Raw genomic sequence first — 57,671 nt, 5'->3', positions numbered from 1 at the left:
CTTTATAAAAAAGAAAAAAATTATCAAAAAGCAATTGAAATTTTTGAAAAAGCAATAATCAATTCAGATATTGAAGCAAAATATAATCTTGCAACCACTCTAATTGAAATTAATGATAACACAAGGGCTAAAGACCTTCTAAGAGAATATACAAAATTAAAACCAAACAATCCAGAGGCCTTACATGCACTAGGAATATTAGAATATAATGAGAATAACAATGATCAAACATTAAGAGAACTTATAAAAAAATTTCCAAATTACAAAAAAATTGAAAATATTAAAAAAATAATAGGAATATAAATTTCAATGAACAAAATAAGATTCTTAGATAAATACTTGGTTCAAAAAATAGCTGCAGGAGAATCAATAGACAGACCTTGTTCAATATTAAGGGAATTGCTAGACAATTCAATAGATTCTGGTGCTACTAAAATTGAAGTTTTTCTTGAAGAAGGGGGAATTCACAAAATCTTAATAATAGATAATGGAAGCGGAATAAGCAAAGAAGATTTAAAAATCTGCTATCTACCACACACTACTTCAAAAATATCATCAGAAGAGGATTTAAGAAAAATAGAAACTCTAGGATTTAGAGGAGAGGCTCTCTCTAGTATTGCAATTTGCTCCAACATTTCAATAACAAGCTCAACAGCTAGTAATGAAAGCTATCAAATAGAAGTAGAAAATGGAATTGAAAAATGCTTTAAAAAACAGCCTGCCATAAACGGAACAATAGTAGATGTCACAAAAATATTTCACAACTTCCCCGCAAGGAAAAGATTCTTAAAGCAAGAACCCATTGAAACAAAAATGTGTCTAAAAGTTTTAGAAGAAAAAATAATAACCCACCCCGAAATCAATTTCGAAATTAATTTAAATCAAAAGCTAAGAAAAATTTATTTTAAAGAATCGTTATTTGACAGGGTTCAAAATGTATATGGAAGTGTAATAGAAAATAATAAATTTAGGGTCTTAAAAAAAGAACATGACAATATAAAAATAGAAATATTTTTAGCACCAGATAACTTTTCCAAAAAAAGCAAAAGACATATTAAAACATTTGTCAACAGAAGACCTATAGATCAAAAAGATCTCTTAGAGGCAATAACTAATGGACACAGCAGAATACTTTCTCCTGGCAACTTCCCAATATGTTATTTATTTTTAGAAATAAACCCTGAACATATTGACTTTAATGTCCACCCTCAAAAAAAAGAAGTAAGATTTTACAATCTTCCATTTTTATTTAAACTAATATCTGACAATATTAATAATTTTTTTGATAAAAACATAAATAACTACCAAGACATAATAATAAAAAGACAATTAACAGAAGATAATCATTTAATAGAAATGATAAACCAACCAGAAAGCTTAAATAAACTCAACACATATGATATACCACAAAACAACAATATAGAAACAAAAGATACTGAAAACGAGCCAAACAAAAACATAACACAAGGCAATATTGACCTTAGAAAGTACAATTCAATTATACAAAATAGGCCAACACTTAAGGAAAACATTGAAAACATTTTCTCTGACAACTTTTTAGAATTTGAAGAACTGCCAAACAAAAACGAAAAAGAAGAAATAAAATTTAACTATATTGGACAAATATTCTCTGAATTTTTAATCATTGAAAAAGTAAATGAAATTTACTTCATAGACCAACACGCAGTTCACGAAAAAATAATATATGAAAAACTTAGAAATTCAAAAAAAACTATTCAAAAGCTTCTAATACCAATTGAATTCACAGTAGTTGATAAAAACATAGAAGAAATTATAGATAGTGAAATAGAAGAATACAAAAAATTGGACATTATAATCTCTAAAATAGGCTCTAAAAAATATCAACTTGAATCTATTCCTAATATTTGCAATCAATATGAAAATACTCTTATTAACTTTTTTCAATCAAGAAGAAGCAGAACAATAAATTCTCTTGAATCTGACTTATATGCAACTATTGCCTGTAGAAAGGCCGTTAAAACAAATGACATATTAAGCACTGAATTTAGCAAATTTTTAATAAATGAATTTTTTAAACTAGAAATCAAACATTGTCCTCATGGACGAAAAATTTATTACAAAATATCTAAATTTGAGCTTGAAAAAAAAGTTGACAGAGCATAAAATAAAACCAGAGTTCCCATGATAAAAAAAATCAAATCAGAAATCACCTTGTTAAAGATAGAAAAAGAAAAAAATTTAATTGAGCTTGGAAGAATATTGAAAAATAATAATATAGTAGAATTAAAAAATTTAAACCACTATCCCAATTTAAAATTAGTAGAAAAAGAATTGTGCCAAATGAAAAGCAATTTAAGCAAATCAGAAGAAAATGAAAACATATTAAAAAATTTAAACAAAAAAATTCATATTCTTAAAAAAGAATATAAATCTACTTGTAAATCATATAAAAAAAACCTTAAAGAAATTGCCAAAACAATAATCGAAATTTATCCTCAAAATTTAGAGTTAATATCAAAATATAATATGAATTTTTCTAAATTGAAACTTGAAAAACACAAAAAAATAGAATTAGCAAGTGATCATAATACAAAAAATTATTTAAAAATGATGCTACTTAAAGTCAACTCAGCAATAAACAATATCATCAATATAGTAAATGTATATAAAATATCAAAAGAATTTGAAAAACGGGTATTCACAAAATATTATACTTCTGAAAACTTTGAAAGCATACTAAATGAATTTTCATTAAATAAAAAATTAAACAATGTAATTGTTAAAGAATTTAAAATAATAAATGAAATCAAAGCAAATATAAAAAACATAAAAGAAGAAGTAAAAGAAATAATATCTACAAGTAAAAAAGAAAAAATATACAAAAAGAATAAAATAAAAACCGAAATCAATGTTATTACAAAAAATAAAGAAAATATTTTAAAAAAAATTGCTGAAGAATTTATTGAAACCACAAAAAAAGATAAAATTGCGGCTAAAAATAATGCCATTAGCTCAATAATCCAAAAAATAGAAAAAACAACCCAGAAAATATTAAGCTTAAATAATGATTTAATAAAAATAACAAAACAGGAAGAAATAAAAAACATTCAACAAAAAATGCAAATCCTAACAAAAGAAAAAGATAAAATTAATAACAAATTAGATGCATTAACTTCTAAAATAGAAGCTATTCAAAATGAACTTGACAATGAATAAAAAATAAATATAATAAATTAAAGCTAAGGGCCTATAGCTCAGTTGGTTAGAGCACCCGACTCATAATCGGTAGGTCCCAGGTTCAAGTCCTGGTGGGCCCAATTTAACCTTTTCAATTAACCTTAAAAAAAAGATTTGAATTTTTTTCTACATAATAAAAGCTTATATAATTATCAAATGTTTTATCAATCTCTAGGGTAGTATCATCTATTGAATCAATTCTAACAACTGAAGAGACGGGGTGTAGTTTGTCTTTATAAGTTTTAACAAAAAATACTTTGGAATTGCTTAACTTGTTTAACATTGTCATATCTTTAGACTTATATACATAATTATGAACATCATCTAAATCATACTTTGACATTCCTAAAGAAATAACAAGCTCTCTATTATATACCCTCATACCCTTATCAAAAAGACGAACACATGAAGTAAAACCTTCAAAAGTTTTATCAAAAAAATCAAACTTCAAATCTCTACAATATAGAATATCCTTGCCAAGGCTAGAATCAATAAAAAAAGAGCTATAATTATTATTAATCACTTGAATAAACTCATTAGCGTTCTTATTCTCTATTGACAATTTAAAAACATCTTTTGAATTTAAAACTTTAATTGCAAAATCAAAACTCATAGAGTAATCTAAACGATTCTCAGTAAAATAATAATTTATCTTATAATCAAGCTCTTTTATTTCCGGATAATTTATTTCACAAGAACAAACAAAACAACAAAAAAACAATACTAATTTAACTTTTAATCCGCTCTGCATACTCTTTAGTTTCAGAATTAACTAAAACCCTATCTCCAACGTTAATAAAAAGTGGAGCTTTTACTACAAGTCCTGTATTAAGAGTAATATTTTTCATTGCATTTGTTACAGTGTCGCCTTTAACAGCTGCCTCAACCTCTACAACTTCAAAAGCAATCTTTGGAGCCAGCTTAATATCAATAACCACATTGTCAAACGTTACAAGAGAATAAATTTCCGACTCCTGCAAAAAAAGCACCTTATCTTGGAAATTAGCACTTTCTTTTAAGTCCAAACTAACTTGATCATAAGTTTCTAAATCCATAAAAACCAAAACGTCTTTATCTTTGTATAAATACTGGGCACTAACTTCATAAATTTCAATAGCTTCTGCGGTATCTGCTCCTTTTAAAGTTTCTCTAATGACAAATTTATTTTTTAAGTTCTTAAGCTTTAACCTTACTATTGCCCCTCCCCTACCTGTTTTTGAAAATTCTCTCTCAAGAACAATATGAGGAACCCCCTTGATAAGTAAAAAAGAACCTTTTTCAATCTCACTAGATTTCACTACTGCCATTTAAATACCTCACAAAACTTAACATACAAATCTAGTAGTAATTTATACCAAAAAATCAAAATATTTGCTATTATGCCTCAATTATAACTTAATCAATAAAGCTAATTTACAATTGACTTATTTTAAATTAATGCTATTATATACTTAAACAAAGGAGTTTACTTGATGAAAAAATTTATTATCTTAATTTTTATGCTATCAACAAGTTTATTATACAACTGTAAAAATCAAGACAATGAAAAAATTGTATCAATTGGGGGATCTACAACTGTAAGCCCAATACTAGACGAAATGATTTTAAGATATAATAAAATAAACAATAATGCTAAAGTAACATACGATGCACAAGGAAGTAGTGTTGGCATAAACGGACTATTTAACAAAATATACAAAATAGCAATATCATCAAGAGATTTAACAAAAGAGGAAATTGAACAAGGAGCAAAAGAAACTGTATTCGCTTATGATGCTTTAATTTTCATTACAAGCCCTGAAATAAAAATTACAAATATTACAGAAGAAAATCTAGCTAAAATACTAAATGGAGAAATTCAAAATTGGAAACAAGTAGGAGGCCCTGATGCTAAAATCAACTTTATTAATCGAGACTCTTCTTCTGGTTCTTATTCGTCTATAAAAGATCTACTTCTTAATAAAATATTTAAAACTCACGAAGAAGCTCAATTTAGACAAGACGGAATAGTAGTAAAATCTAATGGAGAGGTAATTGAAAAAACAAGCCTTACTCCACACTCAATAGGATATATAGGTCTTGGATACGCAAAAAATTCAATAGAAAAGGGTTTAAATATTCTTTCTGTCAACAGCACATATCCTACAAAAGAAACAATAAATAGCAATAAGTATACCATTAAAAGAAATTTAATAATAGTTACAAATAACAAATATGAAGATAAAAGCGTAACTCAATTTATTGATTTCATGACAAGCCCAACCGGACAAGATATTGTTGAAGAACAAGGTTTTTTAGGGATAAAAGCATAATTAAATTAAAGAAAAAAACACTTGACTTAATATTAAGTCAAGTAATACAATTTAACACTGACATGAGCTTTAAGGGATTCTTTTAAAAAATGCATCTAAGCTTAAAGACAAAAAGAAAAATAATTGAAATTATTTTTAAATCTTTTATTTTTATATCTGCAGTAATAAGCTCCTTATCAATATTGTTTTTAGGTTTATTTATATTAAAAACTGGAATAACACCATTTATTAATAACAAAATTAAAATTTTAAACTTTTTATTTAGCACAAATTGGGATCCTACTAGCAATCTACAAAAATCTTATGGTATCTTAGCATTCATTATTAATTCCTTTTTAACTACACTTTTTTCTATTTTAATTGCTTTACCAATTGGATTGGGATTTGCAATATATTTGCTTGAAAAAGCAAAAGGATTTTATAGACAATTTTTACAAACAGTAATAGAGCTTTTGGCAGGAATCCCTAGTGTGGTTTACGGATTTTTTGGAAGCACATTTATTGCAGCTTTAGTAAAAAACATTTTTCAAAGAGAAGACAACTTGGGATACAATTTAATAAGCTCATCACTAATATTAAGCATAATGATAGTTCCCACAATAATTAGCGTTTGTTATTCATCACTTAAAGCCGTTCCCAAATCATATAAATTTGCATCTCTTGCATTAGCAGCAACAGACTGGCAAACAATATATAAGATAATAATACCGTCGGCTAGCCGAGGTATTTTAGCAGGAACAATATTGGCAATAGGCAGAGCTATTGGAGAAACCGTGGCAGTATTAATGGTAGGAGGGGGCTCTCCTCTTTTTATAAAAAACGTATTTTCTCCCATTAGAACGCTAACCGTAAATATTGCTATGGACATGGGATATGCCTCAGGTGTTCACAGAGAAGCTCTCTTCTCTACAGCTCTAGTATTATTGCTATTTTCAATAATTACAAATTTACTCAAAAATTTTATACTATCTTCAAATAAAGGGTTAAAGAAAAAGTGACCAAAACTCAAATGAATAAATTGATTAATAAGTTCTATTTCTTCATAATTAATTTTATTGCATATTTTTTAACAGTGGTATTAATTTTTCTAATAGCATATGTATTGTACAACTCTTTATTTTATTTCAAAAAAAAACAAACTTTATTTTTAAACAAAACTCAAAATTTTGTGCCATTTAAAACAGAAGACAACAAAGAAATACAAATTGCTTTTATTGTTAACAAAAATATCAATACAGAAAAAATTTCTATAGAAGACATTTACAATATATATAATAATAAAATTTCACACTGGGGAAGCATTTCAGATCAAGGAATCGACATTATGCCTATTGCCAGTTCGATTGACAGCATATCTAACAAAGCTATTCTAAAAACACTAATCAAAAACAATGTATTTAATAAAAGATACATAAAAATTGTACCATCTACAAAAAAAATACTTCAAACCATAAACAACACAACAGGCTCTATAAGCTATTTAACAAAAGAAGAATTCGAATCCCTAGACTTTAAATTATATCCCAATATTAAAGCTTTAAAAATAAAAACTATGTCTGTCCTAATAAGTAAAAAAACTTTAACAAAAAATGAAAATGAAATAATCAATACATTAGGCGTTGAGGAAGTTGAAAAACTTATTAAAGGCAAAGAAAAATGGGCCAATTTAATATCAAAGGATATTAAATTAAAAATAATAAAATATCTTGATCAAGAAGAAAATATAATACAAACTATAGAAAAAACAGAAGGCACACTAGCAATTGTGCCTTGGCATTATTTTCAAAATCTTAAAGCGCCCTTTATTAAAATGCATTATTTTGATAAAAGCAGTCCCTTGAATTTAAATTTCATATTATCTATTCCAAGAGATTCTGGTGCATATGGTGGAATTTCTTATTTAATCTTAAATACTTTTTATGTAATACTACTTACAACCGCTATTTCAATATGCATTGGAATAGGAACTGGCATAATGCTTGCCGAATACACTTCTAGTAAAATATTTTACAAAATACTATCTATGAGTGTTGACATCCTTTCCTCAATTCCTGCAATAATTTTTGGACTTTTTGGACTAATTTTTTTTGTGCCAATTTTTGGAATAGGAATACTTTCAGGAGCAATAACAAGCTCCCTAATGATATTACCAATGATTGTTAAAACAACCGAAGAAGCATTTAAAATAATCCCAAAATCATACAAATATGCTTCATTCGCCTTAGGAGCAAATAAAACAGAGACTATAATTAAAGTTATGGTTCCAGCAGCTATTCCTGGAATACTAACAGGAATAGTTCTTGCAATAGGAAGAGCTTTGGGAGAAACAGCCGTATTGCTTTTTACAATGGGAACAAACCTAGGGCTTGCAACAAATTTAAATGAACCATCAAGAACATTAACCGTACACTTACTGATGTTATTTCAAGAAGGACACCTGGATAAAGGATTTGGAACAGCCTCAATACTTGTAATAATGGTGCTCATAATAAATTTAACATCAAAATTTTTAATAAACAAATTATATAGGATTAAATAAGTGATAAAAGAAAAAGATACACCAAAAAATGAAGTTATAATAGAAACGGAAAATCTAAATCTATTTTATACAGATTTTAAGGCTTTAAACAAAATAAATATTAAAATACTAACAAATAGCATTACCGCTTTAATAGGCCCATCTGGCTGTGGCAAATCAACATTCTTAAGAACTCTCAACAGAATGAATGACCTTGTTGAAGGCATTAAAATAGAAGGAAATGTAATATATGAAGGGAAAAATATTTATTCAAATAATTTCGATATCTTGGAGCTTAGAAGAAAAATAGGAATGGTATTCCAAACCCCTAACCCATTTTTAATGTCTATCTATGACAATATAAGCTATGGCCCAAAAATTCATGGAACAAAAGATAAAAAAAAACTAGACGAAATAGTAGAACAATCACTAATAAAATCTGCTCTCTGGAACGAGGTCAAAGATAAACTTAATACAAATGCATTAAGTCTCTCAGGGGGTCAACAACAAAGACTCTGTATTGCAAGAACTCTTGCAATAGAACCAAATGTAATACTAATGGACGAACCTACCTCTGCTCTAGATCCAATATCAACAGGCAAAATTGAAGAGCTAATAATAAACTTAAAAGAAAGTTACACAATAATCATTGTAACTCACAATATGCAACAAGCCGGAAGAATATCTGACAGAACCGCATTTTTCCTTAATGGATGCATTGAAGAAGAAAGTTCAACTGACGAACTATTCTTCAATCCTAAAAATACTAAAACTGAAGAATATATCAGCGGAAAATTTGGATAATTTTAACCCAATGAAACATCAAGAAACATCATCAATGTAAAACCAATAACACCAAATATACTTGGAACTTTATTGTCAATGTCTTTTCTCTTAGCTTCAGGTATTAGTTGTTCAATTGACACATAAATCATAGCTCCTGCAGAAAAAGCCAAGGCAAAAGGTAAAATTCGGGTAAAAGAATAAACCGCATAAGCACCCATAAGCCCTCCCACAATTTCTACCAATCCTGACATTTGGCCATAGTTAAAGCATTTTGCTAAAGCAACATTACCCCTTCTTAAAGGCAGAGAAATGGCCGCTCCTTCGGGAATATTTTGAATACCAATACCAAGCGTAAGAAGCATAGCTCCAACTAAAGTTTGAATATCTGGATTAGACGCCAAGGCTCCAAAAGCAACTCCAACTGCTAATCCTTCTGGAAAATTATGTAAAGTAACAGCAGTAAAGAGTAAAAAATCTTTTTTACCGTGCTTGGTTAAGTCTTCATCAATAAAAGTAAGTTTATCAAGATCTGGAACAAATACATCTACAATGTATATAAAAAATGCCCCAACAAGAAATCCAAAAACAGCCGGTACCCAAGTAATGTATCCAAGCTCCTCAGCTCTCTCGATAGCAGGCTGAATAAGCGAAAAAAAACTAGCCGCTATCATAATACCTGCTGAAAAACCAAGCATAGCGTCCATTATTTTATTATCTACCTTTCTAAAGAAAAAAACTGCTGCTGCTCCAAAAGCTGTAGTAAACCAAGTAAAAGTAGAGCCTAAAATTCCTAATAATATAGGATGCAAAGTCAATAAATAATCTAAAATTGATTTTATCATAAAGTCTCCTATTAAAATAAATCAACAAATAATAAGCAATTTACTCATCAATCAAAATAGCTTTTATTCTTCTTATACCTGAAGATGAGGATTGTTCTTTCTGTATTTTAAAAGTACCAAGTTCATTAGTATTCTCTACATGAGGACCTCCACAAACTTCAAGTGAAAATCCATCTATCTCATAAACGCTCACCAAATTGTCATATTTTTCTCCAAAAAGTGCCATAGCACCTTTTTCTCGAGCTTCACTTAATTCCATTATAATTTTTTTTACAGACAAAGAATTCTTTATCTGTAAATTAACAATCTCTTCAACTTTTTTTATCTCGTCATCAGTCATCTTTTCAGAATGAACAAAATCAAACCTTAATCGCTCAGCAGTAATATTGCTTCCTTTTTGTCTAACATGATCACCTAGTACTAATTGAAGTGCCTTATGTAGCAAATGAGTAGCTGTATGTAGCTTAGTGGTCTCATAAGTATAATCGGCAAGCCCTCCTTTAAAGACTTTGTCACCCCCTTTCTTTGAAGTCTTTTGATGCTTTTTAAAATGTTCATTAAAGCCTAACTTATCAATGTTAAAGCCATATTCAAGAGCAAGCTCTTCTGTTACTTCGTATGGAAAACCATAAGTATCATATAGTTTAAAAGCAATATCGCCAGGAATAGTCTTGGAAGGTAAATTTCTTGTTATTTTGATAAATTCTTGCTCTCCTTGAGATAAAGTTTTAAAAAACTTTTCTTCTTCTATGCTTAATTCCTTTTTAATAAAATCTTTTTTTTCTGTTAGCTCATTATAAAAAGATTTATAAATAGCTTCTACAGAATCAACAAGATCAGCTAAAAAATGGGATTTTATTCCAAGCTTCTTTGCATATCTTATAGATCGCCTTATTAGTCTTCTCAAAACATATCCTTGGCCCAAATTGGAGGGAAAAACAACAGAACTATCAGCAAGAATAAAGCAAGCTGCTTTAATATGATCAGAAATTATTCTAATACATCTATCATCATCTTCTTTTTGTCCATAAATTTTACCAGAAATATATTCTATTCTCTTTATTATGGGCATAAATGCATCTGTATCATAAACTGAAGATTTGCCCTGCAAGAAAGCAATTGTTCTTTCAAGACCCATTCCTGTATCTACACATTTTCGATCCAATTCTATGTAATTACCATTTTCGTCTTTATTGTATTGCATAAAAACATTATTCCAAATTTCAAAATACTTGCCGCAAGAACATGTAATATTACATTCAAAAGAACACTTAGGCTTTCCAGTATCCACATATATTTCAGTATCTGGGCCACAAGGCCCTTTAAATCCAACAGGACCCCAAAAATTATGATCCTTAGAAAGATAATATATTCTATCTTTGGGGATACCCAAGCTTTCCCAAACGTTAGCAGTCTCTGTATCACGCGAAATCTCTTGATCACCTTCAAATACACTCACATAAAGACTGTCTTTTGGAATATTTAAATAATCAGAAGACGTCAAAAATTCAAAACTACACTTTACAGAATACTCTTTAAAATAAGCCCCAAGAGACCAATTTCCAAGCATTTCAAAAAAAGTTAAATGACTTAAATCTCCAACTTCATCAATATCGCCTGTTCTTAGGCATTTTTGAACATTAACAAGCATATCTCCTGATGGATGCACTTCTCCAAGAAGATACGGAATAAGGGGTTGCATGCCGGCTGTATTAAAAAGAACTGTAGGGTCATTTTCAGGAACTAATGATTTACCCATTATTTCAAAATGTTTTTTTGATTTAAAAAAATCAATATATTTTCTACGCAACTCGTCAAGTGTCATTAAATAAATTCCTCATTTTTTCTATATATTATTAAATCACCTTTTAAAGTTAAATTTTTAATATAATTAACAAAAGCTGTTGTCATAGTTTTTAAATCTTTTTTACTTATTTTTCCCAAAAAAGCTTCTTCATCTAAAATAATTTCTTTACGCCTTTTTGAAACATTTGAAAGTATTTTATCTCTAACCTCATCAGCTTTATCTTTAATAATAATTGCAATCTCTTTATCTGTAAACTCTCTTAAAATATTATGAAGATCATTATCCATAATTCTCAATACTACATTAATATCAAATATTTTTTCTCGAATTTCACTGTCCACAACAGGATTTAAATCCCTCATATTAATATTATTAAGCAGATTTTTCTCTTCATTAGAATCCATATAGCTTAAAATATCAACAAGTATCTTAGATCCATCAAGTTTATCTGTCTTAAGATTCCCTTGCATCTTAAATCTATCCTTAAGCTTATTTGAAATTGCCTCTATTGTATCCATACTCAATTGCCTTGGTTTGACAAGATCTTTTACAAATTCTCTTCTATCTTCTTCTCCTAACATTGAAAAAACATACTTTTTTTGATCTTTATTTAAATAATTATATAATATAACAAGCGTTTTAATATTCTCATCCTTAATTAATGCCCAAAGTTGTTCATGCTCAATTTGAGATAAATAATCAAAAGGAATAAAAATATCATTGCCAGTAACTTTTTTATAAATTGATTTTGCCTTAGATTTTCCCAACGTTTTATTTAATAATTCGTAAGCAAAGTTATCATCCACATTAACATACCTTTTTTGATTTCTTAGTAAATCTTCAAATTCCTTAATAATATGCTCTTTTTCTTCTGGATCAATATAACTAATCTTTGAAATTTCCCTGGTAATCAAAATTATATCTGAATCATCAAGCTCAGACATAATCTTTGCAGATTTTTCAAGTCCAATAGCCAAAAAATATTTTGCAACCTTTCTAACCTTGCTTTCTTTGCGAATAAACCCTGGATTTGAATCATTAATCTTGTTGGATTTAGGCTCAATAGAAGCTTTATTTTTATTGCCCTTAATAAGACTTATCCAAGATCTAAGCATAGAGCCTTGAATCTCTGAATCGGAAAAATTTTTATTTAAACTCAAAGTATCAATTTCTTCAACAGTTTTTTTGCTTAAATTTTTAGCATTTTTATACTTGGAAAGCCTAGGATCCTGCATAACTTTCATCTCTTTTAATGTTTGTAAGAACTAGTAAATTAGGATGATCTTTTAAAAGTCTGGCTGGACATTCGCTAATAGAACTATTAGAACTTAAAAAATTTTCTAAAGCACGCTTTTTATCAACACCCATGAATAACAAAACAACAGCTTTTGAACTAAACAAAGATTTAGGCGTTAAGCTTATTCTTTTGCTAGGAAATTTGGGAGAATTGTATTCATACTGATAACCTTCTACATCTGAGAACAACAATTTCCTAGAAGGAAAAAGCGATGCTATGTGGCCATCCTCGCCAACTGAAACTAAAATAAAATCAAAAATATTAAACCTAGAATTAAATTCAATATTATAGTTATGAATAGCTGTGGCTTCGTCTATTTCGCTATAAACAAAAGCATGAAATTTGGAAATGCTTATCAAATTTTTATCAGCCATTTTGGAAAAAAATTTTTTATTTAAAAGATTATAATTACTATTCTCATCATTTAATGGAACACACCGCTCATCAACTAAAAAAAAATGTGCTTTTCTAAAAGAAAAATTTTGTTTAAGAAAAACACTTAAAAAATTAACTATACTTCGACCACCACAAATTCCAATACCTGTATATTTATCTTTATCTACATTCATATTAAAAAAATCAAAAAATCTATCTTTTAAATAATTCTCTTCATCAGAATATAAAAACTCCATTTAATTTCCCTTAATACATATAATATAAATAATAATAAATAGTTGAAACAATCCTTGCATATACAATAAAATTTTTAATTGAAACTACTGGCATTTTAGACTTTATATCATTAATTTTATTAAAATAATATCTTAAACCCACATTACTGCTAATTAGCAAACCTTGATTATAAAACTCAATAATATTTTTTTCTACTGTTTTCATTTTTTCAACATCAATTGTATTAATAATCAAAGAAATATACATATATATTTAATAAAAAAGTTTTAATCTTAGATAAACTTAAATTATTTGCTTTAATACGACCCATAAACCAAATCACCATTGAAATAATACTCTAAATTCCAACCCGAAGAGCTAAGAGGATTTCTTTTTCGCCTACGCCCCCCTAACCGCAATATAATTACTATTTTTAATGATAACTTTTTTTACTTTGTAAGAAATTATAATTGACAATGATAGGAAAAGTATTAAAAAAAATAAATCTTTTCTTCCATGCATATAACAATTCCTCCTAAAAAAGAACAAATAATTGTTAAATTAGCTCGTTTATTCTAACATATTATGTAATGTTAATGAATCGAAAAATATCAATAGCCCCAATGGTAAACATCACAGATGAGCATTTCAGATATTTAATAAGACTTTTATCAAAAAAAGTTACATTGTACACCCCAATGATTTCTGCAAAATCAATAATTATGGGTGATGTAAAAAAAATTGTAAAGCAAAACCCCTTGGAATCTCCAATTGCAATTCAAATAGCAACAAACTCCAAAAATGATGCCCTTAAAGCTATTCAAATTATTGAAAAACACTTTAATTTTGACGAATACAATCTTAATGTTGGATGCCCATCTATAAAAATCCAAAATGCAAATTGTGGAGCTTGCCTAATGAGCAATGCCAATCAAGTAGGTGAAATTTTAAAAACGATGAAAGAAAATACAAATAAACCCATTTCAATTAAACATAGATTAGGTATAAGACCTTTACCTAGTGATTACAAAAATGAAAGTTATTCTGAGGTAAAAAGCTTTGTCAAAATAATCTCAGATTTTGGTATCAAAAATTTTATTGTACATGCAAGGGTTGCAATATTAAAAGGATTTTCTCCTAAAAATAATAGAAATATTCCAAAATTAAGACATGAATTTGTATATAATCTGAAAAAAGATAATAAAAATTTGTTTATTGAAATAAATGGAGGAATCAACAACTCGGAGCAAATTAAAAAACACCTATCTTTTGTTGATTCTGTCATGATTGGGAGAAGTGCGTTTGAAAATCCATACTTTATTGCAAACGCCTCAAGAGAATTTTTAAACGAAGCTGATGAAATTCTCATAAGAAAAGACTTATTGATGAAAATGGTAGAATACATTAAAGAATATGAAAATTATTTGTCGATAAATATATTATTCAAGCATCTTATGGGAATAGTATTTTCCAAAGAAGGAGCAAAAAAATTTAGACAAAATTTAACAGCACCATTTCCAAAAAACTTAAAAAAACACGAAATATTGCTAAAAGCTATAGAAACATTGCCAGAAGAAATACTAAATTCTAATTCTTAAAAGGAATATAATCAAAGCCTGTATACTTAACCAAGCTTTTAGGGATTCTAACTCCTCCCTTTTGATCCTGAAAGTTTTCAAGTATGGAAATAATAACCCTTGTTGTAGCTATTGCTGTTCCATTTACCATATGTGCAAATTTATTTTGTCCATCTTGATCTTTATATCTAATCTTAAGCCTTCTTGACTGATAATCTGTACAATTTGAAGTTGAGGTAACCTCTCCATAACTACCTTTCCTATCTCTTCCAGGCATCCAAGCTTCAATATCATATTTTTTATAAGCTGGAGAACCAAGATCAAAAGAACAAATATTTAAAACCCTATAAGGAATTTCAAGCTCAGTAAAAATTTGCTCTTGAATACTCAAAAATTCATCATGAATAACTTCAGATTCTTCTGCCTTGCAAAAACAAAACATTTCCACCTTGCTAAACTGATGAACTCTATAAAGACCTTTTGAGAGCTGACCATATGCTCCAGCTTCTTTTCGGAAACAATGTGAAAACCCTGCCATTCTTATTGGCAAAGTGAGATCTATTATTTTATTATAATAGTAACCACCAAGCGTAATTTCAGAAGTGCCTACAAGATATTTATCTGTATCTTCAATCTTATAAATATTGCTTTCGTTGCCACGAGGATTAAAACCAATTCCGTCAACTATAAACTCTCTTGCAACATCAGGAGTAATAAAAACATCAAAACCTTTTTCTCTTAATTTATTTAAAGAGAAATTAATAAGAGCAATTTCTAAAAAAACTGCTTCATTTTTAAGATAATAAAATTTACTCCCACTAATCTCGCGTGCTCTGTCAAAATCCAGAAGGTCTAAATCTCTACCAAGCTCTAAATGATCTTTTGGCTTAAAATCAAAATTTGGAACAACTCCAACTTTTTTTATTTCAAAATTATCTTCTTCGCTACTACCAATAGGCACATCATGTGACAAAATATTGGGTACCCGCTTATTTTCAAAGTCAAAATCAACAGACACTCTTTCAAGCTCTTCTTCTAGATCAATAAGCTGTTTTTTTAAAATCTTTCCGGTTTCTATTAAAGAGATTTTTAAAACCTTATCAATATTTTCTCGCATTTTAGAAGAATTTTCATTTCTTTTTGCATTAAGCTCACTAATTTTGGTAATTATTTTTTTTCTCTTATTATCAAGATAAATCAACTTATCAATATCTACAACAAGGCCTCTTGCTTTAATACTTCTCTTAACAAGATCAGGGTTATCTCTAATAAATTTCAAATCAAGCATTCTATCTCCTAAGATATGTCTTAAGTAAAATTTTTAAACAAAATTATAAATAATATAAATTCATATCAAGGTTATTATATAATATCTTATAACAGGATTAGAATAAATATTGTAGGGAGAAATCATAACATGCTAAGTCTAAGAACAATAAAAACAACTTTTATGTTAATATCTACATTAATAATTTTTAACGGATGTACAAAAAAATTAACCAAAATCAATTTTAAAGATATTGGCTTAAATAGCAACAAAATGAATTCTTTAATAATAACTTCAATGAGCTCAAAAGAAGATTCACAATTTTATGAATACAATATTAGAATACCTAAATTAATAATTGAGGAAAAAGAAAAAGGAAATCTTGAAGAATTAAATACCGAGCTTAATGAATATGTGAGCCAAATTGTAACAAGACTTGAAATTGTTAGTAAAGAGCTTAAACCTAAGAATAAAAAATTCAACTTAAAAATAGACTATGAAATTTACCATGGATACAATATTTATACAATAATACTTATTGCAACTCAAGAAATCAATGATAGCCCTATTACAAATTACAGAAACTATTACATTCAAGATAAAGGAAATTATATTTATAACATTGACAACATAATTAAAACAGATGAAGCATTCCCATTTTTTATAAAAAAAATTAAAGAAAAAATTTTACCTAACGAATTATTATTTGATTTACAACAAGCAGTAATTTACTTTGAAAACAAAAAAATTATTATTAAATTCCCTGAATACACATTTAAACTAGACGACACAGAAGAACTGCCAAACACATTTGAATTTAATGAGAGTGAAATAGCACAATTTGTAAAATAAGGATTAAAGACATAAATGAAAAAGAAAAAAATTTTCAAACTAATTTCGAAAACTTATTTAGAAGAATATGATGCAGAAGGGTTGTATTTTAAACACGACAGCGGTCTTGAAGTATTTCACTTAAAAAGTGATTCTTTTAAAGAAAATGCATTTTGCATAGCTTTCAAGACAATACCTTCAAACAATACTGGAGTTGCACATGTTTTAGAACACACAATTTTTTGCGGCTCTAACAAATATAAAATAAAAGACCCATTTCTTTACCTATTAAAGGGAAGCCTAAACACATTTTTAAATGCAATGACATTCCCAGACAAAACCATCTACCTGGCAGCATCTACAATTGAAAAAGACTACTTTAATTTATTTAATATCTATGCCGATTCTATATTTAACCCATTGCTTAAAAAAGAATCATTTATGCAAGAAGGATACAACATAAATCCAAAAGATTTTAAAGTATCTGGGATTGTCTTTAATGAAATGAAGGGTAGCTATTCAAATAAAAATTCTCTAATAAACGAAATAGCAAGTAGCTCTCTTTTTGAAGAGGGAGCATATAAATACGATTCAGGCGGAATCCCAACAAATATTATTGATCTCACTTATGAAAATTTTTTAGATTTTTATAAAAAATATTATACACTTGAAAACTGCAAAATATTTTTATGCGGAAACACTCAAACTGAAAAAAATCTAAATTTCATTGAAAAATACATAATAAGGCCTTATAAAAAAGAAAAAAGTAATGTCAATATTGACATAGAAAACGTTAAAAGATGGGAAAAGGGGAAAAAATTAACATACAAAATTCCTAAAGAAAACGACAATTCTCTTGGAGTATACACAATAAATTGGCTTTGCACAGAAATTAACAATATTGAAGACAGCATTGGTCTTGAAATTCTCTCAGAAATACTCTTAGACGATTCTTGTTCATTCACAATCAATATCTTAAAAAGCGGGATAGGTGAAGACATAGCCCATATTAGCGGAATCAATACGGATTTAAAAGAATCTGTTTTTTCATTTGGACTCCAAAATGTTGTTGAAAACAAAGAAAAAGAATTTAAAAATTTAGTTTTCAGTGAACTTAAAAATTTAGTAAAAAATAAAATCCCAAAAGAATTAATAAAAGGAATTCTTTTTGGCTACGAATTTGCTTTAAAAGAAGAAAAGGGACAAAATTTCCCTATTGCTTTAATGATAAAAAGCCTCAAAGGTTGGCTAAATGGCCTGCATCCAATAAAAACATTACAAACAAGCTACTATATAAATGAAATTACAAATAAATTGGAAAAAGGAATTTATTACTTCGAAAATTTAATTGAAAAATATCTAATACTTAATAAGCATTATACATTAATAAGCTTTATTCCATCACACGATACAGAAAAAGAAATGGAAGAAGAAATTGAAAATAAATTAATGGCAAAAGAAATTGAAATCAAACAAAATCCAGAAAAATTTTTGCAATTTAAAAAAGACTATAATCAGTTTAAAAAATACCAAAATAAAAAAGACTCTAAAGCAGATATAGCAAAACTTCCCTTACTAAAAATAGAAGATTTGCCAAAAGAAATAGAAAAAAGTTTGAATCTTACTGAAATAAAAGAGCTAAATTTACATTCTTTCAAATTTAAGAATAACAATATCTTTAATGTAAATTTATTTTTTAAACTAAATTTTTTAGAAAAAGAAGATTATATATACCTATCTTTATTCAAAAGAGCTCTCCAAGATTTATCTACAAAAAATTATTCTTACATAGACATTAACAATAAAATCCAAAATACTTTGGGACAAATAAATATATCTGAGAGTTACGACGAGGATATTGATGAAAATATTTCAAATTCATTTAATATTAGCTTTAAATCTTTTAACCATAAGATTAAAGAATCATTTGAACTGATAAAAGAAATTTTAATGAATATTAACTTTCATGATTATGAGAGATTAAAAGAAATAGTACTAAGTTTAAAAAATGATTTTAAATCCTTATTAATCCCCAAAGGACATCTTTTGGCAATGTTAAGGTCCAAATCAAAACTAAAATTAAATGAACATTTAAAAGAATTGCAAAACGGAATAACAGGCAGAGAATTTTGGCAAAAAGCAAAAACCGATACAGAATCTTTAAAAGAAATTGCAATTAAATTAGACAATTTAAAAAATAAAATAATTTTAAAAAATAATCTATCTGCATTAATAATGGGGAATACTGATGATATTCTTAAAAACTTAGAAAATGAATTTTTTAATCTAAAAGAAAGCCTAAAAGAGAGCAATTATTACGATAGGTTGCTTAATCTTGATACAAACAACAAAACATTAAGAGAAATAATAATTATCCAATCAAAAGTAGCTTTTAATGCTATATGTTTCCCCAGTTACAAAATCAACGATGAAAATTATCCAAAAGCAAACTTTCTAGAGCATATCTTAAGAAGTGGAATTTTTTGGGAAAAAATAAGGGTAATGGGGGGTGCATACGGAGCAAGCGCATCAATCGCTAATGGAATCTTCTCTTTTGCGTCCTATAGAGATCCCAATTTCACCAAAACGTACCAAGCTTTCGAAAACTCTTTAGAAGAATTAGCTAATAATAAAATGACAAATGAAGAGATTTATACCTATTTAGTAGGTTTAATAGGAACTAATATCTATGTAAAAACTAAAGCTACAGAAGCTTTACAAAGTTATAAAAGAAAAATGCTAAATATTACCGACAGCTTAAGACAAGATATTCGAAATGCCTACTTTACAATTACACCACAAGATATTAAAGAAATATCTGCAAAGATTCTAACACAAATAAGACAACACAACAGCATTGCATCTTTAGTAAATAACCAAACATACGAAGAAGACAAAAACAACCTAGAAAAATTAATAGGAAAAGAATATAGTGTAAAAAAAATTTATTAAAATTTTATCAAAATTTCATACAAAAAAGCAAATTTTTAGGACTTTTTATACCTTTTATTAAATTTATCAATTCTTCCTGCTGCATCAACAAACTTTTGTTGGCCAGTATAAAAAGGATGGGATTTGCTTGTAATCTCCACAGTAATCAATGGATATTCCTTTCCATCAATATATTTAATAGTTTCCTTTGAGTTTAAAGTAGACCTAGTTAAAAACATTGCTCCATTTGATCCGTCTTTAAATACCACTAAATTATTTTTAGGATGTATATCTTTTCTCATAAAACCTTCCTCTTAATCTCAATAAAGTTTAATTGACATTAGAAATAATGTCAATTTATTTAATTACCATTGCTCATTGTCTTTAAAAAGATCTCATTGTTTTTACTTTTTTTCATCTTTTCTATCAGAACTTCAACTCCCTCATAATCATCAACACCTCCGAGTATTCTTCTAATAAGCAAAATCTTAGAACGTTCCTCTTCACTAAGAAGCAATTCTTCTTTTCTGGTGCCTGACTTTTTAATATTAATAGCAGGGAAAAGTCTTCTGTCTGCCAAACTTCTATCAAGAATTAATTCCATATTGCCGGTACTTTTAAATTCTTCAAAAATAACTTCATCCATTTTACTACCAGTATCAACCAAAGCAGTAGCTATAATAGTCAAACTTCCCCCTTCCTCTATATTTCTAGCAGATCCAAAAAACCTCTTTGGCTTATGAAGAGCATTAGAATCTACCCCACCCGATAAAATTTTACCAGAAGTTGGCATAGTTTGATTATATGCCCTTGCAAGCCTTGTAATAGAATCAAGCAAAATAACAACATCTTTTTTGTTTTCAACAAGCCTTTTTGCCTTTTCAATAACCATCTCTGCTACTTGAACATGCCTACTAGCCTGTTCATCAAAATTAGATGCAATTACTTCGCCTTTAACACTACGAATCATATCTGTAACTTCTTCTGGTCTCTCATCAATAAGCAATATCATTAAAATAACATCTGAATAATTCGTAGTTATTGCATTAGCTATTTTTTGAAGCAAGGTAGTCTTTCCCGCTTTTGGAGGAGAAACTATTAAAGCCCTTTGCCCCTTACCTATAGGTGAAAAAAGATTAATAAGCCTTGTAGAAATGTTACAATTTTCATATTCAAGATTCAATTTCATATTGGGATAAAGAGGGGTTAAATTATCAAAAGGTATTCTATTTTGAGCAAACGTAGGATCTTGATCATTAATAGATTTAATTTTAACCATTGCAAAAAATCTCTCACCATCTCTAGGCGATCTAATTTGGCCATATAAAATATCACCAGTCCTTAAATTAAAAAGTCTAATCTGAGAAGGAGAAACGTAAACATCATTGCCTCCTGAAAGATAAGAATTTGATGCAGTTCTCAAAAACCCATAACCATCACTAAGCACATCAAGCACACCTGTAAATAAAACATTAATATCATTCTCACTTAATATTTTTACTAATAAAAAGATTAATTCTGTTTTTTTCATTGTTACAGCAATAGTATGATTAGTCCCAAGGCCTTCAACAATTTTTCTAACCTCTGTAATTGGCTTATCATAAAGTTTTTCAATCTCTACATAATCTTTACCATTAAAAAACTTGATGATATTACTTTGCTCTAAAGTTTTAATATTATTTTCTAAACCTGAAGAAGGAATATCATAATCAAATTCAGGAAATACTACACTGTTTGAATCCTTTGCGCTACTTAAATCTGCAGATTTTGCCAAATTAGATGCAGAATCCTTTTTAGCAACAACTTTAACCACTTTTTTTTTCAAATTATCTTCAATCTTAAACTCTTTAGAAACATCCAACCGCCTTATTTCACTTTCTAAATCAAATCCACCATTTTTTTTATCCATATTTTCCTCTACGAATTAAATTTTTTAAGAAAGGATTTTATAAAAATCTACTTATTATTAATTAATAAAAAACATTGATCCTATTGCAAAGTATCTTTTATTTGTGAAACGGTGAAAGAAAATAAATCTACAATTTCATTAGACTTTATCATTTCACACTTACCATCAAAAATTATATTATCATTAATAAATATTTTTTTTGTTTTTACATCCCCATATATTTTACAACCGCTGTTTAAATAAACTTTACTAGCAGCATTAACATTGCCTTTCAAAATTCCTTCCACTATTAATGTATCACAAATTACCACATTGGTAATAACCTTACTGTTCTTGCCAATAAAAAGCACCCCCCCTTTCGAAGATATTTCACCTTCAAAAGAAGAATCAAGATACAAAGTTCCTTCAAATTTTAATTTTCCCCTAAAAGTTAAACTAGAATCCAGCTTACAATCCCATTTATAAGAATCTACAATATTAACCGGCATTTAACCTTTAATACCCCACACTCTCTCTTTCAAATCTTTGCCTGGACGAAAATAAGCAACATGATGATCTAAAACCCTAACATATTCCCCTGTTTGAGGATTGCGAGCATTTAAACGTCCCTTTCTTTTTCTAACTTCAAACGTACCAAAAGATCTAAACTCAACAACATTATTCGAACAAAGATTACTTTTAAGCTCTTCAAAAAAAGCATCTATTACAAGCCTTATGTATTTTTTTTCTAATTTTAGATTACTATTTCTAATATTTAAAGATATTTGATCAACAATATCTGACTTAGTAACCTTTGGTCTTCTTGAAAAAGACATAAACTAATTTCCTTACTTTAACAGCAAAACATTTAAACGAGATTTTTTTCTAGCAGCCTTATTTTTATGAATTATTCGCTTTCTAGCAGCAGTATCTAGTTTTTTTGCAACAAACTTAAAAAATTCAATAGCTTCGTCTTTTTTGCCCGCTTTTATCATATTGATACAGCGTTTTTCTATTGTTTTTAATTCACTTTTTACACTTACATTTCTAATCTTTCTTTTTAAATTTTGACGAGAGCGCTTCAATGCAGATGCATTTTTTCTCAAGTTATACTCCTTAATAATATTATTAAACAACAGTTTTAATATATCAACTAATTTAAATATAGTCAATCAAAGCTTAAGTTAATTTGGTACAATAGTTTTGATCAATATATTCAAAAGCCTTTTGCATGGAATAAGAAATTTTTTTATTCAAAATATATACTTTTTTTGTCTGATGATTTCCTTTATATAAAAAGCATAAATAATTTTTATTATTAAATTCAAATTCTCTAGCAATAAAAATTTTTTCAAAAAATTCATAAAAATAAATTTCACTCTTAAAAATTTTCCTTTCACAAATTGAATCTTTCCTAAACTCGTAAAACAACACTATATTGCTAATAACTGAAAAATCCCCTAACAAAACTCTAATATCAATAAAACAAATAAAGGCAAAAATAAATATATTGCTTAATGAAATATAATAAACAAATAAACCAATTATAATACGAGCTAAAAACATAAAAAGATAAGTATAAGACAAATAATATCTTATTGGAAAATTTTCCAATTTTGGAACAAACAAATCTTTTCTTTTAATTTTAAGCTCTTTGAATAATTCACTTGAACCATTGACTATCCAAAAACAAACCTTAATTTTTTTTTTATTTTTTAATTTTAAAATTAAAACATTGTCTGATAATCTTTTTTCAAACAAAATAATATCATCAAAATCAAAATTATAACTGAAAAATATACCCTTATAATAAATTTCAGATCCCTTAAATGAAATAGAACAAAAATATCTTAAATGAAAAAAAATTGTTAAAAAATTTACTAAAAGAAGCCCCATAACAAAATAAAAAAACCTTGTATCATAGAAAAACAAATAAAATAAACAAATCACACTATTAAAAACAAACAGACTAATTAATCTTACATTATTGGAAAATAAATTGTGCATAATATAAAAATAAATCTATACATTAAATTTAAAAAAGATTATATCTCCATCTCTTACAATATATTCTTTGCCTTCAATTCTAATAAGTCCCTTCTCTTTTAGTTTTTGAACACTTTGAAGTTTAAATAAATCCTCACAAGAATAAACTTCTGCTTTAATAAAACCCCTCTCAAAATCACTATGAATTATTCCAGCAGCTTTAGGTGCTCTCATACCCTGCTTGAATGTCCAAGCTCTAACTTCTTGCAAACCTGCTGTAAAGTAGGTTCTAAGCCCCAAAGTATAATAAGCTTTTTTAATCAAATTACCAAGACCGCTACCATTTATGCCAAACAATTCTAACATTTCATTTTTGTAAGGTATATCCTTTATTTGGGCAAGCTCAGCTTCAATTTTGGCACATAAGATTAAAAAATCATTTCCTTCTTTTAAGGCAATATTTTTTACAATATCTGTATATTTATTGCCGCTAAGTGAATTTTCATCAACATTACAAACATACAAAACTTTTTTAAAAGTCAAAAGATTTAATGATCTAATAAAGTCGTATTCGAAATCATCAAATTTAAACTCAACAGCAGGATTCATATTGCTTAAATGGTTTTCAAGTCTTTTTAACATTAAAACAATTGCCTTAGAAGATTCACTAATTTTTTTATCGGTGCTTTTAGCATTTTTTTCTTGTTTTTGAAGACTTTTTTGAACAGTTTCAAGATCCGATAAACAAAGCTCAACATTAATTGTAGTTATATCTCTCTCAGGATTAATATCATCATTAATATGAATAACCTCTTTTTCTTCAAAGCATCTTACAACATGAACGATAAGAGAAACTTCGCGAATATTGGCCAAAAATTTATTGCCAAGCCCTTCGCCTGTTGACGCTCCCTTGACAAGACCTGCAATATCCACAAATTCCATAACAGCAGGAATAATTTTGCGTGGAACAATGCACTCTGCAATTTTTAAAAGCCTTTCATCAGGAATCTCTACTATTCCTATATTTGGCTCAATGGTACAAAAAGGATAATTTGCTATCTCAACATTAGATGATGTCAAAGATGAAAATAAAGTAGATTTACCCACATTGGGAAGTCCCACAATCCCCGCATTAAGTCTCATAACCTAAACCTCTAATAAAATCAAAAAGCAATCTAATTAATAAAATATGCAAACTCTCCTCTTCCTGTCTGTTGATTTATATTTGCCTCAACAGATAAATTAAAATATTTATTAGGCTCTTGAGGGCCTGGATAATAATATTCCAGCAAATAAGTACCTGTTTTTTGTTCTAAAATTAAATCATAAACTTTAGATACTCCTTCATAAGATGAAAAAGGAATTATAGCGCCGCCTGTTTCATTAACCAAATACTCAAGCTTACTATTAACAGGATCATTGCCAAATAGTATTAAGTAAAACCTTATATCATTATTTTTATAATAGCTTACTATTGTATCTAAAGAGTACTTTTCAAAAGCTTTACGATTTAAAATACCACCACTAAAATAAACTACTGCTCTTCTTGAGCTTTTTGACATAAGCCCAGAACCTGCCAACTTCAAACTAACGTCTGTTTTTACAGAATCTGTACTATAAGGACCAAGAGAACTTGTGTTTCTAATACTATTTGTCAAGCTTTCAATATTATCTATAATAGGCACACTTGTTGCATTTATAAAACTAAAGTTTTTATTTTTTGACAACTCTATTAAAGAATTCAAACCTACGATTTGTTCTAGATCATATTTTTTCATATAAGAAGATTTATCAAAAACAACTGCTATATTAATGTCTTTTGAAGCATTTACATTATATGCTACCTTAGGATTGACAATGTAATAATTTTCATTTGAAATTGAAAAATTTTCACTTTTAAGTCCAACAACTGGTAATCCGCTTTTACTGCTAACATTAAGCTCAACGTAAATTTTAGGCCCCCCAAGCCTAACTATTCTCCTAACATCAACATTTAAACTATCATAAAGACTTGAATCACTCTTGTAAACTGAAACCTTAGCATTATTAAAATCTGAAACAATCATCTGATTATTGGCATCCAAAATAGATGAAGAAATCTTAGAATTCATTTTATCTGCTTTTAAAATTTTTGTAATTGTCTTTTTAGCAATATTATATTTATAAACACCATCTTTTGAGGATACTATAACATTGTTGCCGACAAAATCACTACTAAGCCCCTCCATTCCCTCAATAGAAGTAAAAACTGAATACAAATGATTACCACTAGTATCAAAAACTTCAATGGTATTTCTCAGAGAATCTGCAACATAAATGTTTTCATTCAAATACGCAACACCTGTGGGACCTAAAAGGCCCTTATAGCCTGAAGTCCTAGAACCAAAATGCAAAATAAAATCACCCTCAAGTCCAAATTTACTTACCCTTTTATTTCCCCATTCGCTTACATAAATGTAGTTTCTCTTATCAATAGCCATATACTGAGGAGCAAGTAATTCGCCATCTTTTGTGCCCTTTTTCCCAATAGATTTTCTTTTAACTCCAAGAACCTTATCATAAACACCAATTTCATCACTTGAGTAAAGAGTCACATAAAGTAAATTATTAGCTTCAACAACATCATAAGGTGATTTTAAATAACTAAAGCCATCTTTAACTAAAGTATTAATATTATTATTAACATCAAAATACAATATTTCATTACCTACAAAGTTAGCAGCATAATATCCACCGTACTTATCAGCCCTTAAAGATGTAATCTGATACCCATGTGGCCTTTTATAAATAGAATTATCAAGAGAAGCAACTTTTACAAGTTTTTTAAAATTAAGTTCATAATTTGAAAAAATACCCCTTCTTTGCTCAATAGTAGAAATCAAATGTCTAAGATAGGGAACTTTATAGCCTTGATCTTTTAAATTTCTCCATTCCATTAAAGCTTCTTCAACATAACCCAGTCTATAATAAACATTGCCAGTCCAAAAATGATAATCAAGATTATTAGGATCAAAGCTTAAAATTTTTTTAAAAGACAAAAGAGCATCATCATAAATTCCATTATTATAAGAATTAAGAGCCCATTTAAACTCTTCTTGAGCATCTTTATTGGTAACTATTCCTTGGGCATGCAAACTAAAAATATTTAAAAAAAACAAACCAAAAAAACCAAAAATTAACATAATCCCCTTGCTATTTAAAGATCTATTATAAGCGTAAATTTTCCAAAAAATAATACAAAAAAATTAATACTATCATATAAAATTATTAATGATAATGTTAAACATATTACACCATTATGTTACTAATAATAGTAAAAAAGAGGAAAAATGAAAACTAGATGCTTTTGCCTAGCCGCATTTTCAGGAATTCTTACAACACTTGCAATTCCAAATGAAATTAAAGAAACCGGATATTCAATCCTAGGATTTGTTGCTTATGTACCACTTTTTACAGCCTTAATCAAACTAGAAGATAAAAAAACATTAATAGGATTAACAGTATTTTACTTCTTAATAGCCAACAGCTTGCAAAATTTTTGGCTTGGATTTTTTCATGCATTTGGATGGATTACATTCATCGGAGTAGTCATAGGATACATTCCATATTCATTAACTTTAGGCTATTTCCTTTATTACTCTTTAAAAAGCTTTAAAAATAAAACAATGAGCATAGCAATGCTTTTTACATTTTATGATTACTCAAGATCAATTGGATTTTTAGCATATCCCTGGGGACTTGCAGCTTTCACTGTAAGTAACTTTAATAATTTAATTCAAGTAGCAGACATTTTTGGTGTATTCTTTGTATCATTTGTAGTCTACTTCTCAAACTCAGGAATTGCAGACTTTCTAATCCATAAAAACAAAACAAATTTACTAAACATAGCACTTCCAACATTACTAATAACAACATCTTTTACTTACGGAATGCTCAAAAAAACAGAACTAAAAAACTTATTAGCAAAAGAAATAGACAGTCTAAACATTGCAGCTATTCAGCTTAACACTGATCCGTGGTTACCCGGAAATGATAAAAAAGGAATAAGAGATTCTATTGAAATTACAGAACAAGCTTTAAAAGAAAATCCAAAAATAGAATTCGTAATCTGGAGCGAAGGGGTACTAACCTACCCTTTTAGCAAAGAAGATCACTACTTTAAAAACTCTGATTTACACAATGAACTTAAAAATTTTATAAAAGAACGAAAAATCCCGTTTGCAATTGGGGCTCCCTCAAATGTGAACAAAACTATAAGAATCCAACAAAATTCTATTTATATGATAGAGCCAAACCTTAACATTGCAAACATATACTCTAAAATATTCTTAGTCCCTTTTGCAGAAAAAATTCCATTTTACGAATATGAATTTGTAAGAAACTTTTTTTTAAAAAATTTTAGAATCTTAGGACAGATTGAAGGAAATAAAATCGAAATATTAAAATTGAAAAAGTTTAAATTTGCTCCCTTAATATGCTATGACGATGCATTTCCAGAACTTTCAAGGTTTTATAAAACCCAAGGCGCTAATACATTGCTAAATTTTTCAAACGACTCTTGGTCAAAAACAAATTCTGCAGAATGGCAACACTTTGTTGTGGCTAAATTTAGAAGCATTGAAAATGGAATTAAAACTATTAGAGCTACAAATTCAGGAATTACTGCTATCATCAATGAATACGGAGAAAGCATTAAAAAATTAGAAACTTTTAAAAAAGGATACTTATTGTCAACTGTAAAACTGTCTCCAACATTTATAACCATTTATGAAAAAATTGGAGACTTGTTTATACATATATTAGTGATGATGTTTTTAATCACAACACTAAGATTTCAATTTATGGAAGACAAAAACCAATTATTATCATCCTCTTTAGTAAAAATTAAAGTCTGACGTTCTTTCCAAAATGAAAAATTTTTAGTAACATCATTTTTTTTGGCATTCACACTAACAGCAAAAGAAGTATCGTTTGATTTTGAAATTTTCAAAGACTTTAAATCGTAATAATCATCAACTGACAAATACTCTAACTCATCAGCATCAGCCTTAGATGAAGCGCTTGATAAAGTTGAGATAAAATCATCTTTTGATTCAAATTGACCCATAACATTAACTTTATCTGCAATAACAGAATCAAACAAATCAAAGTTTCTAGAAATTAAAGCTCTTGCAAACTTTCCAAATTGAAACTTAATAATCTTATCTTGATTTTTGATTCTCTCTTTTTGAGCAATATATTCTATTTTAGGAGCATTTGTAAAATCATTGATTTCTATTTTTTCGTGCACTATTCCGGGTATCTCCTCAAGCCTAATATCCTCAAGCATAACAACCTTAGGATTGTCATCCTTAATCCTAGCATCAAGCTCTTTAACTGCAAGCTTAATATTAACTCCCTTTTTCAAATCTGGATAAATCTTGAAAGCTTTTGCTTGGAAAAGCTTTCCCTTTTTAACTTTACCAACATTTATATATCTTTGGCCAACCTCATAATAAAAAATAGCAAGCTCTTTTTGCTTATCAACATAAGAAGAACTACCTTGAGCAAACAAATTCAAAAAAACAAAAGAACATAAAAAATACAGAAGAAATAATCTTTTCATAAGAACCTCCATTAACACTCAACCTTAAAATAAAAGAATGTCAATCCACTATAAATAATTATAATACAAGTTTATCTCTAATTAAAGAAATCACTTTATTCTTATCTTCTTCGCTAAAAATATTTATATTATCGTAAGAAAATTTTATTTTTGACGACAAGTTGTATTCATCATACCACTTTAAATATTTCCTATTAAGACCCTCAAGATAATCCCTGGGAATATTCATTTCAAAGCTTCTATTTCTATTTTTAATTCTGCGCTCAACCTCATCAATACTACAATCAAGATAAACAAGCAAACTTGGTCGCTGAGAATGTTCAAGCATATTATCAAGAAGATCAATATATATTTTATACTCCTCATCAGAAATATGCCCATCACAATTTAAAAGAGACGCAAACACACAATCACCATAAATAGATCTATCTAGTATACCCCCTTTTGTTCTAAATACACCTTTTATTAATTTAAACCTCTCGTTAAGAAAATTAATTTGAACTGGAAATGCCCATCTGGATTTATCCTTATAAAATTTGTCTAATACAGCCAAAGTAAAATCATTATTCAGTTCACTATAAAAAGGAACTCCTAACTCCTTTGATAAAATATTTCCAAGAGTAGTTTTTCCTACACCAATTAAACCTTCTATTACAATCACCAAGTCTACCTCCAAAATAACTTAAATAAATTCACACATAAGCTAAAAAAAATTGCTAAATCATAAAACTTCATTAATCAAAAAACTCAATGTAAAAATTTTAATATAAAATAAAAAATCCTTAAACAAATTTAAGAAAAGAAATTCATAATTCAAAAATTAAAATTCTTAAATTATTGACATTATTCTTAATTAAAAATAAGATATTAAATATATTTTAAATAAAGCTTTAATTAAAAAAAATTATTTTTTTAATTAAAAGGCTATACTATAATAATTCTAACTATCTTGCATAAAACACAATGAAATTTAATTAAAAAATTAAATATATTCGGATTCAAAAATCAAAAATTAAAACTCATTAATAAAAAATAAAATTGTTATAAAGATAAGGAGATATAATTATGAATTATACAAAATTTCAAGAATTTATATCGGAATTTTTGGGAACATTCATCCTATTGGCCTTAGGAACTGGATCTGTTGCAATGACAGTATTATTTTCCTCAAGTCCTGAAATACCAGGAGAAATAATAAAAGGGGGATATACAAATATAGTATTTGGATGGGGATTGGGTGTAACGTTTGGTATTTATACAGCAGCAAGAATAAGCGGAGCACATCTAAATCCAGCTGTTAGCATAGGATTAGCAAGCATTGGAAAATTTCCCGTTTCAAAACTTTTACACTACATTGTAGCGCAAATATTAGGAGCATTTACAGGCGCATTAATGACACTTGTCGTATTTTATCCTAAATGGATCGAAATGGATCCTGGACTTGAAAATACTCAAGGCATAATGGCAACCTTCCCTGCTGTTCCTGGATTTTTGCCTGGATTTATTGATCAAATTTTTGGAACTTTTTTGCTAATGTTTTTAATTTCTGCTGTTGGAGATTTTACAAAAAAATACAATGATAACCCATTTATTCCATTCATTATAGGAGCAGTGGTTTTATCAATAGGAATAAGTTTTGGAGGAATGCACGGCTATGCTATTAATCCTGCAAGGGATCTGGGACCAAGACTTTTGCTATTATTTGCTGGATTTAAAAATCATGGATTTAACAACCTAAGCATATTTATTGTACCAATAATTGGCCCAATAATTGGAGCAATTTTGGGAGCTACAATTTACGAATTTACATTAAAAAATAACAAAGACTAAAAGAAAAGATATTTATCTTTATTAAAGCAAAAAGGAAAAATTATGAAATACATTTTATCTATTGATCAAGGTACTACTAGCTCTAGAGCAATGGTATTTGACAAAAATGCAAACATAAAAGGATTTGCTCAAAAAGAATTTACTCAAATTTATCCACAACCAAGTTGGGTGGAACATGACCCTACCGAAATATGGGGATCACAACTTGGAGTTATAACAGAAGCTATGGCAAATTCAAGAATTTTGCCAAATGAAGTTGATGCTATTGGGATAACTAATCAAAGAGAAACTACAGTTGTATGGGAAAAAATTACAGGAAAGCCTATCTATAATGCAATAGTATGGCAAGACAGAAGAACTGCAAAAATTTGTGACCAATTAAAAAACGAAGGAAAAGATAAAATTATTTTAGAAAAAACAGGCTTAGTACTAGATTCTTATTTTAGTGGAACAAAAATAATGTGGATCTTGGATAATGTAGAAGGTGCCAGACAAAAAGCTGAAAATGGTGAATTATGTTTTGGAACAATAGATACATGGCTATTGTGGAATCTAACTCAAAAAAAAGTACATGCAACTGACTACTCTAATGCTTCAAGAACATTATTATTAAACATTAAAACATTAAAGTGGGATGATGAACTTTTAAGCATATTAAATATTCCAAAAGCAATTTTGCCTGAAATTAAAGAAAGTTCTACAATATATGGAAAAACAGATAAATCACTATTTGGAGCAGAAATTTCTATTGCAGGAATTGCTGGAGATCAATTCGCAGCAACATTTGGACAAGCTTGTCTTAAAAAAGGCATGGCTAAAAACACTTATGGAACTGGTTGCTTTTTAACGGTCAATATAGGAAAAGAACCAATCATTAGTCATGACAAACTTTTAACTTCAATTGCCTGGGGAAGAAAAAAATCTGTAACTTATGTTCTTGAAGGAAGTGTTTTTATTGGCGGAGCCGTAGTTCAGTGGCTAAGAGATGGGCTTGAATTTTTCAGAAAAAGCTCAGATGCAGAAGCATTAGCAAGCTCTGTATCAGATAATGGGGGAGTTTATTTTGTGCCAGCATTTGTTGGGCTTGGTGCACCTCATTGGGATTCTTATGCAAGAGGAACAATCATCGGAATAACAAGAGGATCAACAAAAGCCCACATTACAAGAGCTGCTCTTGAGAGCATCGCATTTCAAAGCTTTGATATACTAAATACCATGAAAAAATCCATTTCTAACTTTGAAATTCAAGAATTAAGAGTAGACGGCGGAGCAAGTCAAAACAATCTATTAATGCAATTTCAAGCGGATCTTTTAGAATGCAAAGTTGTAAGACCCAAAATAACAGAAACAACCGCTCTTGGGGCTGCTTACCTTGCGGGACTTGCAACAGGTTATTGGCAAAGCGCTGAAGAAATCGTAAGCCTTTGGCAAGTAGATAAAATATTTGAACCTTCAATGCCCAAAAATCAAAAAGAAATGCTTCTTGAAAATTGGAACAAAGCAATTGAAAAATCAAAATCTTGGATACAGAATTCTAATAGTCTATAAAAGTTCAAAATAAGGCTTTGAAGATCATAACAAAAAATATACCGGTAACAAAATTATGCATAATTTATTTGATTTTTTAAAACTAAAACAATATCATTGGAGCAATACAAAAAATGATTAATAGTATATTAAATCTAAAGAAAAATCATAAAAAATTGAAAAATTTACCAAAGCAATTGGTCTATAGTGCTATTTAATAAAATTAGAACAAATGGTCCTTTCTAATTTCTTAAATCTAGTATTTAACTAAAAAGAAAAGGAATTAACCAACATGGAGGAATATTTAAATTTCATGAATAATAACAAAGAAACAAAATTAAAAGATCTTGAAAATCAAGAATTTGATCTTATAATAATTGGAGGAGGCGCAACAGGTCTTGGCATTGCAGTAGACGCAATTACAAGGGGATATAAAACAATACTTATAGAAAAATTTGATTATGCAAAAGGCACTTCCTCTAGATCAAGCAAATTAATTCACGGCGGAGTAAGATATTTAGCCCAATGGAATATTTCTTTAGTTAAAGAAGCTTTACACGAAAAAGCCATTCTTGAGAAAAATGCACCTCATTTAATTAACGAATGTGCACTTATCACTCCTATTTATAATGTTTTAGAAATACCTTATTATTATTTTGGATTAATTTATTACCACAATCTTATGGGTAAAGAAAAAACTAACAAACACAAAACTAAATTGTTATCCAAAACATCTATCATTGAGAAAGCTCCCAATATTAAAACAGAAGGCCTTAAATGCTCTGTTCTATATTACGACGATTCATTCGATGATGCTAGAATGGCAATAACATTGTTAAGAACTTTTACCGAGAAAGGAGGCATTGCCCTTAACTATACAGAACTTAAAAAATTCAATAAAAATAACGGAAAACTTTCAGGGGTTCTCATACAAAATAAATTGTCAAAAGAACAAATTTCATTAAAAAGCAAATGTATAATAAACGCAACAGGAATATTTTCAGATGAAATAAGAAAGCTAGATGATGAAAAAGTCTTAAACATCATCAAACCTTCCCAAGGTAGCCATTTAATAATCAAAAAAGACAAATTCCCCAAAAACCATGCAATATTAATACCTAAAACTAGTGATAATAGGATTTTATTTGCTATTCCTTGGTATGATAGTGTTGTTTGTGGAAGCACTGACATTCCAATAAAAGAGATACAAGAAGAACCCAAAAGACTTGACAAAGAGATTGACTTTATAATAAATAATTTAAACAGCTGTTTAAATATTAAAATAGAAAAATCTGATGTAAAAAGCGTATATACCGGAATAAGACCATTAATAATGGATCCAAAAGCTAAGGGGGACACTTCAAAAATCTCAAGAAATGAAAAAATCTTTATATCAGATTCAAATCTTATTACAATAGCAGGGGGTAAATATACTACATATAGAAAAATGGCAGAAAAAACCTTGCTTAAAGCTATAGAAAAAAATTTAATACCAAATTGCGCACCAACTACAGAAGATTTAAAGTTACACGGTTATCTTAAAAAAGAAGAGGCAATGAAAATTCCTGAACCTTTTAGAGCTTATGGCAGCGACTTTGAAATTCTAAAAAACATGGAGGGTTTTGATAAAAAGATACACGAAAACTTGGATTTAAATGAAGCTCAAATAGCTTTTTCAATTGAATTTGAGCAAGCCAAAACTATTGAGGATGTTTTAGCAAGAAGAACAAGATCGTTGCCTTTAAATCCTCAAGCTGCAATTGAGGCTGCTCCAAGAGTTGCTGAAATAATGATGAAAAAATTAAATAAATCTGAAGAGTGGAAAAATGAACAAATAAAAAGCTTTTTAGAAATAAGTAAAAAATATTTAATTTAAAATTAATTTAATTTTTACTATTAAACAAAGGGATTGTTTAACAATCCCTTTTAATTTAAAACTTAAAACATTAAAAGCCTTAAACCCAATTCACATTAGCAAATTCACAAGCAAACCTTGAATCTCTTCAATGCTATCTAAAAGTTTAATCTGAGTTATTTGATTTTGTAAAACAGAATAGGCAAGTCTGTCCAACTTATCGTTAATAATCTTAATAATTCTATACTTAGGACGCTTAGGATCTCCCAAACTTCCCCCTTTTTGTTCTTTCAAACAAACAGAAGATGATATAATAATGGATATGAATTCTGAAATAACTTTTTTGTAAAAAATCACATTTTGCCTGGAAGGCTCACTCAAAAGTCTCTCGCCAGTCTCATTAATTCCATCTAACATACTTTTGATTAAATCAAGATTAAATTCTCCATTTTCAAACAAAATAAAATGCTTATCCTCTTTAACACTTTCAGTCTGAAACACCGAAGAAAAAAAATTGTTCTTATCAAAAGACACCTTCTTATTACCACTTTTTTTATAATCTTTTGAGTTAAGATTTAATGCCCCAGCAATCAAATTATTTACTTTCATCTATTTTATTCACAATACTTGAAAAATATTTATCATCTTCACCTTCTAAAAGTTGAAAAGATTTTTTTTCTTCTTGGTGCTCCTTATTGATTTCAATTAAAAGATCTTCATTGACCTTGTAAGAACCAGTATAAAAAAATGTATTTCTTTCGGGAGCTCTAATATACTCAGCACCAATATCCATATATCCATCAATAATAGCACCCTCTTCAACTTCAATCGACTTACAAGAAATATTTCCAATAACACACCCTGATGCAAATATTTTAATCTTGCTTTTAGCATAAATATTGCCCACAACCATTCCAGAAATAACAAGCTCATTAGCATCAATACTAGATTTAACTCTACCACTCTCTCCAATAATTACTCTTTTAGTAGAACTAATAGTGCCCATAAAATCACCATCAAGCCGAATAAAATTATTTGAAACTAAGTCTCCTTTAAAAAAATCACCAACACCCACTATTGTTTTTATTTCATCAAAAATAAACAAAGACGGGGTTTTTCTTTCTTTCTTCACAGTCAAAAAATTTAACATCTATTTTGAAGCTCCTGTTGCTAAATTTAAATACATATCGGGATTAATAACTTGAGAACCTACACGAACCTCATAATGAACATGTGGGCCTGTTGCATAACCTGTCTGCCCCATAAATCCAATTATCTGTCCCTTTCTAACATAAGACCCTTTAGAAGTATTAAGGCGCGACATATGTGCATAAAGAGTAGCAAGTCCATACTTATGCTTAATTTGAACAAAATTGCCATAGCCTGCTGACTGATAACTTGCCCTAACAACCTCCCCATCAGCAGTTGCAACAATAGGAGTTCCAATTCTAACTCCCCCAAGATCTATACCTTTGTGAATATACCACTGCCTAGTAAAAGGCTCAATAGCAGGACCAAAATGCAAAGTAATAATTCCAGATCCACCAGCAAGAGGCCAAAGAGAAGGAATATCATTTAAAAGCTTGTCCTGAGCGTGCAAGACCTTAACTATACTTTTAAGAGGAGGAATTGAACTTTCTATTTTGCTTTTAATATTTTTAAGATCACTAAGCTCTTTTATTGAATTAGCTTCTAAAATTTGCAAATCAATAAAATCAGAAAGATCTCCATCTAGTTTATTCTTATTTAAATCAACACCATTAGAATTGATTTTTAAAGAAGTTTTAAGCTCATCTAAAACTTTAGAAAAATTTTTTGCAACAGAATTAATTTCTACAACCGTATTTCTAAAATCTTCAATCTCAGATTCTGCTAAAGAGTAATTTTTCTCTGTAGATTTAACAATTGATGAGAGAGTAACATAATTAACAGCAAGCAAAACAAACCCTATAAAACCACCTAAAAAAAAAGTAGAAAAGAAAAATAAAGTCAAAAAAGAAATTTTAATATTTTTTACATTCCCTTTAACATGGGGAATAACAATAAAACTAATATTTTGCTTAAAAAAAGAATGAATGACTTTAAGGGCTATAAACAAAGAATTATAAATGGCTAAAAAAACCTTTAAAATTCCTTTAAAACCCAAAATAATCTTTAATTTAATTCTTTTCTTCATAACAAACCTTACCAAAAATTACCATGCTCAAACAAAAACATTAAAAATATATTTTAATACCTTAGACAAAAATCCAAATTTTTCGATAAAAACCTGGTACACAAAAACACTTAACAAATACACAAAATTAAAGAGAATAATACTTAAAGCCAATATAATTATACAATTAAACTCATAAATACTTTATTATTATATAGATGAAAACACTATTTTTTGCAACAACAAATGAAAATAAAATAAATGAAGTAAAAAATATATTAGATATGCCTAATTTAAACTTAATAATCCCTCAAAATTTTAACATAAAAGAAACAGGAAAAACATTTAAAGAAAACTCTTTGCTTAAAGCAAAAGCACTGTTTGAAATTTTAAATAAAAATCAAAATGTTTTTGGAGAAGATTCTGGACTGTGCATTGAGGCACTAAACTTGGAACCTGGAATTTACTCTAAAAGATATGACACTTATAAGCTATGCAAAAAATTAACCCCTAATGAAAAAAATCAACTAATTTTAGACTTAATGAAAAATGAAATAAACAGAAAAGCATATTTTATATGCAACATAAGCTATATATCAAAAAATGGACAAATATTAAATTTTGAAGGAATTATTAAGGGAAAAATCGCACTAAGCTTAAATGAAAAGAACAGCTATGGATTTGGTTATGATTCAATATTTTTAACTAAAAATAATAAAAAACTTAGTGATCTAACACTTGAAGAAAAAAATAAAATATCCCATCGAGGAATAGCATTTTTAAAATTTAAGAAATTTTTATTAGAATCTTTATTCAACAGTTAATCTTAAAGGCTTTTTATATATAAAGTTTAGACTTTATTGTAAAATAAAAAGCACAATGTTTATAAAATTTCGAGTTATTATTTCTTTCAAAACAATAAAAAAAGGTAGGGGAGAATTTAGTGATAAATAGAAACGAAATCAATGAGAATGATAAATGGGATTTATCTTTTCTATTTGCAAATGAAAAAGAATATACAAAAGCAATCAATGCTATTGAAATTAAAACTGAAGAATTTAAAAAATATGAAAAACTGGAATTAAATTTTGATTTGTTTAGAGAAACTTTAAACAAATACTACGAAATCATGGAAGATTTAGAGAAAGTCTCTTACTATGCAATGCTTCAATTAGAAACAGATGTAACCAATAAAGATTCAAATAAAATATACTCTATATGTGTCAATTTAGCCACAAAAGTATCTAATACTACCTCATACTTCATGCCTAAAATACTAAAAACAGACGAAAAAAAAATTCAAGCTTGGATAAATAATCCAGAGCTTAAGGATAAAAAAATTGCAATTGAAAAAATACTAAGAGAAAAAAACCATATTTTAAGCGAACAAGAAGAAAAAATACTTGCTAACTATACCCCTCTTTACTCATCTTATCAAAACATATTCTCAGCATTAACAAATGCTGATATGGAATTTGGAGAAATCAATGAACAACCTTTAACCAATTCTACCTACACACTATTTCTACAAAATGAAAATCAAACAATACGAAAAGAAGCTTTTTTAAAATTTTATCAAAAATACAAAAATAATGAAAATACGCTTGCTAATCTTATTATTTCAGATTTTAAGAAAAGCCACTTTATTGCAAAGACAAGAAAGTTTCAAAATACTTTTTCAATGCAACTCTTTTCAAACAATATTGATAAAAAAGTTTATACAAATTTAATCGAAACTGTCAATGAAAATTTATCTGTGCTTAATGACTATTATGAGTTTAGGAAAAAAGTTTTAAACCAAGAATATATATATCACTACGATGTTTACGTACCATTAACAAAAGGAATAACATTTAAAAATTCGTTTGAAGAAGCTTGTGAAAAAATATTAAAATCTTTAGAGGTACTAGGAAATGAATATACAGAAATCTTAAGAAAAGGTCTTTTAAAAGAAAGATGGGTTGATAAATACGAGAATACTGGAAAAAGATCGGGAGCTTTTAGCGCTGGATCATACAATGGAAAACCTTATATACTTCTTAATTACAAAGACGAATCAATAAGAGATATGTTTACGCTTGCACACGAAGCAGGTCATTCGATGCACTCTTACTTTAGCATAAAAAACAACCCATTTCCGCACTATAACTATTCCATTTTTGAAGCAGAAATAGCATCAATAATTAACGAACAAATATTAGCAGAATATTTGCTTAAAAACGAATCCGATACTGAAAAAATAAAATATATCAAACTCTCACAAATTGACGACATGATTTCAACATTCTTTAGACAAACAATGTTTGCTGAATTTGAGTACATTATTCATGAAATGATTAGCAAAGAAGAACCTGTAGTAAAAGAAACACTAACAGAAACTTATATGAATTTGCTAAAAAAATACTTTGGACCTAGCCTAAAATTTGATGAATTAAGTCCCCTTGAATGCCTTAGAATCCCTCACTTTTATTCACCCTTTTATGTGTATCAATATGCTACAGGCATTGCAGCTGCTCTTTCAATATACAAAGACATTAAAGAAAATAAAAAAGATGCAGTAGAAAATTATATAAAATTTTTAAAAACAGGTGGCTCTAAATATCCACTAGATTCCTTAAATATTACCGGAGTAGATTTAACAAAAAAAGCAACAATAGAAAACACTATTAACATTTTCAAATGTAGACTTGAAGAGATAAAGAAAATATTCCAATAAAAGGAGATTTACTGTGAAAAATATCAATTTGATTTTAGCTTGGTTTGTACATATTTTTACAGCTTCTGGCTTGATTGTAGGACTTTACTCAATAATTTCAATTGTAAATAGTGATTATTCCCTTCTTTTAAAGCTAACAGTAATGGGGCTTATAATAGATGGAATTGACGGAACTATGGCAAGAAAATTTAAGGTTAAAGAATTGATACCTAAAATTGATGGCACTTTACTTGATAATATTACAGACTACATAAACTATACATTCATACCTGTTATATTTTTTTATTTAGGAGAATTTATTGAAGAAAAATATAAAGTCGTCATTTGCACCGGAATTTTGCTCTCATCAGCATACCAATTCTCAAGAACAGATGCAAAAACAAATGATAACTACTTTAGAGGGTTTCCTTCCCTATGGAATCTCTTTGTAATACTAAACATAATCTTTAAAATGGAACAAATAACAAATCTTATTACAATGTCAATATGTATTATAACAAGCTTTATACCAATAAAATTTATTTATCCATCAAAAACCAAAGAATTAAGAAAAATTACCATACCAATAACAATAATAAGTTGCCTAATATTTATTGTATCAATATTTTCAGAGCTATCCACAACAGCGTTAAAAATGGCAAAAACAGTTCTTATCCTTTACTTTGCATATTTAACTTTAGCAAGCATATATTTAACTTATAAAACAAGAAATAGATGACAAAAATGAATATAAACACAATAATAGAATATATTGATTCAAACATAGCTTATTCCCCAATAGTATTTTTTTCTTTGCTAATTTTAGCAGGGCTTAATGTTCCTATTTCTGAGGATGCAATAGTACTAATGGGTGGAATTTTATCTAGTCGAAAAAATGAATATACTATATTAATATTTTTAGGAATTTTTTGGGGAGCCTATATTGGGGACATAATATCTTTTTACATTGGGAAATTAATGGGAAATAAATTGTTTAAAAACAAAAAAGACAATAACCTGCTTGACAAAATAAATTACTATTATGGTCAATACGGAGTATTAACTTTATTTATAGGAAGATTTATACCCTTTGGAGTTAGAAACGCAATATTTATATCAGCAGGAATGGGAAATATGAAATCCAATCTATTTGTTGTTTCTGACTTTTTTGCAACTTTGCTCTCAATAATCGTTTATTTTACTCTAAGCTTTAAACTAGGACAATCATTTGAAATAATATTTTCAAAAATAAAAACAATTATATTTGCAATATTTATTACTGTAATAGCAACAACAATAATAATCTGCGCAATTAAAAAAAAGAAAAAAGTTGACAAAAATTTAAAATAAAAAATATAATGGTTAATAACGCTGTGGTGGTGGAAGTGGTAGACACGCTAGCTTGAGGGGCTAGTGGGCATAAGCCCGTGCTGGTTCAAGTCCAGTTCACAGCATCAAAATTATTATCAGCTTATTAAAAAAATTAACAAAAATGGGATCTAAAAGGATACTAAGGAATAAGTTGTTATAGATTAATTTTCAAGAGGACAAATGTCTAAATACGAATTCATAAAAATTGAAAAAAAATGGCAAGAATTTTGGGATAAGAATAAAACATACAAAGTAGAAGAAGATCCAAGTATTCCCAAAGAAAAAAGATTGTATATACTTGACATGTTCCCCTATCCTTCTGCCAACGGGCTTCATGTTGGACATCCAGAAGGATACACAGCCACTGATATATTTGGAAGATACAAGCTTTTAAATGGATTTCATGTACTTCACCCAATAGGATTTGATAGCTTTGGACTTCCTGCTGAAAATTACGCAATACAAACAGGAACTCACCCTCAAAAAAGTACAGAAGAAAATATTAATAAGTTTAAACAACAAATAAAAGCCTTGGGGTTTGCATATGATTGGGATAGAGAAATTAGAACACACGAGGAAAATTACTATAAATGGACACAGTGGATTTTCTTGCAATTATATAAAAAAGACCTGGCTTATGTAAAAGAAATGCCTGTATGGTACTGCCCCGAGCTTGGAACAGTACTAGCAAATGAAGAGATTATTCAAACTTCAGACGGACCAAAGTCTGAGAGAGGATTTTACAACGTCGAAAAAAAATATTTAAGACAATGGGTTTTAAAAATTACAAAGTATGCTGAAAGATTGCTAGACGATCTTGAAGAATTGGAATGGCCTGAATCTGTAAAAGAAATGCAGCGAAATTGGATTGGCAAATCAACAGGAGTTGAAATTGACTTTGAAATTGAGGGCCACAGTGATAAAATCAAAGTTTTTACAACAAGGCCAGACACAATCTTTGGCATCACATATTTAGTGATCGCACCAGAAAATAAACTAATAGAAAAAATAACAAAAAACGACTTTAAAAAAAATGTCCTAAAATATGTAAAACATGAAGAACTCAAAAGTGATCTTAAGAGAACCTCTCTTGAAAAAGACAAATCGGGAATTTTTACAGGCTCTTATGCATTTCACCCAATAACAAATGAAAAAATTCCAATTTGGGTTGGAAGCTACGTGCTAGGAGCTTACGGAACTGGGGCTGTAATGGGCGTTCCAGCACATGATGAAAGAGACTTTCAATTTGCTAAAAAGTATAAATTAAAAATTTTACCTGTGATATCAAAATCAGGGAAAAATGAAATATTAGAAAAAGCATTTATTAATGACGGAATTTCAATAAATTCTCCTAATGAATTTAATAATCTTAAAAATTCTGAAGTAAAAGACAAAGTAATAGATTGGCTTACTAAAAACAAAAAAGGGAAAGAAAAAGTTACCTACAAGCTTAGAGATTGGATTTTTTCAAGACAAAGATACTGGGGAGAGCCTATACCCATTTTGTTTGATAAGCTTGGAAACACAATACCTTTAGAGGAGAATGATCTTCCCTTAAAGCTTCCAGAAATTGCAAACTATAAACCTTCTAGAACAGGAGAATCTCCTTTGTCAAGAATGAAAGAGTGGGTAAACGTAAAAGAAATGGGTCTTACAAGAGAAACAAATACAATGCCTCAATGGGCAGGTTCTTGTTGGTATTATTTAAGATACCTAGACCCTAAAAATCCAAAAGAGTTTGCAAACAAAAAAAAAATTGAATATTGGATGCCGGTTGACCTCTACATAGGTGGAGCTGAACATACAGTATTGCACCTACTTTACTCAAGGTTTTGGCACAAAGTTCTTTATGATCTAGGATACGTAAATACCAAAGAACCTTTTAAAAAGCTAATAAATCAAGGCATAATAACGTCATTTTCTTATCAAAAAGAAAATGGGGTTTTAATACCTAACGACCAAGTTATAGAAAAAGACAATAAATTTTTTGACAAAAAAGACAACAAAGAAGTAACCCAAGTAATTGCCAAAATGTCAAAATCTTTAAAAAATGTAATAAACCCAGACGACATAATTAAAGAATTTGGAGCAGACTCAATGAGAATTTATGAAATGTTTATGGGACCACTAACAGATTCTAAACCTTGGAACACTAAAGGCATTATTGGTGTTTTTCGATTTTTAAACAAAATTTGGAACTTAAGAGAAAAAGAACTATCAAAAGACAATCCTCCAAAGGAAATAATATCTGAACTACATAAAGTAATAAAAAAAGTCACAAAAAACACAGAAAAACTAAATTTTAACACAGCAATATCCGCCATGATGATATTTATAAATGAACTTCTAAAGTATGAAAAAAATTATTTAAACATATTTAAACCGTTTATCATTATTATATCTCCCTATGCACCCCATTTAGCAGAAGAGTTGTGGGAATATATTGGAGAACTTCCGAGTTTATTCAAAAATTCAAAATGGCCAAAATTCGATGAAAGCCTTATTATTAAAGATAAAAAAGAAGTTGTTTTACAAATAAATGGAAAAATAAAAGACAAAATTTTACTAAACAAAGAGACAAACGAAGAAGAACTAAAAGAAATAGCAATGGAAAATATCAAAATAAAATCAAACTTATTCAATAAAAAAATAGTAAAAATAATTGTAATTAAAAACAAGCTTGTCAACATAGTGATAAAGTAAAAAAGAGGAATGATATGGACTTTGAAGGTCTAAGTATTAAATATAAAGGAATTATATTCACAATATTTATCTTAATTACTATCCTTTTAGGATTTTTTTTAAAAAATCTTAAATTCGATGCAAACATCTTAAAACTTATCCCCAAGACCAAAGAAACTGAAAGCTTAATAGACATTGACAAGAGTAATTCTCTTTTATCTACAATAGTAATATTTCAAGATAAAAAAAATATTTTCAATAAAAAAAATTTTGAAACAATAAACAGCGTAATTGATGAAATAACCAAAATTTTAAAAGTATCTCCAAATGCCGTTACAAGCATATTTTCTTATTTCCCACAATTTAAAAAAGAAATCTACACGGATAAAGATATAGAAGAAATAAAAAATAAAATAAAGTCAACTCCATTTGTAAAAAACACATTCTTAGGCGACTCAGAAAATTTAATATACTTCATAATAATCCCATCAGAGAGTGACCAAATCAATTTCAGTAGAAATTTAAAAACTGAACTTGATGATATGGAAAAAACAATTAAAAAATATGAAACTAATGATTTAAAGTTGTATCTTACGGGAGATTTAATAGTAAGAGAAAAAATCTTAAACTACATGGTTGAAGACTTCAAGATCTTAGGACCTCTTGCTACTTTTGTAGTAATAATTTCACTCTATCTTATTATAAAAAATCTAATTGGCGCATTAATTCCCATTTTTATTGCATTATTATCATTGATTTGGACTTTTGGAATTAAAGGGCTTGTACAATCCCCTATTACAGTGCCAGAAACTTCGATGATTGTTTTACTTATTTCAATCGGATGCGCCAATGCTGTACATGTAATAAATGAAATATTTAAATTAATAAAAAAAGAACAACTCTCAAAAGAATCCATAAAAGCAATAATTAAAAAACTCAAAACACCCATCCTGCTAACATCTCTTACAACCGCATTTGGATTTTTATCTCTTACAACTTCTTCAATTAATGCTTACAAAACAATGGGTATCTTCATGTCAATTGGAGTAATTATCTCAATGATAATCTCATTAACCGTTTTACCTGGAATAATAACATTAATCCCATTTGCAAAAAAAAGATCTTTTGAAAAAGAAAAAGAAAATAAACTAAATAAAATATTTTTCCTTGAAAGGCTTGCCAAACTAAATACACAAATAACAAAATCTATATTAAAAAGAAAATATACATCCCCTATAATAGTCCTCATTATACTAGTAATTTCTTTTGTAGGTCTTTTAAAGATCGAAATCAATTTTGATGAAAAAGATTACTTTAAAGAAAGCACAAGTGTAAAAAAAACATTAAACCTAATGCAAAAAGAAATGGGAGGAATATCGATTTTCAAAATAGAGCTTGAAGGTAAACCTGGTGAATTTAAAAATGCTAAAGCAATGCAAATCTTAGACTTAATTACAGATAAGCTTGATTCATTTTCTGCAAAAACTCAATCTAGCTCTATTAATGGAATTTTAAAATTTACAAATTTTAAAATCAAAAAAGAATCCCCACTAGAATATAAACTGCCTGAAAACAAAATTATACTAAACAAACTAATAAATTTAGTAGATAGAAGCGATTGGACTAAAAATAATAAAAAAATGTACATTAATAATGATTGGTCATTAATATCTATCATAGTAAGAATTGAAGATAACTCAACCGAAGGAATAAAAAAATTTGAAAAATATGCTATTAAAACAATTAATGAATATATGAAAAATAATAAATATCATTTCTCAGGTGTTTATGATAAGGTGTTAATAGCTAAAACAATGGTAAAAGAACAGGTTATGAACATTATAACAACTCTTGGATCAATAACACTACTACTTATGTTTTTCTTTAAATCTATAAAAACCGGAATAATTATTGCGATCCCAGTAGCATGGTCAGTGTTTTTAAACTTTGCCGTAATGAGATTATTTGGAATAACCTTAAACCCTGCAACAGCAACAATTGCATCTGTAAGCATGGGAGTAGGAGTAGATTATTCAATTCATTTTTTCAATGCGTTTGTTTTACAATACCAAAAAAATCAAATCTACAAAACCGCACTTCTTGAATCAATACCCAGCGTATTTAATGGAATATTTGCAAATTCCATTTCTGTTGGAATAGGATTTTTAACTCTAACATTTTCGTCTTATAAAATAATATCAACTCTTGGAGCAATAATTGCTTTTACAATGCTAACAACATCTCTTGCGTCGCTAACTCTTCTTCCATTATTAATACATTTATTTAAACCTAGCGTAAAACTAGCCTCAAACAACAATTTTAAAAAATTAAAACAATAATTTAATAACCTCGCGCATATTATCTACAAGATAAAAATTAATGCCGCTTTTAATGTTAATAGGAATCTCTTCTAGATCAACTCTATTTGCCTTAGGCACAATAATATGCTCCACACCACTACGCTTTGCTGCAATTATTTTTTCTCTAAGACCCCCTATCATCATTACATTCCCAGTAAGAGAAAGTTCTCCTGTCATAGCCAAATGGGGTCTAACAACCTTATCAAGGGCAAGAGAAATAAAAGCACTAGCTATTGTAATTCCTGCAGAAGGCCCATCTTTTGGCGTTGCTCCTTCTGGAATATGTAAATGAATAATATTTTTTTCAAAAAAGGATTTACTAATATTTAAATCTCCTTTAATACTATTAACATAAGTATAGGCAATATTAGCAGATTCTTTCATAACATCCCCAAGTCTACCTGTCAATTTAATTCCACCCACCTTGGACTCTGTCTTTACGGTCTCAATCATTAAAGTTGAACCTCCATAATTTGTCCAAGCAAGGCCCATTACCATCCCTGAATACATAGCATTAGACATGCTTTCCTTTCTAAAAACAGGTACACCAACATATTCTTCTAAATTGTCATTGGAAATTTGATAAGATTTAACCTCAGTATTCTCAATAAGCTTTCTAGCAACCTTTCTTACAATTTTGTTTAAATATTTTTCAAAATTTCTCACCCCATTATCTCTTGCATACTCTTGAGCAATTTGAACAAGAGATGAACTTTGAAATTTTAAAGAATCTTTATCAACTCCATTTTCACTTAAAACTTTGGGAATTAAATACTTTCTTGCAATCTCTATTTTTTCGTTATCAACATATCCAGAAATTTCAATAACCTCCATTCTATTTAACAAAGGTCTTGGTATTGTTTCAACAGAATTAGCAGTTAAAATAAAAAATACATTCGAAATATCAAAAGGAAGATCAAGATAATGATCTCTAAACCTAACATTCTGTTCAGGATCCAAAACTTCAAGGAGAACTGAAAAAGGATCCCCATAACTTGAAGCAGAAATTTTATCCACCTCATCAATTAAAAAAACAGGAGAATTTGTCTTAGTAATTCTTAAGCCCTGAATAATTTTTCCAGGCAAAGCACCAACATAAGTTCTCCTGTGCCCCTTAATCTCTGACTCATCGCGCATTCCACCAACAGAAAATCTAAAAAACTTGGTACGCAAAACCTTTGCAATAGCTGCCCCAATAGAAGTTTTTCCCACGCCAGGAGGTCCCACCAAAAGAATAATACCCCCCTTTTGAGTCTTTCTTAATTTAAGAACAGAAATATATTCAATAATTCTATCCTTAACTTCGTTCATTCCATAATGCGTTTTATCTAAAATTTTTTTAGATTTTTGCAAATCTAATTTATCAAAATTTTTTTTCAACTCTCGCCAAGGAAGCTCAGTAATAAGTTCAAGATAATTTCTAACAACAATGTATTCAGCCGAACTTGTCTCAAGAAGTGAAAATTTTTCTAGCTCTTTTTCAACTACCTCCAAAGACTCTCCCTTTAACTCTAAAGCCTTTAGCTTGGTTTTAAGCTTTTCTAAATCGCTGTTTTTTTTATCTCCTATACCAAGTTCAGCTTTAATAGCCTTAAGCTGTTCTTTTAAAAAAAACTCTTTTTGTTGTTTCTCTAATCTCTCTTGAATGCCTTTAGCAATTTTATTTTGAATTTCAATTAAATTAAGCTCTTCATAAATCAGTTCTAAAACTTTTTTAAGCCTATCTTTTACATTTAAAGTTTCAAGAACTATTTGATGATCATTTTTTGAAGATGAAATAGTGCTGGCCACAATATCACACAGTTTTCCCTTATCCTCAATATTAACCATATTTAATTGAACTTCCGGCATTTTTCTATGTGCAAATATTTCTTTAGTTCTAAGCAAAATACTACTGTAAACTGCCTTTGATTGAATATCATCTTTTCTAACTGGAATTTGCTTTAAATAGTCAATCTCAATTATGGGAAACTTGTCATTAAGAACAACTTTAACAAATTTAATCCTATCAAAAGTTGAAACAAATATATTGTAACCACCATCTGGAAGATTAATTTTCTTTATTATCTTTCCAGTAACTCCAACAGAGTAAATATCTTTGCTATAATCAATAATTAATTTCTGTTGAGCATTATTATTGTTTTTCCCTAAAAATTTATCATTTAAAACAAATAAGGCAATGATTCCATTGCCTTTCATAGCATAATCGATTGCTTTCATATCAGAATCAGAGATTAGAACAATCGGAATAAACATCCCTGGAAAAACTGGGTGAGAAGGAACCGCTATTAAAGGAACTCTTGCGGGTTTATTAGAATGAGGCAAAATTCCAGCTACGACTTTTTCTTTTTTTTTATCTCCTGACCTAGTTTTCTTAGATTTATCCATAAAATTTGAAATCTCCTAAGCTAATTATAACAAAACAAATATTTTATGGAAATTCATTTAATAATATTTTTTTTTATTATAAAATGATGAAATGAGAGTTTTCAAAGTTAAAATTATGACCATAAGTTTGGATTACAGTAAAAATTACAATCCACTAAAACTATGCCATTTAATAATAAACATAATGACTACTACTTAAAATTAATTAATCTATGGTAAAGTTAGTAAAGAAGAATCCTTAAAAAATCCATTAAAAATAAATTCTAGAGAAGTAAATGAAAATTTGGAAACAAAAAGAAACTAATATACAAGACAAAGAATTAACTCGCATTGCCAAGCAATATAATATTAATACCTTTGAAGCAACTTTACTTATAAAGCGAGAAATCAAAGAAGAAGATTTTATGTTTTTTCTTGAAGACAGCGTAAATTTATTACACAACCCATTTTTATTAAAAAATATAGATAAATTTATAAACAGAATTAATAAAGCAATCAAAAATAATGAAAACATATTAATCTTTGGCGATAAAGATGCTGATGGAATCACAGCAACAATAATAATGTATGAAACTCTTAAAGACTTTGGACTTAATGTAAGCTATAAAATACCTTCAAATGGAGAATTTTATGGACTTTCAAACGAATTGATCAACATAGCTTTAGAAAAAAAAATCTCTTTAATAATAACTGTTGATAATGGTATTTCCAGCATTGAAGAAATAAATTATGCAAATTCTAAAGGAATAGAAATAATAATAACAGATCACCATCTTCCAAGCGAAGACTTTAAAACTGAAAGCATAGTTATAAATCCTCACCTAAAAGATGACAAATACCCATTCAAAGAAATAGCAGGATGCTGTGTAAGTTTTAAAACTTGCCTTGCTCTTAGCATGTCCTTTACAGATCTTTATTCTAAAAACCTTGTATTTTTATTTTTAGAAAAAACAAAAAATGAAATTATTCTTCATGCAATAGAAATAAACAACTACATTCTAAAACAATATCTAAGATTAAATACTAAAAATGAACCCTTAATTAACTCAAACAAACTAGAAAAATTTGTACAAAACAAATATATAGTAATCTTTAATAAAGAAGATCAGGATCAATTATTGAATAAACACTTCGCAAGAGGTTTAAACATAAACACAATTGATATTAGTGAAAATTTTATAAAAAAATATCCAAATTTTAGAAAAAAAACATTGACAGAATTAATCCAAGCAACTAAATATTTCAGATATAAAGAAGTTGAGATTAAAGACAAGCTTTACTATATATTTTACAACGTAATTTTTGAAACTAACAAAAATTTTCTCCAAAAATGCCTAAAAAGACTTAGCTTTGTTGCAATAGGAACAATAGCGGACAATATGCCCATTATTAATGAAAACAGAATAATCCTAAAAGTAGGACTTAAAGAAATCGCACTAAGAGAAAGAATGTCTATCAACTATCTATTAAAAGATGCAAACATATTAACAAAACCAAATATAAATTCAATGGATATTGCATATAAAATTGCGCCAATACTAAACTCAACAGGAAGGCTTGAAAAAGCAGATATTGCAATAAATTTTTTACTAACTAATGACATTAATCAAATAGAAAATAAATTTAAAGAAATAAAAGAAATCAACGAACTGAGAAAACGCAAAGAAGAAAAAGCTTGGAATTCGCATAATAAAAATACTATTTTTAAAAACGATAAATTCATAGTTTGCTATGATAAAAATACCCCAAAAGGAATAAGTTCTAGAATTGCAACTAGACTTTCTGCTTACTACCAAAAAGTTGCCATTTTTTTAACAAAGCAAGATAATATTATTAAAGGATCAATTAGATCAAACAATAAAATCAATTCAAAAACACTAATATCAACAATACCTTCCCATTTAGTAATAAATTCGGGGGGACATAAAGCTGCTGCTGGATTTACGCTGCATGAAAATTTACTCGAAGACTTTATTAAAGAATTAGAATATGCAACTACAAAAGTTGAATATGAACCTGCTGATGAAAACAAATCAATACCAATAGATGCCATTCTTCCAAAGAATTTAACAAAAGATTCTCTTTTCAAAACAATAGAAATATTTGAACCTTATGGTTATGAATTTAGAGAGCCAATCTTAATGATGGAAAATGTTTACCTTCAAGAACTTAAAATAATTGACAAGAATCATAGCTCAAAACATATAAACATGCGCATTAAATCACAAAACGATTACTATAAAGCTATTTTTTTTAACGGAACAAAAAAAATAGAAGAATTGGATATAAAAGAAGATCAATACTTAGACATCATTTTTACAGTTAATGAAGATTTTTATTATCCTAGAGAAAAAATTTTGAAAATCATAGACATAAAAAAGAGTACTCAAATCAATGTATAGAATACAAAAAGCCTTAATTATATTGTGTATTCTAGGAATAGAAAATATAAATTCAGAAATAACAAATACTGTTCCTAAAGTCCAATATAAAAAAGAGGCATTTCAAGGAGATTATATATACTTTGCAAGTAACGAAAATTTTAAAAATTTATCACTTTTAAGCACAAATAAAAATCCAATCATAAGCTCTTCTCCATTTAAATTTACAGTAGGAAGTAAAATTTACTACATAGCATTTATGGGAATTACACCAATGATAAAAGAGGGTAAAAGAAAAATTCAAATAGAATTTGAAAATAAAAGCTACATCAAAGAAATAGAAATAAAAAAATTTAACTTCAAAAAAACAAAAATCAGTTTTAACAAAGAAAAAGCCAAGCTTATAACCCAAAAAAAATCAACGAAACAAAAAGAACAGGCTTTGGTTTTGTGGAATATTATTGGCAATACTGGAGACACAACAATATACCACTATGATACTTTAGTTAAACCAATAAAAGATAAATATATTGTAACAAGCCAATACGGAGATTTAAGGCTTTACATGCAAGGTGGCAAAAAAATTTCAAATTATACAATGCACAATGGAATTGATTATGCCCCATTTAAAAGGGAGAACACTCCAATTTTTGCTGCTGGTAAAGGAAAAGTTGTATTTGCACAAAATAGAGAGCTAACGGGCAATACCCTTATAATACAACATTTACCGGGCATATTTACAATTTACCTTCACCTCTCAAAATTGGGAATAAGTGAAAATAAAATAGTTAGCGCTGGGGAATATATTGGACATACTGGAAATACAGGCCTCTCAACAGGCCCTCATTTACACTTCGAAGCAAGAATTAACGGCATAGCAATAAACCCAGATTTCCTTTTAAATGGTATGCTTATTGACAAAAATAAAATAATAAATAATATTAAAAGAATAGAGTAAAAGGAGGTGATTTTTTGGTAACAGTTACTGTGGATAAAAATGAAAATCTTGAAAAAGCATTGAAACGTTTTAAAAGAATGATTGAAAAAGAGGCAATTATTCGCGAATGGAAAAGAAGAGAATACTATGAAAAACCATCCACAATACGCGTAAAAAAGGAAAAAGCTTTTAAAAGAAAACAAGCAAAAAAAGTAAGAAAATTAAAACAAAAAACCAATAGATAGACCACAAGAGATGTTCAAATGGATGTCTCTTTATTTTAAATTAATACCTCTCTTGGTTTTGATCCATTAACAGGCCCTACATATCCCATATCTTCCATAATTTCAATAATTCTAGCTGCTCTATTGTAGCCTATCTTTAACCTTCTTTGCAGATAAGATGCCGATGCTTTTCTTGTGACTTTAACAATCTCAAGAGCTTCATCAAACATTGGTTCATCAGAAGGGCCAAGAGCAACTAAATCTGCCTCTTTTACACTATCAATAAATATTTCATCATCAATATAATTTGGAGAACCAAATTTTTTAACCTCTTCAACAAGCCTGTAAACTTCTCTTTCCTTTAAAAATCCACCCTGAATTCTTTGAGGGAAAGGATTTAAAGAACTAATATAAAGCATGTCTCCCTTTCCTAAAAGCTTTTCAGCACCAGAAGATCCAAGAATTATTCTGGAATCCATAGAACTGGCTACCATGAAAGAAATCCTTGAAGGAAAATTGGCTTTTATTACCCCCGTAATAACGTCGACTGAGGGTCTTTGGGTTGCAAGAACTAAATGAATCCCCACAGCTCTAGCCATTGCAGCAAGTCTAGAAATTAAATTTTCCAAATCTTTTCTTGCAGAAAGAATAAGATCTGCAAATTCATCAATAATTATTACAAGATATGGCAAAATCATTAAATTCAAATTCTCATCTTTTATTTTTTTATTATAAGAAGAAATATCTCTTACTAATAAATTATCAAGAAGCACATACCTTCTCTCCATTTCATCAAGACACCATCTAAGAGCCTCTAAAGCTCTCTTTACATCCGTAATAACTGGAGTTAATAAATGAGGAATATCATTAAAAAGTTTAAGCTCAACTATTTTGGGATCTATCATAATTAATTTCACTTCATCTGGAGATTTTGAAAAAATAATTGAAGCAATTAACGAGTTCACACAAACAGATTTACCCGCACCAGTTGCACCAGCTATTAATAAATGAGGAGAATTAACAAGGTCAAAAACAATATTTTCACCACTAATCTCCTTTCCAAGAGCAAAAGGAATTCTAAAATCACCTCTGAATTCCTTGCTGTCTATTATCTCTGAAATCAAAATAAACTCACGCCTTTTATTAGGAATTTCAATTCCTACAGCTTCTCTGCCAGGAATTGGAGCAATAATCCTAACCCTAATAGCCGCAAGCCTTAAGGCAATATTATCAGAAATAGAAGTAATTTTAGAAAGCTTAATTCCCTTATCTGGACGAATAGCATACATTGTCACAACAGGGCCTTTAATAATATCAATTAATTTGGCATTAATATTAAACTCTTTTAATGTCTCCTGGAGAATCATTGATTGCTTTTGAATTTCTTTATCATATTCAATATCCTCTACATCATTTTTAATCTCTTTCTGGTCAAAAACTGAAATATCAATACCGTAAGAATCACTTTTTTTATTCAAAGCTAAATTTTCGTTATAAACACGAGGAATAACAACTTGACTAATTATACCCTTAGTCCTTATCTCACAGGCCTTAACCTTTCCACCAAGAATTAACTTATTATCCTCAAGATTGTCTAAATATTTATATTCACAAGACTCATCAATTTCATCTACATTTTCATCTGAATTTAAAGCATTATCATTCGAAGTCTCCTTATTTAAAGAGTTTGCGTTTGCTTCCTCAAGATCTGAGCCCTCAAAAACAGTTTTATCTAAATTAATATTGGAAGGTCTTTTATTTTTTCTTAAAAAAGCGCTAAATGACCATAAAGCTTGATATTCCTCATCATTAATAATATTCTCTTTATCATCAAAAACTTGAGAATCTTTAAGATCATCTACAGAATCTCCATAAACTTTAATATCTTTTTTTACATCTAGTGAATTTGAAAAGGGGAAATAACTTAATATATTTTCAAACAAAATTTTAATCTTAAACTCTAAAAATTTAAAAGTATCTAAAATAAAATTAACATCTTTAAAAAAGACATAATTCAAGTAAATCCAAACAACAAATTCTAAAATTAAAAGAGTAAAAATAAAAAAATTCCCTAATACTATGCCAAAATTAATAAGAAATATCTTAATAAAATAAGACTTTTCAACATTAGAATTAATTTTTATTAAAAATATTAAAGTAAAAAACAATATTACGGTATAATTCCAATTAAATACAAATCGTTTAGTAAAAATATGTTTTTTATAGGCGTACCAATTAACAATTGGATATGCTATTAAATAAAATGACAAAAATGAAAAAACATTAAGAAGTATTTGTCCTAGTAAATTGAAAACAAAAAATATAAATACATTGCTCAAAGGAGTCAATGCTACAAAAAGAGAAAAAGAAATAACTGAAAGCATAAAAAAAAACAAAAATTGAAAATACTGATAAAAATCTTTCATATTCTAAAAAAATAATAAACTATACTTGAAAGTGCAAATAAATATATCGAAAAATAATACAGTTTTTTATTATTAAGCATTTTAAAAAAGAAATTTATTGAAAAAATGCCCACAACAAAAGCAACCAATGCTCCTAAGTTTATTTCAAAAAAATTTAAAACCATAAAAATATCATAGAATTCTTTATGTTTTAATAAAATCGCTCCAAAAACTATTGGAATTAAAGATAAAAATGAAATTTCAAATGCACTTTTTCTATTAAATCCAATAACCAAAGCAGAAAAGATTGTAACTCCCGAACGAGAGATTCCTGGAAGCACGCCCAAACCCTGCATCAGCCCCATAAAAATTCCTACTAACAAAATATTACCTTTAAAATCAATTTTTAAAAAATTAAATTCTAAAATCAAGATTAAAATCCCTGTTATAATAAAATTAATTAAAACAAACGGTAATGTAAATATTCTCTCGTATTTTGAAATAAAAGTCCCAACAACTCCGGTAACAATAGTTATTATTAATATCAGCAGCATTAATCTTAAATTTTCTAAATCGGATTTACCAGTTTTCCTTAAAACAAATCTAATAAAAGTTAAAAAAAGCTCTAAAATCCTTTGACGATAGTAAATAATAATCACTAAAACTGTTGCAAGATGTAAATAAATATCAAATATTATTGAGAGCTTTAAATTCATAAAATGCCTAAAAAGTAATAAATGTCCTGAACTAGATATTGGTAAAAACTCTGCAATGCCTTGAACAATGCCCAAAATAATTGCATTTAAAATATTTGTCATTAAATGCTCCATGCTAATTTTTGGGGAATTCACCCATAATTTTAACTATTACCGAATCTATCCCCTTCTTTTCATACAAAGCGTCATAAAACACCGAATAAACCAATATTTTTTTAATATAATTTCTAGTCTGACTAAAAGGAATTGCCTCAATAAAAAGCTCTTTTGACAAATGACCATAACTTTTTTCCCACTTTCTAACATTACCAATACCCCCATTGTAAGATGCAAGAGCCTTATAAAGACTGCCAGTTGTAGATATTCTTTTTTTCAAATAATATGTCCCAATTATTATATTATCTTTTGGAATCTTTAAATCATAATTAAAATACTTAAGTTCTTTAGAAATATCATTTGCTGTTGATGGCATAACCTGCATAAGACCAACAGCACCTGGTTTTGAGACAGCATTTTTCTCAAAGCTACTCTCCGCTTTTATTAAAGAAAATACAACGCTAGTTTCAAGCCCCCGCCTTTTAGCCCAATATTCCACCAAAGATCCATACAAATAAGGATAAAGCCGTTTATAATCATTTTCCATTAAAGCAGATTCATCTTGATTTACAAGATAATTAATTACAAGAGTTGCATCGTAGTAATTTTCACTCTTTAAAAGTTCATCGTATACTTTTCGATAAAAATCGAGTGAAAATTTATATCCATTCCTAAAATCATCAGAAATAAACCCTCTAACATAATTGCAAAGATTGAATTTTAAAAATCCTTCCAAAAAAATCTCATAATCAGATTGCTCATATTTAATATCAGACCCACCTGTAAAAAATTCATCAATATTTTGATCTAGCAAGTATTTGCTCATAAATGAAGAATAAGACCATTTATCATAATTAACAGCAGAATGCAAAAGACTTTTGTATTCTCCGCTTACGTTAGGTTGAATTAACTTATGATATATAAGCCGCGCATTAATAAAAGCAAGCTTAGACAAAATAGAATTAGAAATAACTTTTTGAGAATTAGAATAAAGTTTATAAAGATTGCCATAATCTTCAAGCTGAATTGATTCTAAAATATACTCTTCTAAAATCTTAATAAAAGTAGAATTTTTTTTATCGCTCTCAATATAAAACTTGGCTACGCTTTCGGCAAAATAATCCCTTGCTCTCTTAGTAAAAATTAAATTGCTAAAAGCTAAATTAAGTAAATCAAGCCTGTTAATCTCATTATTAAGATTTAAACCTTCAAGATATTCTTTTAAAAGAAGAAGTCCTAAATTATTTTTTTCTCTAAGATTTAGAATGCCTAAATAATAATTTTTATATTTGCTCCTTATTTTACTAAAAAATGTTAAAGCATTTGAAACTTTGCCAGAACTAATAAAAGCCTTATAAATATCACTTAATACAATATTATTATCATAATAATCATTTAAGCCATTTTTATTTAATATATTTATTGCACCGTTAAAATTACCATTTGCCACTTCATACTTAAATCTAACAAGATTTAAAAAATTTGTACCAAAATACTTAGACTTATTTTCAATAATAAAATAATCATAAGCTCTTACATGTAAATAATTTGCAGGTAAATTCTCAAAAAGTTCATTAAAATAAATTTTTGACTCACCTATATTAGAAAGATTAAGATAAAGAGCTGCTTTTAATAAAATATTTTCATTTTCCTGATAATCAGAAAATTTCATCTTATTAAGCTTATTTAAAAGACTAAGTGCCTTATCGTTTTTCTTTTGCCAATAAAGACTTTTAAAGTAACCCAATATAATAAATTTATTGTTTTCGTATTTTTTATAAAGCTTCTCCCCAATCAATTCAGATGCAAAATACTCTTTTATTGAATTAAAATATTCAATAAGCTTAATTCCAGCAAACTGAGATGCAATGCTATCCCCATTAGCTATGGCCTTTTTCATATACTCTACAAATTTCTCTTCAAATCCTATTTTTTTAAATAAATAAGCAACATATATATAAGAACTTGGATCTATATTAAAATGCTTATCAAAATCTTTTTTTGAATAATCAAAATTCCATAACCAATTTAGATTATTTAAATCAAACTCTTTTGAATGCGCCTTAATAAAATTATTATCTGGAATTTCTTTTTTTGCAAAGCAAGAAACTAAACTTAAAAATAAAAAAAGAAAAAGAAAATTTTGTAATACAAAAAAACTTCTATTAAACATATTGATCTTTTTCATATTTCTCAATTCTCTTTTTACCATATTCAAAGTAATATGAAACAAAATCTCTAGGTTTTAAAAATTTTGAAAAAACTAAAAACAAAGAAAAAAATATCAAAAGAAAAAGAGAAATAAGGCTAAAATACAGCATAGGAGAGTGAACCACTCCTTCGCTTGAATTTAATTTAAAGCTGTTTTTCACATCATCATTCTCGAAATCTTCTCTAAGATCTAGTTCAACATCTTCATCTGAAGTATCTATTAAATCTTTATCAATATCTGCAATAATGTCTTCAACGCTTAAATCGCGCAAATCTTCTTCTTCTAAAGAAGATTCTTCTAATTTTTGAAACTCAAAATTATTAAAATTTAAAGACCTCTCGTCAATATGCTCAATTTTT

Annotated in this window: 48 protein-coding genes, 2 tRNA genes and 1 pseudogene (1 of these 51 running past the window's edge); 25 read left to right on the top strand and 26 right to left on the bottom strand. The window is 28.2% G+C overall.

The window, feature by feature from the left end; genetic code table 11:
• The 4 genes from HNP67_RS06875 to HNP67_RS03195 all read left to right on the top strand — a co-directional run.
• Window positions 1–303, top strand: part of the annotated coding region (locus tag HNP67_RS06875; protein ID WP_236845726.1) for a tetratricopeptide repeat protein (this coding region is incomplete at its 5' end). 1,660 nt of the annotated region lie to the left of the window's left edge; 303 of its 1,963 annotated nt are in view.
• Between the two features lie 6 nt (window positions 304–309).
• Window positions 310–2,145 (top strand): DNA mismatch repair endonuclease MutL, encoded by a 1,836-nt coding sequence (gene mutL, locus HNP67_RS03205; RefSeq protein WP_184124879.1) that lies wholly within the window; start codon window positions 310–312, stop codon window positions 2,143–2,145.
• A gap of 18 nt (window positions 2,146–2,163) precedes the next feature.
• Entirely contained in the window at window positions 2,164–3,198 is a 1,035-nt protein-coding gene (locus tag HNP67_RS03200) for a coiled-coil domain-containing protein (protein WP_184124877.1), read from the top strand.
• Window positions 3,199–3,225: 27 nt separating this feature from the next.
• A tRNA-Ile gene (locus tag HNP67_RS03195) sits at window positions 3,226–3,299 on the top strand.
• Window positions 3,300–3,310: 11 nt separating this feature from the next.
• Here the strand turns inward: HNP67_RS03195 and HNP67_RS03190 are convergent.
• Window positions 3,311–3,970: a hypothetical protein gene (locus tag HNP67_RS03190; RefSeq protein WP_184124875.1), complete on the bottom strand. Its 660-nt coding sequence runs from the start codon at window positions 3,968–3,970 to the stop codon at window positions 3,311–3,313.
• Complete coding sequence (gene efp / locus HNP67_RS03185; RefSeq protein ID WP_184124873.1) at window positions 3,948–4,526, bottom strand: elongation factor P; 579 nt, start codon at window positions 4,524–4,526, stop codon at window positions 3,948–3,950. Before efp ends, HNP67_RS03190 begins: the two co-directional genes overlap by 23 nt.
• 165 nt (window positions 4,527–4,691) lie before the next feature.
• Between efp and HNP67_RS03180 the strand changes: the two genes are divergently transcribed.
• The 4 genes from HNP67_RS03180 (at window position 4,692) to pstB (ending at window position 8,853) form a co-directional block, all read left to right on the top strand.
• Complete coding sequence (locus HNP67_RS03180) at window positions 4,692–5,531, top strand: extracellular solute-binding protein (protein WP_184124871.1); 840 nt, start codon at window positions 4,692–4,694, stop codon at window positions 5,529–5,531.
• A gap of 89 nt (window positions 5,532–5,620) precedes the next feature.
• A complete protein-coding gene (gene pstC / locus HNP67_RS03175) occupies window positions 5,621–6,529 on the top strand; it encodes a phosphate ABC transporter permease subunit PstC (protein WP_184124869.1) in 909 nt (302 codons plus the stop codon).
• Window positions 6,530–6,633: 104 nt separating this feature from the next.
• Entirely contained in the window at window positions 6,634–8,070 is a 1,437-nt protein-coding gene (pstA, locus tag HNP67_RS03170; RefSeq protein WP_184125266.1) for a phosphate ABC transporter permease PstA, read from the top strand.
• Window positions 8,071–8,853 carry a phosphate ABC transporter ATP-binding protein PstB gene (gene pstB / locus HNP67_RS03165; protein ID WP_184124867.1) on the top strand — a complete coding sequence of 261 codons (783 nt, stop codon included), beginning with the start codon at window positions 8,071–8,073 and terminating at the stop codon, window positions 8,851–8,853. It begins immediately after the preceding gene.
• A 2-nt stretch (window positions 8,854–8,855) separates the two neighbouring features.
• Here pstB and HNP67_RS03160 read toward each other — a convergent pair whose 3' ends face one another.
• From HNP67_RS03160 to HNP67_RS03140, 5 genes are read right to left on the bottom strand one after another with little or no spacing between them, the layout of a single operon-like run.
• On the bottom strand, window positions 8,856–9,677 hold the full coding sequence (locus HNP67_RS03160; protein WP_184124865.1) for a ZIP family metal transporter: 822 nt from the start codon (window positions 9,675–9,677) through the stop codon (window positions 8,856–8,858).
• Between the two features lie 40 nt (window positions 9,678–9,717).
• Entirely contained in the window at window positions 9,718–11,502 is a 1,785-nt protein-coding gene (locus HNP67_RS03155) for an alanine--tRNA ligase (protein ID WP_184124862.1), read from the bottom strand.
• The gene (locus HNP67_RS03150; RefSeq protein ID WP_184124860.1) at window positions 11,502–12,719 is read right to left on the bottom strand and encodes a flagellar motor switch protein FliG; all 1,218 of its coding nucleotides are present in this window, start codon (window positions 12,717–12,719) and stop codon (window positions 11,502–11,504) included. Before HNP67_RS03150 ends, HNP67_RS03155 begins: the two co-directional genes overlap by 1 nt.
• Window positions 12,706–13,413, bottom strand: a complete 708-nt coding sequence (locus tag HNP67_RS03145; RefSeq protein ID WP_184124858.1) for a 6-phosphogluconolactonase — start codon at window positions 13,411–13,413, stop codon at window positions 12,706–12,708. Before HNP67_RS03145 ends, HNP67_RS03150 begins: the two co-directional genes overlap by 14 nt.
• Window positions 13,414–13,423: 10 nt before the next feature.
• Window positions 13,424–13,660: a hypothetical protein gene (locus tag HNP67_RS03140; protein WP_236845724.1), complete on the bottom strand. Its 237-nt coding sequence runs from the start codon at window positions 13,658–13,660 to the stop codon at window positions 13,424–13,426.
• A gap of 323 nt (window positions 13,661–13,983) precedes the next feature.
• Here HNP67_RS03140 and dusA point away from each other — a divergent pair, with 323 nt between their 5' ends.
• The gene (dusA, locus tag HNP67_RS03135; protein ID WP_184124856.1) at window positions 13,984–14,991 is read left to right on the top strand and encodes a tRNA dihydrouridine(20/20a) synthase DusA; all 1,008 of its coding nucleotides are present in this window, start codon (window positions 13,984–13,986) and stop codon (window positions 14,989–14,991) included.
• Here the strand turns inward: dusA and serS are convergent.
• Window positions 14,981–16,258: a serine--tRNA ligase gene (gene serS / locus HNP67_RS03130; RefSeq protein WP_184124854.1), complete on the bottom strand. Its 1,278-nt coding sequence runs from the start codon at window positions 16,256–16,258 to the stop codon at window positions 14,981–14,983. The two genes, dusA and serS, sit on opposite strands and share 11 nt — an antisense overlap.
• Window positions 16,259–16,387: 129 nt before the next feature.
• Between serS and HNP67_RS03125 the strand changes: the two genes are divergently transcribed.
• Both HNP67_RS03125 and HNP67_RS03120 read left to right on the top strand, forming a co-directional pair.
• Window positions 16,388–17,089, top strand: coding sequence for a hypothetical protein (locus HNP67_RS03125; protein ID WP_184124852.1), 702 nt, complete (start codon window positions 16,388–16,390; stop codon window positions 17,087–17,089).
• Window positions 17,090–17,104: 15 nt separating this feature from the next.
• Entirely contained in the window at window positions 17,105–20,020 is a 2,916-nt protein-coding gene (locus HNP67_RS03120; protein WP_184124850.1) for an insulinase family protein, read from the top strand.
• 35 nt (window positions 20,021–20,055) lie between these two features.
• Here HNP67_RS03120 and HNP67_RS03115 read toward each other — a convergent pair whose 3' ends face one another.
• The 8 genes from HNP67_RS03115 to HNP67_RS03080 form a co-directional block, all read right to left on the bottom strand.
• Window positions 20,056–20,301: a type B 50S ribosomal protein L31 gene (locus HNP67_RS03115; RefSeq protein ID WP_151551523.1), complete on the bottom strand. Its 246-nt coding sequence runs from the start codon at window positions 20,299–20,301 to the stop codon at window positions 20,056–20,058.
• A gap of 59 nt (window positions 20,302–20,360) precedes the next feature.
• On the bottom strand, window positions 20,361–21,908 hold the full coding sequence (gene rho, locus HNP67_RS03110) for a transcription termination factor Rho (protein ID WP_184124848.1): 1,548 nt from the start codon (window positions 21,906–21,908) through the stop codon (window positions 20,361–20,363).
• An 80-nt stretch (window positions 21,909–21,988) separates the two neighbouring features.
• Complete coding sequence (locus HNP67_RS03105) at window positions 21,989–22,396, bottom strand: bactofilin family protein (protein ID WP_002656070.1); 408 nt, start codon at window positions 22,394–22,396, stop codon at window positions 21,989–21,991.
• Window positions 22,397–22,723 carry an HU family DNA-binding protein gene (locus HNP67_RS03100; protein ID WP_184124846.1) on the bottom strand — a complete coding sequence of 109 codons (327 nt, stop codon included), beginning with the start codon at window positions 22,721–22,723 and terminating at the stop codon, window positions 22,397–22,399. It abuts the gene before it with no gap.
• A gap of 12 nt (window positions 22,724–22,735) precedes the next feature.
• Window positions 22,736–22,993 (bottom strand): 30S ribosomal protein S20, encoded by a 258-nt coding sequence (gene rpsT, locus HNP67_RS03095; protein ID WP_002556832.1) that lies wholly within the window; start codon window positions 22,991–22,993, stop codon window positions 22,736–22,738.
• A 73-nt stretch (window positions 22,994–23,066) separates the two neighbouring features.
• Window positions 23,067–23,894 carry a hypothetical protein gene (locus HNP67_RS03090; protein WP_184124844.1) on the bottom strand — a complete coding sequence of 276 codons (828 nt, stop codon included), beginning with the start codon at window positions 23,892–23,894 and terminating at the stop codon, window positions 23,067–23,069.
• A 15-nt stretch (window positions 23,895–23,909) separates the two neighbouring features.
• Window positions 23,910–25,016 carry a redox-regulated ATPase YchF gene (gene ychF, locus HNP67_RS03085; protein ID WP_184124842.1) on the bottom strand — a complete coding sequence of 369 codons (1,107 nt, stop codon included), beginning with the start codon at window positions 25,014–25,016 and terminating at the stop codon, window positions 23,910–23,912.
• A 32-nt stretch (window positions 25,017–25,048) separates the two neighbouring features.
• A complete protein-coding gene (locus HNP67_RS03080) occupies window positions 25,049–27,055 on the bottom strand; it encodes a hypothetical protein (RefSeq protein ID WP_184124840.1) in 2,007 nt (668 codons plus the stop codon).
• A gap of 147 nt (window positions 27,056–27,202) precedes the next feature.
• On the opposite strand from HNP67_RS03080, the gene lnt reads away from it, so the two are divergent.
• Window positions 27,203–28,768: an apolipoprotein N-acyltransferase gene (lnt, locus tag HNP67_RS03075; RefSeq protein WP_184124838.1), complete on the top strand. Its 1,566-nt coding sequence runs from the start codon at window positions 27,203–27,205 to the stop codon at window positions 28,766–28,768.
• Here lnt and HNP67_RS03070 read toward each other — a convergent pair.
• Both HNP67_RS03070 and HNP67_RS03065 read right to left on the bottom strand, forming a co-directional pair.
• Window positions 28,708–29,478 carry a hypothetical protein gene (locus HNP67_RS03070; protein WP_184124836.1) on the bottom strand — a complete coding sequence of 257 codons (771 nt, stop codon included), beginning with the start codon at window positions 29,476–29,478 and terminating at the stop codon, window positions 28,708–28,710. The genes lnt and HNP67_RS03070 overlap by 61 nt on opposite strands.
• A gap of 58 nt (window positions 29,479–29,536) precedes the next feature.
• The gene (locus HNP67_RS03065) at window positions 29,537–30,139 is read right to left on the bottom strand and encodes a deoxynucleoside kinase (protein WP_184124834.1); all 603 of its coding nucleotides are present in this window, start codon (window positions 30,137–30,139) and stop codon (window positions 29,537–29,539) included.
• Window positions 30,140–30,543: 404 nt separating this feature from the next.
• Here HNP67_RS03065 and HNP67_RS03060 point away from each other — a divergent pair, with 404 nt between their 5' ends.
• From HNP67_RS03060 to HNP67_RS03050, 3 genes are all read left to right on the top strand, one after another.
• Entirely contained in the window at window positions 30,544–31,308 is a 765-nt protein-coding gene (locus tag HNP67_RS03060; protein WP_184124832.1) for an MIP/aquaporin family protein, read from the top strand.
• Between the two features lie 42 nt (window positions 31,309–31,350).
• Window positions 31,351–32,856 (top strand): glycerol kinase GlpK, encoded by a 1,506-nt coding sequence (glpK, locus tag HNP67_RS03055; RefSeq protein ID WP_184124830.1) that lies wholly within the window; start codon window positions 31,351–31,353, stop codon window positions 32,854–32,856.
• Window positions 32,857–33,127: 271 nt separating this feature from the next.
• Window positions 33,128–34,711: a glycerol-3-phosphate dehydrogenase/oxidase gene (locus tag HNP67_RS03050; protein ID WP_184124828.1), complete on the top strand. Its 1,584-nt coding sequence runs from the start codon at window positions 33,128–33,130 to the stop codon at window positions 34,709–34,711.
• A 90-nt stretch (window positions 34,712–34,801) separates the two neighbouring features.
• On the opposite strand, the gene HNP67_RS03045 is transcribed toward HNP67_RS03050, so the two are convergent.
• The 3 genes from HNP67_RS03045 to HNP67_RS03035 are packed head-to-tail and all read right to left on the bottom strand — an operon-like array spanning window position 34,802 to window position 36,866.
• Window positions 34,802–35,299 carry a DUF327 family protein gene (locus HNP67_RS03045; protein ID WP_184124826.1) on the bottom strand — a complete coding sequence of 166 codons (498 nt, stop codon included), beginning with the start codon at window positions 35,297–35,299 and terminating at the stop codon, window positions 34,802–34,804.
• Window positions 35,286–35,840, bottom strand: coding sequence for a bactofilin family protein (locus tag HNP67_RS03040; RefSeq protein ID WP_184124824.1), 555 nt, complete (start codon window positions 35,838–35,840; stop codon window positions 35,286–35,288). Before HNP67_RS03040 ends, HNP67_RS03045 begins: the two co-directional genes overlap by 14 nt.
• The gene (locus HNP67_RS03035; RefSeq protein WP_184124822.1) at window positions 35,841–36,866 is read right to left on the bottom strand and encodes a M23 family metallopeptidase; all 1,026 of its coding nucleotides are present in this window, start codon (window positions 36,864–36,866) and stop codon (window positions 35,841–35,843) included.
• Window positions 36,867–37,063: 197 nt separating this feature from the next.
• Between HNP67_RS03035 and rdgB the strand changes: the two genes are divergently transcribed.
• The 7 genes from rdgB to HNP67_RS03000 all read left to right on the top strand — a co-directional run bounded on the left by rdgB (window position 37,064) and on the right by HNP67_RS03000 (window position 45,932).
• A complete protein-coding gene (gene rdgB, locus HNP67_RS03030) occupies window positions 37,064–37,669 on the top strand; it encodes an RdgB/HAM1 family non-canonical purine NTP pyrophosphatase (protein ID WP_184124820.1) in 606 nt (201 codons plus the stop codon).
• A 119-nt stretch (window positions 37,670–37,788) separates the two neighbouring features.
• Complete coding sequence (gene pepF / locus HNP67_RS03025) at window positions 37,789–39,561, top strand: oligoendopeptidase F (RefSeq protein ID WP_184124818.1); 1,773 nt, start codon at window positions 37,789–37,791, stop codon at window positions 39,559–39,561.
• Between the two features lie 13 nt (window positions 39,562–39,574).
• Window positions 39,575–40,279, top strand: coding sequence for a phosphatidylcholine synthase (gene pcsA / locus HNP67_RS03020; RefSeq protein ID WP_184124816.1), 705 nt, complete (start codon window positions 39,575–39,577; stop codon window positions 40,277–40,279).
• Entirely contained in the window at window positions 40,276–40,890 is a 615-nt protein-coding gene (locus tag HNP67_RS03015; protein ID WP_184124814.1) for a DedA family protein, read from the top strand. The genes pcsA and HNP67_RS03015 overlap by 4 nt, the downstream gene beginning before the upstream one ends.
• Before the next feature lie 20 nt (window positions 40,891–40,910).
• A tRNA-Leu gene (locus tag HNP67_RS03010) sits at window positions 40,911–40,994 on the top strand.
• A gap of 97 nt (window positions 40,995–41,091) precedes the next feature.
• Entirely contained in the window at window positions 41,092–43,614 is a 2,523-nt protein-coding gene (gene leuS / locus HNP67_RS03005; protein ID WP_184124812.1) for a leucine--tRNA ligase, read from the top strand.
• A gap of 14 nt (window positions 43,615–43,628) precedes the next feature.
• Window positions 43,629–45,932 (top strand): efflux RND transporter permease subunit, encoded by a 2,304-nt coding sequence (locus HNP67_RS03000; protein ID WP_184124810.1) that lies wholly within the window; start codon window positions 43,629–43,631, stop codon window positions 45,930–45,932.
• On the opposite strand, the gene lon is transcribed toward HNP67_RS03000, so the two are convergent.
• Complete coding sequence (gene lon / locus HNP67_RS02995; protein WP_184124808.1) at window positions 45,921–48,341, bottom strand: endopeptidase La; 2,421 nt, start codon at window positions 48,339–48,341, stop codon at window positions 45,921–45,923. The genes HNP67_RS03000 and lon overlap by 12 nt on opposite strands.
• 275 nt (window positions 48,342–48,616) lie before the next feature.
• On the opposite strand from lon, the gene recJ reads away from it, so the two are divergent.
• The 3 genes from recJ to rpsU are packed head-to-tail and all read left to right on the top strand — an operon-like array spanning window position 48,617 to window position 51,904.
• A complete protein-coding gene (gene recJ / locus HNP67_RS02990; RefSeq protein ID WP_184124806.1) occupies window positions 48,617–50,743 on the top strand; it encodes a single-stranded-DNA-specific exonuclease RecJ in 2,127 nt (708 codons plus the stop codon).
• Window positions 50,736–51,680, top strand: a complete 945-nt coding sequence (locus HNP67_RS02985; RefSeq protein WP_184124804.1) for a M23 family metallopeptidase — start codon at window positions 50,736–50,738, stop codon at window positions 51,678–51,680. Before recJ ends, HNP67_RS02985 begins: the two co-directional genes overlap by 8 nt.
• A gap of 14 nt (window positions 51,681–51,694) precedes the next feature.
• A complete protein-coding gene (gene rpsU / locus HNP67_RS02980; protein ID WP_002656880.1) occupies window positions 51,695–51,904 on the top strand; it encodes a 30S ribosomal protein S21 in 210 nt (69 codons plus the stop codon).
• A 35-nt stretch (window positions 51,905–51,939) separates the two neighbouring features.
• Here rpsU and HNP67_RS02975 read toward each other — a convergent pair whose 3' ends face one another.
• From HNP67_RS02975 to HNP67_RS02960, 4 genes and pseudogenes are all read right to left on the bottom strand, one after another.
• Window positions 51,940–54,309 carry a DNA translocase FtsK gene (locus HNP67_RS02975; RefSeq protein ID WP_184124802.1) on the bottom strand — a complete coding sequence of 790 codons (2,370 nt, stop codon included), beginning with the start codon at window positions 54,307–54,309 and terminating at the stop codon, window positions 51,940–51,942.
• Window positions 54,306–55,106 (bottom strand): undecaprenyl-diphosphate phosphatase, encoded by an 801-nt coding sequence (locus HNP67_RS02970; RefSeq protein ID WP_184124800.1) that lies wholly within the window; start codon window positions 55,104–55,106, stop codon window positions 54,306–54,308. Before HNP67_RS02970 ends, HNP67_RS02975 begins: the two co-directional genes overlap by 4 nt.
• 13 nt (window positions 55,107–55,119) lie before the next feature.
• Window positions 55,120–57,273: a flagellar assembly lytic transglycosylase gene (locus tag HNP67_RS02965; protein WP_184125264.1), complete on the bottom strand. Its 2,154-nt coding sequence runs from the start codon at window positions 57,271–57,273 to the stop codon at window positions 55,120–55,122.
• Window positions 57,266–57,671 (bottom strand): annotated as a pseudogene (locus HNP67_RS02960) (hypothetical protein); the annotation flags it as partial. The pseudogene HNP67_RS02960 and the gene HNP67_RS02965, both read right to left, overlap by 8 nt.

It is taken from the genome of Borreliella californiensis (assembly GCF_014205885.1).
In the GTDB taxonomy this organism is placed as follows: domain Bacteria; phylum Spirochaetota; class Spirochaetia; order Borreliales; family Borreliaceae; genus Borreliella; species Borreliella californiensis.
Note: the sequence above shows the minus strand (reverse complement) of the source record. Positions and strands in the feature narration are given on the sequence as shown.

Bases quoted from the DNA above. Each gene is read 5' to 3' on its own strand.
- mutL (WP_184124879.1), top strand. From the start codon at position 310: ATGAACAAAATAAGATTCTTAGATAAATACTTGGTTCAAAAAATAGCT.
- HNP67_RS03200 (WP_184124877.1), top strand. From the start codon at position 2,164: ATGATAAAAAAAATCAAATCAGAAATCACCTTGTTAAAGATAGAAAAA.
- HNP67_RS03190 (WP_184124875.1), bottom strand. From the start codon at position 3,970: ATGCAGAGCGGATTAAAAGTTAAATTAGTATTGTTTTTTTGTTGTTTT.
- efp (WP_184124873.1), bottom strand. From the start codon at position 4,526: ATGGCAGTAGTGAAATCTAGTGAGATTGAAAAAGGTTCTTTTTTACTT.
- HNP67_RS03180 (WP_184124871.1), top strand. From the start codon at position 4,692: ATGAAAAAATTTATTATCTTAATTTTTATGCTATCAACAAGTTTATTA.
- pstC (WP_184124869.1), top strand. From the start codon at position 5,621: ATGCATCTAAGCTTAAAGACAAAAAGAAAAATAATTGAAATTATTTTT.
- HNP67_RS03160 (WP_184124865.1), bottom strand. From the start codon at position 9,677: ATGATAAAATCAATTTTAGATTATTTATTGACTTTGCATCCTATATTA.
- HNP67_RS03155 (WP_184124862.1), bottom strand. From the start codon at position 11,502: ATGACACTTGACGAGTTGCGTAGAAAATATATTGATTTTTTTAAATCA.
- HNP67_RS03150 (WP_184124860.1), bottom strand. From the start codon at position 12,719: ATGCAGGATCCTAGGCTTTCCAAGTATAAAAATGCTAAAAATTTAAGC.
- HNP67_RS03145 (WP_184124858.1), bottom strand. From the start codon at position 13,413: ATGGAGTTTTTATATTCTGATGAAGAGAATTATTTAAAAGATAGATTT.
- HNP67_RS03140 (WP_236845724.1), bottom strand. From the start codon at position 13,660: ATGTATATTTCTTTGATTATTAATACAATTGATGTTGAAAAAATGAAA.
- dusA (WP_184124856.1), top strand. From the start codon at position 13,984: ATGTTAATGAATCGAAAAATATCAATAGCCCCAATGGTAAACATCACA.
- serS (WP_184124854.1), bottom strand. From the start codon at position 16,258: ATGCTTGATTTGAAATTTATTAGAGATAACCCTGATCTTGTTAAGAGA.
- HNP67_RS03125 (WP_184124852.1), top strand. From the start codon at position 16,388: ATGCTAAGTCTAAGAACAATAAAAACAACTTTTATGTTAATATCTACA.
- HNP67_RS03120 (WP_184124850.1), top strand. From the start codon at position 17,105: ATGAAAAAGAAAAAAATTTTCAAACTAATTTCGAAAACTTATTTAGAA.
- HNP67_RS03115 (WP_151551523.1), bottom strand. From the start codon at position 20,301: ATGAGAAAAGATATACATCCTAAAAATAATTTAGTGGTATTTAAAGAC.
- rho (WP_184124848.1), bottom strand. From the start codon at position 21,908: ATGGATAAAAAAAATGGTGGATTTGATTTAGAAAGTGAAATAAGGCGG.
- HNP67_RS03105 (WP_002656070.1), bottom strand. From the start codon at position 22,396: ATGCCGGTTAATATTGTAGATTCTTATAAATGGGATTGTAAGCTGGAT.
- HNP67_RS03100 (WP_184124846.1), bottom strand. From the start codon at position 22,723: ATGTCTTTTTCAAGAAGACCAAAGGTTACTAAGTCAGATATTGTTGAT.
- HNP67_RS03090 (WP_184124844.1), bottom strand. From the start codon at position 23,894: ATGCACAATTTATTTTCCAATAATGTAAGATTAATTAGTCTGTTTGTT.
- ychF (WP_184124842.1), bottom strand. From the start codon at position 25,016: ATGAGACTTAATGCGGGGATTGTGGGACTTCCCAATGTGGGTAAATCT.
- HNP67_RS03080 (WP_184124840.1), bottom strand. From the start codon at position 27,055: ATGTTAATTTTTGGTTTTTTTGGTTTGTTTTTTTTAAATATTTTTAGT.
- lnt (WP_184124838.1), top strand. From the start codon at position 27,203: ATGAAAACTAGATGCTTTTGCCTAGCCGCATTTTCAGGAATTCTTACA.
- HNP67_RS03070 (WP_184124836.1), bottom strand. From the start codon at position 29,478: ATGAAAAGATTATTTCTTCTGTATTTTTTATGTTCTTTTGTTTTTTTG.
- HNP67_RS03060 (WP_184124832.1), top strand. From the start codon at position 30,544: ATGAATTATACAAAATTTCAAGAATTTATATCGGAATTTTTGGGAACA.
- glpK (WP_184124830.1), top strand. From the start codon at position 31,351: ATGAAATACATTTTATCTATTGATCAAGGTACTACTAGCTCTAGAGCA.
- HNP67_RS03050 (WP_184124828.1), top strand. From the start codon at position 33,128: ATGGAGGAATATTTAAATTTCATGAATAATAACAAAGAAACAAAATTA.
- HNP67_RS03045 (WP_184124826.1), bottom strand. From the start codon at position 35,299: ATGAAAGTAAATAATTTGATTGCTGGGGCATTAAATCTTAACTCAAAA.
- HNP67_RS03040 (WP_184124824.1), bottom strand. From the start codon at position 35,840: ATGTTAAATTTTTTGACTGTGAAGAAAGAAAGAAAAACCCCGTCTTTG.
- HNP67_RS03035 (WP_184124822.1), bottom strand. From the start codon at position 36,866: ATGAAGAAAAGAATTAAATTAAAGATTATTTTGGGTTTTAAAGGAATT.
- rdgB (WP_184124820.1), top strand. From the start codon at position 37,064: ATGAAAACACTATTTTTTGCAACAACAAATGAAAATAAAATAAATGAA.
- HNP67_RS03015 (WP_184124814.1), top strand. From the start codon at position 40,276: ATGACAAAAATGAATATAAACACAATAATAGAATATATTGATTCAAAC.
- leuS (WP_184124812.1), top strand. From the start codon at position 41,092: ATGTCTAAATACGAATTCATAAAAATTGAAAAAAAATGGCAAGAATTT.
- HNP67_RS03000 (WP_184124810.1), top strand. From the start codon at position 43,629: ATGGACTTTGAAGGTCTAAGTATTAAATATAAAGGAATTATATTCACA.
- lon (WP_184124808.1), bottom strand. From the start codon at position 48,341: ATGGATAAATCTAAGAAAACTAGGTCAGGAGATAAAAAAAAAGAAAAA.
- recJ (WP_184124806.1), top strand. From the start codon at position 48,617: ATGAAAATTTGGAAACAAAAAGAAACTAATATACAAGACAAAGAATTA.
- HNP67_RS02985 (WP_184124804.1), top strand. From the start codon at position 50,736: ATGTATAGAATACAAAAAGCCTTAATTATATTGTGTATTCTAGGAATA.
- HNP67_RS02975 (WP_184124802.1), bottom strand. From the start codon at position 54,309: ATGAAAGATTTTTATCAGTATTTTCAATTTTTGTTTTTTTTTATGCTT.
- HNP67_RS02970 (WP_184124800.1), bottom strand. From the start codon at position 55,106: ATGACAAATATTTTAAATGCAATTATTTTGGGCATTGTTCAAGGCATT.
- HNP67_RS02965 (WP_184125264.1), bottom strand. From the start codon at position 57,273: ATGTTTAATAGAAGTTTTTTTGTATTACAAAATTTTCTTTTTCTTTTT.